The sequence below is a fragment of the Streptomyces sp. NPDC051578 genome (assembly GCF_044454045.1).
Classification (GTDB): domain Bacteria; phylum Actinomycetota; class Actinomycetes; order Streptomycetales; family Streptomycetaceae; genus Streptomyces.
On the sequence record NZ_JBITDH010000009.1, the window covers coordinates 49,900 to 104,521 of the forward strand.

At 69.1% G+C, this 54,622-nt stretch carries 64 protein-coding genes and 1 pseudogene (2 of these 65 running past the window's edge); 47 read left to right on the forward strand and 18 right to left on the reverse strand.

Translation table 11 applies throughout. From position 1 onward, the window contains the following. From ACIA6C_RS28140 to ACIA6C_RS28275, 28 genes are all read left to right on the forward strand, one after another. On the forward strand, positions 1-635 hold the 3' end of the coding sequence (locus ACIA6C_RS28140) for a hypothetical protein (protein WP_399279998.1). 1,456 nt of this gene lie to the left of the window's left edge; 635 of the gene's 2,091 nt are visible here — the last part of the coding sequence; its start codon lies beyond the left edge, outside the window; its stop codon occupies positions 633-635. 18 nt (positions 636-653) lie between these two features. Next, entirely contained in the window at positions 654-806 is a 153-nt protein-coding gene (locus ACIA6C_RS28145) for a hypothetical protein (RefSeq protein ID WP_399280000.1), read from the forward strand. 8 nt (positions 807-814) lie between these two features. Next, positions 815-1,285, forward strand: coding sequence for a hypothetical protein (locus ACIA6C_RS28150; protein ID WP_399280002.1), 471 nt, complete (start codon positions 815-817; stop codon positions 1,283-1,285). Continuing rightward, positions 1,173-2,786: a hypothetical protein gene (locus ACIA6C_RS28155; RefSeq protein WP_399280004.1), complete on the forward strand. Its 1,614-nt coding sequence runs from the start codon at positions 1,173-1,175 to the stop codon at positions 2,784-2,786. Before ACIA6C_RS28150 ends, ACIA6C_RS28155 begins: the two co-directional genes overlap by 113 nt. Continuing rightward, positions 2,783-4,279: a phage portal protein gene (locus tag ACIA6C_RS28160; protein ID WP_399280006.1), complete on the forward strand. Its 1,497-nt coding sequence runs from the start codon at positions 2,783-2,785 to the stop codon at positions 4,277-4,279. Before ACIA6C_RS28155 ends, ACIA6C_RS28160 begins: the two co-directional genes overlap by 4 nt. 107 nt (positions 4,280-4,386) lie before the next feature. Next, entirely contained in the window at positions 4,387-5,373 is a 987-nt protein-coding gene (locus ACIA6C_RS28165) for a hypothetical protein (RefSeq protein ID WP_399280008.1), read from the forward strand. Between the two features lie 15 nt (positions 5,374-5,388). Next, a complete protein-coding gene (locus tag ACIA6C_RS28170) occupies positions 5,389-5,781 on the forward strand; it encodes a hypothetical protein (protein ID WP_399280010.1) in 393 nt (130 codons plus the stop codon). 3 nt (positions 5,782-5,784) lie between these two features. Then, positions 5,785-7,413: a DUF6582 domain-containing protein gene (locus tag ACIA6C_RS28175; RefSeq protein WP_399280012.1), complete on the forward strand. Its 1,629-nt coding sequence runs from the start codon at positions 5,785-5,787 to the stop codon at positions 7,411-7,413. A 127-nt stretch (positions 7,414-7,540) separates the two neighbouring features. After that, positions 7,541-8,911, forward strand: a complete 1,371-nt coding sequence (locus ACIA6C_RS28180; RefSeq protein ID WP_399280014.1) for a hypothetical protein — start codon at positions 7,541-7,543, stop codon at positions 8,909-8,911. Between the two features lie 60 nt (positions 8,912-8,971). After that, positions 8,972-9,265 (forward strand): hypothetical protein, encoded by a 294-nt coding sequence (locus tag ACIA6C_RS28185; RefSeq protein WP_399280016.1) that lies wholly within the window; start codon positions 8,972-8,974, stop codon positions 9,263-9,265. Between the two features lie 3 nt (positions 9,266-9,268). Next, a complete protein-coding gene (locus tag ACIA6C_RS28190) occupies positions 9,269-9,937 on the forward strand; it encodes a hypothetical protein (RefSeq protein ID WP_399280018.1) in 669 nt (222 codons plus the stop codon). Between the two features lie 10 nt (positions 9,938-9,947). Further along, complete coding sequence (locus tag ACIA6C_RS28195; RefSeq protein WP_399280020.1) at positions 9,948-10,439, forward strand: hypothetical protein; 492 nt, start codon at positions 9,948-9,950, stop codon at positions 10,437-10,439. A gap of 65 nt (positions 10,440-10,504) precedes the next feature. Next, positions 10,505-10,720 (forward strand): hypothetical protein, encoded by a 216-nt coding sequence (locus tag ACIA6C_RS28200; protein WP_399280022.1) that lies wholly within the window; start codon positions 10,505-10,507, stop codon positions 10,718-10,720. After that, positions 10,717-11,868: a phage tail tube protein gene (locus ACIA6C_RS28205; protein WP_399280024.1), complete on the forward strand. Its 1,152-nt coding sequence runs from the start codon at positions 10,717-10,719 to the stop codon at positions 11,866-11,868. Before ACIA6C_RS28200 ends, ACIA6C_RS28205 begins: the two co-directional genes overlap by 4 nt. Before the next feature lie 91 nt (positions 11,869-11,959). Then, positions 11,960-12,364 (forward strand): hypothetical protein, encoded by a 405-nt coding sequence (locus tag ACIA6C_RS28210; RefSeq protein ID WP_399280026.1) that lies wholly within the window; start codon positions 11,960-11,962, stop codon positions 12,362-12,364. A gap of 116 nt (positions 12,365-12,480) precedes the next feature. Beyond that, positions 12,481-12,621 carry a hypothetical protein gene (locus tag ACIA6C_RS28215; RefSeq protein WP_399280028.1) on the forward strand — a complete coding sequence of 47 codons (141 nt, stop codon included), beginning with the start codon at positions 12,481-12,483 and terminating at the stop codon, positions 12,619-12,621. Position 12,622: 1 nt separating this feature from the next. Beyond that, positions 12,623-13,075 carry a hypothetical protein gene (locus ACIA6C_RS28220; protein WP_399280030.1) on the forward strand — a complete coding sequence of 151 codons (453 nt, stop codon included), beginning with the start codon at positions 12,623-12,625 and terminating at the stop codon, positions 13,073-13,075. A gap of 32 nt (positions 13,076-13,107) precedes the next feature. Next, complete coding sequence (locus ACIA6C_RS28225; RefSeq protein ID WP_399280032.1) at positions 13,108-15,828, forward strand: phage tail tape measure protein; 2,721 nt, start codon at positions 13,108-13,110, stop codon at positions 15,826-15,828. 48 nt (positions 15,829-15,876) lie between these two features. Continuing rightward, entirely contained in the window at positions 15,877-19,296 is a 3,420-nt protein-coding gene (locus ACIA6C_RS28230) for a hypothetical protein (RefSeq protein ID WP_399280034.1), read from the forward strand. 13 nt (positions 19,297-19,309) lie between these two features. Continuing rightward, a complete protein-coding gene (locus tag ACIA6C_RS28235; protein WP_399280036.1) occupies positions 19,310-19,840 on the forward strand; it encodes a hypothetical protein in 531 nt (176 codons plus the stop codon). Further along, positions 19,837-20,127 (forward strand): hypothetical protein, encoded by a 291-nt coding sequence (locus ACIA6C_RS28240; protein ID WP_399280038.1) that lies wholly within the window; start codon positions 19,837-19,839, stop codon positions 20,125-20,127. The genes ACIA6C_RS28235 and ACIA6C_RS28240 overlap by 4 nt, the downstream gene beginning before the upstream one ends. Before the next feature lie 45 nt (positions 20,128-20,172). Then, positions 20,173-20,988: a C1 family peptidase gene (locus tag ACIA6C_RS28245; RefSeq protein ID WP_399280040.1), complete on the forward strand. Its 816-nt coding sequence runs from the start codon at positions 20,173-20,175 to the stop codon at positions 20,986-20,988. A gap of 7 nt (positions 20,989-20,995) precedes the next feature. Further along, positions 20,996-21,856 (forward strand): glycoside hydrolase family 25 protein, encoded by an 861-nt coding sequence (locus ACIA6C_RS28250; RefSeq protein WP_399280042.1) that lies wholly within the window; start codon positions 20,996-20,998, stop codon positions 21,854-21,856. 52 nt (positions 21,857-21,908) lie between these two features. After that, positions 21,909-22,289, forward strand: a complete 381-nt coding sequence (locus ACIA6C_RS28255) for a hypothetical protein (protein ID WP_399280044.1) — start codon at positions 21,909-21,911, stop codon at positions 22,287-22,289. A gap of 33 nt (positions 22,290-22,322) precedes the next feature. Further along, a complete protein-coding gene (locus ACIA6C_RS28260; protein ID WP_399280046.1) occupies positions 22,323-22,712 on the forward strand; it encodes a hypothetical protein in 390 nt (129 codons plus the stop codon). Then, a complete protein-coding gene (locus ACIA6C_RS28265; protein ID WP_399280048.1) occupies positions 22,709-23,071 on the forward strand; it encodes a hypothetical protein in 363 nt (120 codons plus the stop codon). Before ACIA6C_RS28260 ends, ACIA6C_RS28265 begins: the two co-directional genes overlap by 4 nt. Beyond that, positions 23,071-23,454 carry a DUF3307 domain-containing protein gene (locus ACIA6C_RS28270; protein WP_399280050.1) on the forward strand — a complete coding sequence of 128 codons (384 nt, stop codon included), beginning with the start codon at positions 23,071-23,073 and terminating at the stop codon, positions 23,452-23,454. Before ACIA6C_RS28265 ends, ACIA6C_RS28270 begins: the two co-directional genes overlap by 1 nt. Positions 23,455-23,590: 136 nt before the next feature. Continuing rightward, positions 23,591-24,634: a tyrosine-type recombinase/integrase gene (locus tag ACIA6C_RS28275; RefSeq protein WP_399280052.1), complete on the forward strand. Its 1,044-nt coding sequence runs from the start codon at positions 23,591-23,593 to the stop codon at positions 24,632-24,634. A gap of 348 nt (positions 24,635-24,982) precedes the next feature. Here the strand turns inward: ACIA6C_RS28275 and ACIA6C_RS28280 are convergent, their stop codons facing one another. Continuing rightward, on the reverse strand, positions 24,983-25,909 hold the full coding sequence (locus ACIA6C_RS28280) for a class I SAM-dependent methyltransferase (RefSeq protein ID WP_399280054.1): 927 nt from the start codon (positions 25,907-25,909) through the stop codon (positions 24,983-24,985). Positions 25,910-25,999: 90 nt separating this feature from the next. Next, positions 26,000-26,581 carry a hypothetical protein gene (locus ACIA6C_RS28285; protein ID WP_399280056.1) on the reverse strand — a complete coding sequence of 194 codons (582 nt, stop codon included), beginning with the start codon at positions 26,579-26,581 and terminating at the stop codon, positions 26,000-26,002. An 85-nt stretch (positions 26,582-26,666) separates the two neighbouring features. On the opposite strand from ACIA6C_RS28285, the gene ACIA6C_RS28290 reads away from it, so the two are divergent. Both ACIA6C_RS28290 and ACIA6C_RS28295 read left to right on the forward strand, forming a co-directional pair. Continuing rightward, positions 26,667-26,966 (forward strand): sigma-70 family RNA polymerase sigma factor, encoded by a 300-nt coding sequence (locus ACIA6C_RS28290; RefSeq protein ID WP_399280058.1) that lies wholly within the window; start codon positions 26,667-26,669, stop codon positions 26,964-26,966. A 12-nt stretch (positions 26,967-26,978) separates the two neighbouring features. After that, the gene (locus ACIA6C_RS28295; protein WP_399280060.1) at positions 26,979-27,236 is read left to right on the forward strand and encodes a hypothetical protein; all 258 of its coding nucleotides are present in this window, start codon (positions 26,979-26,981) and stop codon (positions 27,234-27,236) included. Positions 27,237-27,680: 444 nt separating this feature from the next. On the opposite strand, the gene ACIA6C_RS28300 is transcribed toward ACIA6C_RS28295, so the two are convergent. From ACIA6C_RS28300 to ACIA6C_RS28310, 3 genes are all read right to left on the reverse strand, one after another. Further along, on the reverse strand, positions 27,681-28,268 hold the full coding sequence (locus tag ACIA6C_RS28300) for a MucR family transcriptional regulator (protein WP_399280062.1): 588 nt from the start codon (positions 28,266-28,268) through the stop codon (positions 27,681-27,683). A 155-nt stretch (positions 28,269-28,423) separates the two neighbouring features. Next, positions 28,424-28,843 (reverse strand): hypothetical protein, encoded by a 420-nt coding sequence (locus tag ACIA6C_RS28305; RefSeq protein WP_399280064.1) that lies wholly within the window; start codon positions 28,841-28,843, stop codon positions 28,424-28,426. Positions 28,844-29,039: 196 nt separating this feature from the next. After that, a complete protein-coding gene (locus ACIA6C_RS28310) occupies positions 29,040-29,636 on the reverse strand; it encodes a hypothetical protein (protein ID WP_399280066.1) in 597 nt (198 codons plus the stop codon). A gap of 283 nt (positions 29,637-29,919) precedes the next feature. On the opposite strand from ACIA6C_RS28310, the gene ACIA6C_RS28315 reads away from it, so the two are divergent. After that, complete coding sequence (locus ACIA6C_RS28315; RefSeq protein WP_399280068.1) at positions 29,920-30,192, forward strand: hypothetical protein; 273 nt, start codon at positions 29,920-29,922, stop codon at positions 30,190-30,192. A 14-nt stretch (positions 30,193-30,206) separates the two neighbouring features. Here ACIA6C_RS28315 and ACIA6C_RS28320 read toward each other — a convergent pair whose 3' ends face one another. The 3 genes from ACIA6C_RS28320 to ACIA6C_RS28330 form a co-directional block, all read right to left on the reverse strand. Next, positions 30,207-30,539: a DUF6233 domain-containing protein gene (locus ACIA6C_RS28320; protein ID WP_399280070.1), complete on the reverse strand. Its 333-nt coding sequence runs from the start codon at positions 30,537-30,539 to the stop codon at positions 30,207-30,209. A gap of 157 nt (positions 30,540-30,696) precedes the next feature. Then, complete coding sequence (locus ACIA6C_RS28325) at positions 30,697-30,924, reverse strand: hypothetical protein (RefSeq protein WP_399280072.1); 228 nt, start codon at positions 30,922-30,924, stop codon at positions 30,697-30,699. Positions 30,925-30,933: 9 nt separating this feature from the next. Further along, positions 30,934-31,089 (reverse strand): hypothetical protein, encoded by a 156-nt coding sequence (locus ACIA6C_RS28330; protein WP_399280074.1) that lies wholly within the window; start codon positions 31,087-31,089, stop codon positions 30,934-30,936. A gap of 47 nt (positions 31,090-31,136) precedes the next feature. Here ACIA6C_RS28330 and ACIA6C_RS28335 point away from each other — a divergent pair, with 47 nt between their 5' ends. From ACIA6C_RS28335 to ACIA6C_RS28350, 4 genes are all read left to right on the forward strand, one after another. Continuing rightward, complete coding sequence (locus ACIA6C_RS28335) at positions 31,137-31,802, forward strand: HAD family hydrolase (RefSeq protein ID WP_399280076.1); 666 nt, start codon at positions 31,137-31,139, stop codon at positions 31,800-31,802. Positions 31,803-31,846: 44 nt separating this feature from the next. After that, positions 31,847-33,028, forward strand: a complete 1,182-nt coding sequence (locus tag ACIA6C_RS28340; RefSeq protein ID WP_399280078.1) for a helix-turn-helix domain-containing protein — start codon at positions 31,847-31,849, stop codon at positions 33,026-33,028. 84 nt (positions 33,029-33,112) lie between these two features. After that, positions 33,113-33,430, forward strand: a complete 318-nt coding sequence (locus ACIA6C_RS28345; RefSeq protein ID WP_399280080.1) for a hypothetical protein — start codon at positions 33,113-33,115, stop codon at positions 33,428-33,430. A 136-nt stretch (positions 33,431-33,566) separates the two neighbouring features. Then, complete coding sequence (locus ACIA6C_RS28350) at positions 33,567-35,786, forward strand: ATP-binding protein (protein ID WP_399280082.1); 2,220 nt, start codon at positions 33,567-33,569, stop codon at positions 35,784-35,786. Here the strand turns inward: ACIA6C_RS28350 and ACIA6C_RS28355 are convergent. Next, positions 35,773-36,738, reverse strand: a complete 966-nt coding sequence (locus ACIA6C_RS28355; RefSeq protein WP_399280084.1) for a nucleoside hydrolase — start codon at positions 36,736-36,738, stop codon at positions 35,773-35,775. The genes ACIA6C_RS28350 and ACIA6C_RS28355 overlap by 14 nt on opposite strands. Before the next feature lie 117 nt (positions 36,739-36,855). Here ACIA6C_RS28355 and ACIA6C_RS28360 point away from each other — a divergent pair, with 117 nt between their 5' ends. Further along, positions 36,856-36,990 carry a hypothetical protein gene (locus ACIA6C_RS28360; RefSeq protein ID WP_399280086.1) on the forward strand — a complete coding sequence of 45 codons (135 nt, stop codon included), beginning with the start codon at positions 36,856-36,858 and terminating at the stop codon, positions 36,988-36,990. 145 nt (positions 36,991-37,135) lie between these two features. Here ACIA6C_RS28360 and ACIA6C_RS28365 read toward each other — a convergent pair whose 3' ends face one another. The 3 genes and pseudogenes from ACIA6C_RS28365 to ACIA6C_RS28375 form a co-directional block, all read right to left on the reverse strand. Beyond that, positions 37,136-37,366, reverse strand: coding sequence for a helix-turn-helix transcriptional regulator (locus tag ACIA6C_RS28365; RefSeq protein ID WP_399280088.1), 231 nt, complete (start codon positions 37,364-37,366; stop codon positions 37,136-37,138). Positions 37,367-37,851: 485 nt separating this feature from the next. Continuing rightward, a pseudogene (locus ACIA6C_RS28370) lies at positions 37,852-38,346 on the reverse strand (hypothetical protein); the annotation flags it as partial. Between the two features lie 183 nt (positions 38,347-38,529). Beyond that, positions 38,530-38,724, reverse strand: coding sequence for a hypothetical protein (locus tag ACIA6C_RS28375; protein WP_136211500.1), 195 nt, complete (start codon positions 38,722-38,724; stop codon positions 38,530-38,532). A gap of 191 nt (positions 38,725-38,915) precedes the next feature. Between ACIA6C_RS28375 and ACIA6C_RS28380 the strand changes: the two genes are divergently transcribed. Together ACIA6C_RS28380 and ACIA6C_RS28385 are read left to right on the forward strand one after the other, a co-directional pair. After that, positions 38,916-39,878, forward strand: coding sequence for a fibronectin type III domain-containing protein (locus ACIA6C_RS28380; protein WP_399280090.1), 963 nt, complete (start codon positions 38,916-38,918; stop codon positions 39,876-39,878). Between the two features lie 151 nt (positions 39,879-40,029). After that, entirely contained in the window at positions 40,030-42,045 is a 2,016-nt protein-coding gene (locus ACIA6C_RS28385) for an ATP-binding protein (protein ID WP_399280092.1), read from the forward strand. A 158-nt stretch (positions 42,046-42,203) separates the two neighbouring features. Here ACIA6C_RS28385 and ACIA6C_RS28390 read toward each other — a convergent pair whose 3' ends face one another. After that, positions 42,204-42,389 carry a DUF5999 family protein gene (locus ACIA6C_RS28390; protein WP_136211506.1) on the reverse strand — a complete coding sequence of 62 codons (186 nt, stop codon included), beginning with the start codon at positions 42,387-42,389 and terminating at the stop codon, positions 42,204-42,206. Positions 42,390-42,544: 155 nt separating this feature from the next. Between ACIA6C_RS28390 and ACIA6C_RS28395 the strand changes: the two genes are divergently transcribed. Then, positions 42,545-42,982, forward strand: a complete 438-nt coding sequence (locus ACIA6C_RS28395; RefSeq protein WP_399280094.1) for an SRPBCC family protein — start codon at positions 42,545-42,547, stop codon at positions 42,980-42,982. A 67-nt stretch (positions 42,983-43,049) separates the two neighbouring features. Then, positions 43,050-43,628 (forward strand): hypothetical protein, encoded by a 579-nt coding sequence (locus ACIA6C_RS28400; protein ID WP_399280096.1) that lies wholly within the window; start codon positions 43,050-43,052, stop codon positions 43,626-43,628. Between the two features lie 57 nt (positions 43,629-43,685). Here the strand turns inward: ACIA6C_RS28400 and ACIA6C_RS28405 are convergent, their stop codons facing one another. Continuing rightward, positions 43,686-44,915, reverse strand: a complete 1,230-nt coding sequence (locus tag ACIA6C_RS28405; protein WP_366081456.1) for an acyl-CoA dehydrogenase family protein — start codon at positions 44,913-44,915, stop codon at positions 43,686-43,688. A gap of 220 nt (positions 44,916-45,135) precedes the next feature. On the opposite strand from ACIA6C_RS28405, the gene ACIA6C_RS28410 reads away from it, so the two are divergent. Then, positions 45,136-45,780 carry a TetR family transcriptional regulator gene (locus ACIA6C_RS28410; protein ID WP_399280098.1) on the forward strand — a complete coding sequence of 215 codons (645 nt, stop codon included), beginning with the start codon at positions 45,136-45,138 and terminating at the stop codon, positions 45,778-45,780. 103 nt (positions 45,781-45,883) lie between these two features. Here the strand turns inward: ACIA6C_RS28410 and def are convergent, their stop codons facing one another. Then, positions 45,884-46,453, reverse strand: coding sequence for a peptide deformylase (gene def, locus ACIA6C_RS28415; protein WP_399280100.1), 570 nt, complete (start codon positions 46,451-46,453; stop codon positions 45,884-45,886). A 123-nt stretch (positions 46,454-46,576) separates the two neighbouring features. Between def and ACIA6C_RS28420 the strand changes: the two genes are divergently transcribed. The 6 genes from ACIA6C_RS28420 to ACIA6C_RS28445 all read left to right on the forward strand — a co-directional run bounded on the left by ACIA6C_RS28420 (position 46,577) and on the right by ACIA6C_RS28445 (position 51,815). After that, a complete protein-coding gene (locus tag ACIA6C_RS28420; RefSeq protein ID WP_136211516.1) occupies positions 46,577-47,815 on the forward strand; it encodes a MurT ligase domain-containing protein in 1,239 nt (412 codons plus the stop codon). Between the two features lie 28 nt (positions 47,816-47,843). After that, a complete protein-coding gene (locus tag ACIA6C_RS28425) occupies positions 47,844-48,572 on the forward strand; it encodes a glutamine amidotransferase (RefSeq protein WP_361137584.1) in 729 nt (242 codons plus the stop codon). Positions 48,573-48,762: 190 nt separating this feature from the next. Next, a complete protein-coding gene (locus ACIA6C_RS28430) occupies positions 48,763-49,791 on the forward strand; it encodes a 6-phosphofructokinase (RefSeq protein ID WP_366081453.1) in 1,029 nt (342 codons plus the stop codon). A 91-nt stretch (positions 49,792-49,882) separates the two neighbouring features. Beyond that, a complete protein-coding gene (locus ACIA6C_RS28435) occupies positions 49,883-50,851 on the forward strand; it encodes a cytochrome c oxidase assembly protein (RefSeq protein WP_399280103.1) in 969 nt (322 codons plus the stop codon). Between the two features lie 32 nt (positions 50,852-50,883). Beyond that, positions 50,884-51,042, forward strand: a complete 159-nt coding sequence (locus tag ACIA6C_RS28440; RefSeq protein WP_361137587.1) for a hypothetical protein — start codon at positions 50,884-50,886, stop codon at positions 51,040-51,042. Between the two features lie 62 nt (positions 51,043-51,104). After that, on the forward strand, positions 51,105-51,815 hold the full coding sequence (locus ACIA6C_RS28445; RefSeq protein ID WP_366080669.1) for a lysophospholipid acyltransferase family protein: 711 nt from the start codon (positions 51,105-51,107) through the stop codon (positions 51,813-51,815). A gap of 38 nt (positions 51,816-51,853) precedes the next feature. On the opposite strand, the gene ACIA6C_RS28450 is transcribed toward ACIA6C_RS28445, so the two are convergent. The 3 genes from ACIA6C_RS28450 to ureG form a co-directional block, all read right to left on the reverse strand. Beyond that, positions 51,854-53,524: an alpha/beta hydrolase gene (locus tag ACIA6C_RS28450; RefSeq protein ID WP_399280105.1), complete on the reverse strand. Its 1,671-nt coding sequence runs from the start codon at positions 53,522-53,524 to the stop codon at positions 51,854-51,856. Between the two features lie 193 nt (positions 53,525-53,717). Then, positions 53,718-54,512 carry an urease accessory protein UreD gene (locus ACIA6C_RS28455; protein ID WP_399280107.1) on the reverse strand — a complete coding sequence of 265 codons (795 nt, stop codon included), beginning with the start codon at positions 54,510-54,512 and terminating at the stop codon, positions 53,718-53,720. Then, a protein-coding gene (gene ureG / locus ACIA6C_RS28460) for an urease accessory protein UreG (protein WP_361137591.1) crosses the window boundary here: on the reverse strand, positions 54,509-54,622 show its 3' end. Its footprint extends 573 nt past the window's final position; only the last 114 of its 687 coding nucleotides appear in the window; its start codon lies off the right edge, out of view; it ends in the stop codon at positions 54,509-54,511. The genes ACIA6C_RS28455 and ureG overlap by 4 nt, the downstream gene beginning before the upstream one ends.

The window sequence follows — 54,622 nt, forward strand, 5'->3', positions numbered from 1 at the left end:
TCAAGGCCGGTTCCCTGCTGGAGGTCGTCAAGATCTCCGGCAGCGCCCCCGCCGCGTCCGGCATCAACCTGTCGAACGGTGCACCGCAGCCGTCTGATCAGGGTCTGCTGGCCTGGACCGGCGACCCCAACGACGCTGGTCACGTCACCGCCCAGTCGAATGGCGGTGTCGTCGGCCGCGTCACGCTGGTGAAGCTCACCATCAAGGGCGCATCCATCACGTGGTCGAAGATCTGGTTCGGGCTCGCCGGCGTCGACGCTGGCGCCACCCTCGCGAACTGCTACCTCGGGGTCTACAACAGCTCAGGCACCCTCGTCGGCGTCACCGCCGACATCTCAACGTCTCTGATGAGCGGCGCCACCGGAAAGCCCGTCGACCTGATTACACCGTTCACCGCCGCGCCCGGCGAATACTTCATCGCCATGCTGCTCAACGGGACCTGGACCACGAACTCGCTGACCTTCAAAGCGACCGGCGCTGGCATCACCGTGAACTGCGGCCTGACCGCGCCACGCCTGCGGTACTCGAACATGCTCAGCGCCCAGACGAGTCTGCCGTCGACGCTCGACCTCACACAGCAGTCCACGTCGATCATCTCCACCGGCTGGGGCAGCCAGTGGTACGGCGTCCAGTGAGTCGGAGGAGCGATGCCGATGAACGCAGATGAGGCGCTTGGGCACGCGGTCAGACTTCTTGTCCAAGCCGAGCTTGAGCTGACGAACCTGCCCCTGATGGAACGCCTGGACGAACTGGCCAACTCATGGCTGTCACTCGGGGCGATCCTGACCGAGCGGGAACGGACCTAGGAGGTCTCATGGTCGCGTCGAAGGCGCAGCAGGCCGCCACCGCGGAACGCCGCAGTAAGGCCATCCGCCTCAAGATCCAAGGCAAGACCTACACAGAGATCGCCGAACTCCTCGGATACGACTCCAAGGCCTCCGCCTGCACCGACATCAAGCGCGCCCTCGAGAAGCACGTCGTCGAGGAGGGCTTGGCCGTCGAGGCATGGCGGGAACTCGAACTCGCCCGTCTCGACGTCCTGCAGCAGGCGATCTGGCCGGAGGCCATGGAGGGCAGTCCGCGGGCCATCGAGACGGCCTTGAAGATCCTCGACCGTCGGGCCAAGCTCCTGGGTCTCGACAGCGCCGTGAAGCTGGAGGTGCTGACGATCGATGCCCTCGACGCGCAAATCCAGCGACTCGAAGCCGAGCTCGGACGAGCCGGCCTCTCCGCTGCTGACCGCGAAGCTGACCAAGCTGCGCCGTTTGAAGACCCTGCAGGCTGAGGCGCAGCGCCGGGAGTCCGAGCGGCTCAGGAAGATCGACGTATTCGGGCTTCTCGGCTATGTGCCCACTCCTAAGCAGCAGGTCTTCCACGATGCGACCGAGTTCGACGTGCTGTTCGGCGGAAGCGCGGGTGGCGGTAAGACGGTCTCCCTGATCACTGAGGGGATTCGCGCCTGCGTTCGGCATCCCGGTATCCGCGTCGGCGCCTTCCGCCGTACTTACGGCGAGCTCAAGGAGTCCCTGCTCGCTGAACTGTCTAACTACAGCTACGCGGCGGCGCTTGGAGCCACCTGGAACGGAACCGAATACGAGCTCCGCTTCCCTAACGGCAGCCTGCTGATGTTCCGGTACGCCGAATCCGTGAAGGATGCCTCGCGGCGGCAGGGCGGCCAATACCAGCTCCTCATTTTCGACGAGCGAACCCTGACTCCCCCCGACGTCTGCTCTTTCCTCGAATCTCGACTGCGGTCCGGCCGGTCGGACATCCCAGTGCTCGGCATCCGGTCGGGCACCAACCCCGGCGGCCCTGGGCACGGCGCTGTCAAGCTCCGGTACATCCAGCCCACCAACTACGGACAGAACGTCGTCCAAGACGAACGAGGCCGCAGCGTCCGCTTCATCTCCAGCAAGCTCAGCGATAACCCGCACGTCAATCCCGAATACGCCGCTGACCTGCAAGCGCTTCCCGAGAAACTGCGGGCCGCCTTCCTGGACGGAGACTGGGATGTGTTCGCCGGAATGATGTTTCCCGAGCTCAAGCATGATCGACATGTCCTTGAGCCGATCGAGCTCCCCAGCTCTTGGAAGCGGTACAACGGCGTCGACTGGGGCTTCTCGGCCCCGTGGGCTGTCCTGTGGGGTGCGGTCGACGAGGACGGCCGCGTCTGGATCTACCGCGAGATCTACCAGCGCGGTGTCGGCGAGGCGGAGCAGGCCCAGCAGATCCTCGCGGCGGAAGCCCCCGGTGAGCATGTCGCGGTGCGCTTCGCCGATGACGCGATGTGGTCCACCCGCGGCGACGCGAAAGCCATCGCCTCCGTCTACGCTGACAACGGCGTGCACCTGACGGCGGCTGGTAAAGGCGCGGGCTCCCGGGTGACCGGCTGGCAGCGCGTCCGGACTTACCTGAAAGAGGCGCCGGCCTGCTCGCACCACCGCGCGCAGGGCTGGGTGACGTGCCCGATGCTGCACGTCTTCTCGACGGTCACCGACCTGTACCGGGAGCTGTCGGACCTGCCTCACGCCACCAAGGGCGACCCGGAAGACGCCGACACGACTGCCGACGACCACGCCAGCGACGCCCTTCGCTACCTTCTTTCGAACCTGGGCACTGGGCCGGAGTTCCTTGTCCTGGACCAGCCGCCCACAGTTGCCGAGTCCGACCACCTGCAGCCCCTGGGTTCCACGATGGCCGTCCGGCCTGACCCCGACGCGCTGGCCTTCTGGCCTGGCGAGGATGACGACGGCCCACGGCCCGGGGGGACGGTACAGGTCGAATGAGCCTTAGGACGTGGTGGCAGGGCCTGACAGGCGGCCAGACGGAGGTGCTGGAGACGGCGCCGGCGGTGGCACCGGAGCGGTCCGGGTACGAGTACGGGATCGGCCCCGGAGGGCTCACCGAGACTCAGCAGGGCGTTAGCTCGTTCTCGGGCAGCGACCGGCGTAGCACCTTGACTCAGCTGTACGACGCCTACCTTGCCTGCCCCTGGTCCTGGGCCTCGGTCAGTGCCATCGCCCGCACCGTCACCGCGGGCGGCCTGGTCCTGGACTGGGTCACCGACCCCGGTGAGGCGGAGGAGGAGCGGCCCGAGAAGTCACCGGAGGTCCGGCTACTCGAGCGGATGCTCGCCTTCTGCAACCCGCGCGAGAACATCAGGCAGATCCTGCGCGGCGCCATCACCGATCTCCTGGTCTTCGGTGACGCGTTCATCGAGGTCGTCTGGGTCGGCAACCAGCCGGTGGCCCTGTACTCCCTGGACTGCCCGAGCATGATGCCGCTGGCCGACGAGCACGGCAACGTCACTGGCTACGTGCAGGTGACCGAGCGCGGGCAGCGGGCGGTGTTCGAACCGCGTGAGATCATCCACATCAGCCTCGACGCCCCCCGCAGCGGACTCTTCGGGGTATCGCCGACGCAGGCCGCGATGCTGCCGATCACCTCCTGGCTGTTCGCCTCGGCCACCAGCAAGGAGATCTTCCGCAAGGGCTCGCCGCCGCAGATCCACGTCGACTTCCCGGCGTCCGCCCAGCCGGCGGACATCCGCCGCTGGAACGCCCAGTACCAGCAGCAGAACCTCGGCCCGCGGAACATTGGGAACCCGATCGCAACCAAGGGCGGGGCCCAGATCCAGGAACTAGCCCAGTCCCGCACGGTGGACTACCTGAAGTTCCTGGAGCAGCGCCGCGACGAGATCATCGCCACCTACGGGGTTCCCCCAGCGAAGGTCGGGATCATCGAGTCCGGGAACCTCGGCGGCGGCACCGGCGAGAGCCAGGACCGCACATTCATGGTCAACACCTGCCAGCCTCTCGCCGAGCTCATCCTCGAGGCGCTGAACTACCACCTGGTCCTCGCTGGCTTCGGGATCACCGACTGGCAGCTGAAGTTCGCTGACATCGACATGCGGGACTCCAAGACGATCGAGGAGATCCGCGACATGCGACTCCGGTCCGGCGCCTGGACCCTCAACCGCTACCGCGCCGACATCAACGAACCGCCCGTCGAAGGCGGCGACCGTGCGGTACTGGTCGACCGCAGCAATGTCACGCAGTGGGACGACATGGACGCCATGTCCCAGGCTGGCGTCGCCAATCGGCTCAGGGGTACCGACCTTGGAATGAAGGCGGCGGCACTCGACAGTCCAGTAAAGCTGAGCGACGAGCCGGACCCCGAGCGACCGCCGCCGTCCGAGTCCGCCCACCAGCGGTACAGGCGGCGTCTCCGAGAGGCCCTGGCTGCACTCCCGGGAGGCGTCGATGAGCACGCCGCCTGAACCTGCGCCCATCGTCGTCCTGCCGCCTGATCCGCCCGGCCACCCGCTTCGGGCCAAGGACGTCGGTCCGCTGATCCGGAAGCGCGTCGGCTGACTGGGAGGTGATCGTGGCCGCCCAGCATCCGATGCAGCAGCCGGCACGGATCGCCTTCGCCGCGGGGTGGGCGCTGTCCGGGGGCCCGCTGACCCCCAGGGTTCGTGTCGCCTGCGAGACCGCGGTGGCCCTGGCTGTTGAGTCGGCCGATGACCCTGGGATCCTGCAGGCCACGATCAACCTGGGGCGCCTGGAGGGCATGTGGGCGCTCCTCTTTCAGCGGCGCGACCGCCTGCTCGCCGACCACGCCCAGCGTGTCCGCGACGCCTGGCTGCCCCTGGTCAACCGCACAGCCGTTGCGGTCGCCGTCGACCAGCTCCTTGCGGTACTCGGCATCCAGGAGGCGGATCACGGCTGGCTGGACGACATCCGTGTCGCCGCCAGGGCAGCCGCCCGAGCCCTCCTCAGAGCCCTCGCCGGCATGACCGGCTTCGGGGCGCTACGGACCGCCCTGCGTGACGTTCTGGCCGCTGGGCGGGCCGAAGGCATGGTCGAGGCCGTCGCCATCGCGGCCGAACGCGCCTCCCTAATCGGCCTTGACTGGGAGCTCGCCTTCAAGGACGCCTACCAGGCCATGGACAGCCTCGACGACCTTTGGGCCGGCGCGGACGGATGGCTAGGCCGAGTCCTGGACGGGGGCGCCGGGGACCTCGGCCGGGCCCTGGCCGACGGGCTGGAGACCGGGCTGAGCCGCGACGAGCTCATCGATGCGGCCATGGACGTCCTGGCCGCAAAGGAAGGATCAGTGGCATTCGTCGTGGACTGGGCGATGACCACAGCAGCCGACGAGGGCGCTCTGGCGCTGTACCGCGGCGAGGGCGTCCAGCAGATCGAGATCATCACTGCCGCCGACGGTCGCGTCTGCAGCGCCTGCATCGACGCTGAGGCCGGCAGCCCCTGGTACATCGGAGACCAGCCCCGCCTGCCCCTCCACCCACACTGCCGCTGCGTCTACAGCGCCGACGTCTCCGTCGCACACTTCGCAGCCTGGATGGCCTGACCCGAGGAGGAGTCCATGAGCGGCGCCTACGCCCCCGTCGCCCGCACCCTGTGGACCCTCACCGGGTCCGCATCGAGCAGGCTTACCGCTTCCGGCAACAGCGGGCCGATCAACATCAGCGAGACCTGTGACTTGTGGCTGCCGGTATACGTCGCCGGTACCTCGACCGGCACGAGCCCGACCCTGGACGTCCAGCTCGACGTCCAGGACCCAGACGGCAACTGGTTCCCACAGGTCGTCAAGGTCACCCAGCTGACGTCAGCGCCGAACTTCACCAACGCGGCATGCGGCCTGCACATCGGAGGTCTCGGCTCAATGGTGCTGCCGCAGATCTGTCGGGTGACGTGGACGCTCGGCGGGACCAACCCGGTCTTTCCGCAGGCATCGATCTCGTTGGTCGGGAGGTAACCGATGGGCATCCTCGGAACGATCTCCGGCGTCGCCTTGGTCCCCGGGATCAGCCGCAACGGCCGCCTCTACACCGCAGAGGTGATCGGCCGGGCAGTGGCCCGCGCCCAGGAGCGCATCGCCGACGGAGCACAGCCGCTGACGATGTTGTCCCACCATGCGGCGGACGACGACTCGACGCAAATAGTCGGCCGCATCACCAGCATCGAGCAGGACGACACCGGTGCGGCGCGCTACACCGCAGCCATCGTCGACACCGAGCCCGGTCGAACCATCGCCGCCCTGGTCGACGACAGCGATGGCCCGCCGTTTCTGCGAGGCGTGTCCATCCGAGGCGCCTGGGTCGGCAAGGTGCGTCGGGAGGCTGGTCCCGGCGGCACCACCGTCGAGGCCGCCAGCGACCTCGAGCTGGACGGACTGGACTTCACCCGCAAGCCAGGCGTCCCCGGCGCCCGGATCGACACCTACACGCCTGCCGGTAGCCAGCCGGAGGAGACTGCGGCGCCCGATGGCCGGGTGCTCATCACCGAGTCAGTACAGGAGGCGCTGGTGCACACCGTCAGCGAAGCAGCCGCCGAACCGGCGGCCGTCGAGTCGGCGGGTCCCTACGCCGACCCCGGCTATCAGGCCGACAAGGAGAAGCGCTACCCCCTCGACACCAAGGCCCGCGCCAAGACGGCCTGGGCCCGTGTGCACGAGTCGGAGGTCGCCCGCGGCTACACGGCCGCCCAACTCAAGCGGATCCGGCAGCGAGTAGCCAAGGCTCTCCGCGGCCACGGCGTCGAAGTGGCCACCCAGGAGGGCTGGCTCATCGACCCGATCGGCCACGTGTCCGAGGAGGTCGCCGAGTGTCTCGGCTTCTCCGACGACCCGAGCCACGGCGGCTCGATGTCGATCAGCCTCACCAACGGGCCGACGACGGTCACGGTCACCTCGTACTGCGTCGACCCCCACGACCTCGACGCCGTCGGCCGCGCCGCCATGGCCGGCGCCTGCCAGGCCATCGTCGCGATCGACCCCGACCTGGACGCCGACATTGACGCAGGTAGGGCGGAGCCTGACGGCGCCGACGGCGACCTGGAGGACGACGCCATGGAGACCACCCCCGAGCCCGCGACCGCCGTACCCCCGGCCGTCGAATCCACCCAGGAAACGGAGACCGCCATGGCGGAGTCCATCACCCCGGCCGCCGAAGCGGCCCCGGCCCCCGCGACCGCCGGGGTCCACCTCACCGACGATCAGTTCAAGGCCCTGCTCGCCGCTGTCGCCCCGCAGCAGGCGCCCGTCTCGGCTCCGGTCGAGACGGCTCCGGCGGAGACGGTCGCCGAGACGGCGCCCGCAGTCGAGGTGACCGAGACCCAAGAGCAGCGGATCACCCGGCTCGTCGCCGAGGGCATCGCCGCAGCCCTCCCGCAGGCGGTGCAGGAGCACGTCGAGGCGACCGGAGGGCCGGCCCGCAAGGGGTTCGTGGCGCCGGTCACCGAGACCGCTGGCGGCACGACGGCATCGGGGCTGCCCGAGGACTGGCCGCAGAAGCCGCTCCACGAGTACACGCCCGAGGAGTGGCGTCAGACCGGCGGCAACGCCATCGTCGGAGCGATCCTCGGCGGCCGACAGCCCTCCCAGGGCTGACCGCTCTACGCCCCATCAGGCTTCTCTGACCGCCAGCCCAGCTGGTGCCTTCCGGCAGTGATGGTCACCCAGCCCCGCCCCCGCGCGGGGCTTCGTCGCATCCACACCCCTCCCGAAAGGCACCACCATGTCCCAGGCCGAACTCCGCGAGGCACTCACCGCCGCGGGCGCCGCACCCCTCGTCAACACCGTCATCGATCCGATGCTGCTGGAGTACCAGCGCCGGTACGCGCCGCTCGTGCGCGCCATCACCTCGAAGAAGTGGGACTCGACGGTCTACTACTTCAACCAGCGCACCCAGCGGGCCACCGGCGGCTTCGTCACCGACGGCGGCGCCCGCCCCGTCTCCAACAGCACCTACATCCAGAACAGCTTCCCGATCCGCAACATGCAGGCCGTCGGCGCCGTCACCGGCTACTCCCAGGCCGTCACCCGCGGCCTCGTGCAGGACCTGAAGCAGCAGGAAATCGAGGGCAGCATCCAGGGCCTGTACTGGGACATCGAGAACGCGATGCTGTGGGGCAATTCAGCCTCCACCACGTTTGGTGCCTACCCCCAGTTCGACGGCCTCGACTCGCTCGTCGCCAGCTACTCCGGCAACGCGCAGAACGCCATCGACTTCAACGCGTCCCTGTCCCTGGGGGCCCTGGACAAGCTGATCGACCTGGTTGAGCAGCAGGCCGCCATGGCCATCCAGGACTCGGCGTGGATGCTCGTCATGTCCCCGACCGCCGCGTCCAAGGTCGCGCAGCTCCTGCAGTCGCAGCAGAGGTTCTCGGACAAGGTGGAGGTCGCCGGCGGCCTCAACGTCCCCACCTACCGCGACGTCCCCATCGTCAAGTCCTCGTTCCTGTCGGCGCGCGGCTACTCCATGGGCACGGTCACCACGGCCACCGCAACCACCGGCGGCACGCTCGCGGCGGCGACCTACTACTACCAGGTCGTCCCCGTCATCGCCCGGCAGGGAGAGATCCAGCCCTCCGCCGAGGTGTCCCAGACAACCACCGGCTCCACCTCCACGGTCACCCTGTCGTTCTCCACCCCGACGGGCCTGGACGGCTCCCAGCCGAACGTCTACAAGGTCTACCGGTCCACCGCGGCCGGCGCCGAGACGCTCCTCGGCTACGTGGACGCGGTCGTCGGCGTCGGTGCGGACGGCGTCACTCCCGTCCTGACGGTGTCGATCGTCGACGACGGCACCAAGCTCACCCCGAAGAACGGCTCCACGGTCCCGGCCGCCGGCCCGGCGACCTACGTCGGTACCAACGCCTCCGCCAAGCCGTCCGCCGCGGGCCAGGAGAACATCTACCTCATGTCGCGCGACCCGAACTTCGTCGTGCGGCCCTACGTCCGGGAGCTCACTCCACTAGATGTGTACCCGACCGTGACGGGCCCGGATCAGCTGCCCTACGCCATCGTGTCGGACACGACGCTGGCCGTCCGGGCGAGCAAGTACCTCGGCAGGCTCAGCCGCGTAACCACCACCCTGTCCAGCTGATCCCCTCCAGGTGCGTCGGCTCACGTCGGCGCACCCGCTAACCACTGAAGGAGGAGCCCGATGGCTCTCATCCGCAAGGCGTCGGCCGGCAGCGACAGCTTCGGCCACACCTGGGCCAAGGACGGCGCGGTCGTCGAGATCGCCGACGGCGAGCAGATCGCCGCGCTCATGGTGATCCCCGACGGCGGCTTCAGTGAAGTTACGCCCGACGGCAAGCCGGAGGACGCTCCTGCGGGCGAAGACGCCCAGGCTGAGCTGTCGGAGGTGGACCCGGCCGACGAGGACATCGAAGCGGACCGTCCGGCCGCCAGGAAGACCGCGGCCCGCAAGACGGCCGCCAGCAAGCCGGAGTAGGCCATGGCCGCGGACACTCCGGTACCCCTGGCCACCGCGTCCGACATGGCCGCCGGCCAGTTCGCCGACCTGGTCCGCGACTACTCCGCCGACGCCCTCACCCAGCTCATGATCGAGGCCACCCGGCAGTGCGAAGGGATCGCGGGCCGTCGGCTCGCACCGTTCTCGAGCTTGCCGGAGTCCCACCGCGCCACTGGCATCGACCCGGACGAGCTCACCGACGCCGGATCGATGCCCCTGGACCTGCAGGGCACGGTCGGGCGTTCCTACGCCACCTCCCTCGGCGTGGGCGACCAGGTCAGGCACGTCTGGCTCGCCGAGTACGCACCGCGGTACCCGGAGATGTGGACCTACTCCAACCTGCGCGTGACGTTGCTGCGGTCCTACGGCGGCTCACAGACGGTCGCGGCGGCCACGCTGATCGGCGCTGAGCCGGACTCCGGGCACATCTGGTTCAGCCTGGGGACCTTCCTGCCTGTCGGCTCGCTGATCAGGGTCCTTTACGACGGCGGCTACACCACCGTCCCCGCGGACCTGGGGCGGGCATGCAAGCTTCTCGCGGCCAGCCTTGCCCTCGGAGAGATCGATCCTGCTGGGACGCAGTTCGGGCATGACCGTGGAGTGCTCTCCGCGCAGGCCGAGGCGATCCTCTGCTCCTACCGGCACGTGTGAGGGGGCGCAGGTGAGTAGCGCTGATGCGGTGGCCCGTGAGACTGCCTGGCTGACCAGCTTCGACCCTGCCGACGGACTGCCCGCTCTTCTGGCCGGCCAGGACGGGCCGTTCGACGTCCTGCAGGCGTACCTCCCCCGGACGCCACTGCAGCGGCGCCGGCAGCTGTACGTCGTGCGGCGCCAGCTGCAGGAGGTGCGGACCGCGCACGTGCGCAGGATGGCCCGCCACCGCTTCGCCCTGCGGATCGTCTGGCCAGCCTCAGCCCCGTCTGGGGCGGCGGAGGAGCCGCAGCGGGCCCTGGACAGTGCCGTCGAGCTGGTGCTGCAGCGGATTGGCGGCCTGATGCTCGACAAGACACACGGCGGCAGATTCCTCAGCGTCGCTGAAGACCCGGCGGAGGTCATCGTCGAGTTCGACGACCCCGAGCCGAGCCTCCGCGACCGAGCAGACCTGACCTGCACCATCAGCTACTCGGCAGACGACGCCGAGATCAACGGCTGAACCCGCCCCTGCCCCCGGACCGTCTGGCCGGGGGCTTTCCCACGCCCCGACATCGGGAGAGCCCTGTGCGCCAGCGCAACGACAGCGGCAGCGTGTGGCATTTCGCCGCGACGCCCGCCACCGACGACCAGCCCGAGCAGCCGCCCTACAGCGTCGAGCCGGGCGACACCGCCGACTATCCGCAGCTCCTCGACGGCTGGACGCCCGTCAACGAACTACCCGCCGCAACGAAGGCCCGAGGCAAGAAGACCACCGACGACGAGGGAGGTGAGCCGCAGTGACGCTCCTCTCCCGGCTCGGCTGGATCGGCATCGCCAAGGAAAGCGTGCAGGGCACATTCCTGGCGCCCACGTTCTACCTGCCCGTGATCAAATCGGACTTCAACGTCGAGTACACGCAGCTCAAGGACACGAGCTACCGCGCGAACGACACCAATTTGCAAGGCCTGTACCAGGGCGTCGGCGAGACCTCGGCCAGCCTCGAACTGTCCGCGTACCCGGACTGCCTGGGCTACTTCCTGCGCATGATCGGTCCCGACACCGTCACCCCCGGCGTCAGCACGACACTGTCGTCGTCTTCGCTGGCCGGTGCCACATCCATCTCGACGGCCGCCACGATCCCCGCCGGTTCGACGATCCGCATCGACACGGCCGCGAACACCGAGTACGCGATCACCGGCACCCCGACGGGTTCCGGCCCGTACACGATTCCGATCGTCACCCCGACGACTGGCCTGACGCTCGCCCACTCCTCGGCTGTGGCGGTGCAAGCGGCGACGACGCACACGTTCAAGCAGTCGACCTCAGTGGCCAAGCCCACGTACAGCCTCGTCGACAACAACACGTTCGAGAGCTGGGGCTATCCCGGCTGCATGCTGTCCGAGGTCGGCCTCAAGATCGACCCGAAGGGATCGGCGACCCTCGACGCCAAGCTCACCGGCTGGATCGGCGCCGTCCAGACCGGCCTGGCCGCGCCCACCTTCACCGCCGTGCAGCCCATGCTCGGCTGGCAGTGGGCCATGACCAACGCGGGCGGCACCTCCACCCGCGGCCTGTCCTACGACCTGACGCTCAAGCGCGCCACCGACGCCATCCACGCCTCCAACGGCTCGCAGCAGCCGCGCGAGGTGTTCGCCGGCGTCCTGGACGCCGACATCAAGTACAAGGCGATCTACGAGTCGGACACCGACTACAACCTCTACCTGCAGGCGCTGCAGACGCAGCCGACAACCGCGGTCCTCACCCAGCCCGTCAGCGCGGGCGGCGCGTCACTGACCCTGACCACGACCGCGCCCGGCTGGGCCAAGGGCGGCTACGACAAGGGTGGCGTCTACGTGACCGCCGACTTCGAGATCAACGGCATCTACAACTCCACGGACGCCGGCGCCATCCAGGCCGTCCTCAAAAACTGGGTCACCTCGGCCTACTGATCCCCGGACTCCCCGGCCGTGCCGCACGTGAGGGCGTCACGGCACGGCCGGGGTCTGACGCCCTCGACGCCCTCAGCACAGGAGAATCACCATGGCTGGCTACAGCACCCCCTACGTCCTGCTCCAGTTCCCCGAGCTCGGCGAAGACGTGTCCGTCCTCATCCGCAACCCCCAGCTCCTGGCGCCGGCAGAGGTCACTCCCAAGGATGTGCCTCTCGACGAGCGCGGGCAGCCCCTGGACCAGCAGGAAGCCCAGAACGCGATGTACGAGGTCTTCGCCCGCGTCATCGTCGCCTGGAAGGTATACGACGGATCCGCGGCGGCCCCCGAACTGACAGAGGACGCGGACCCGGTCGCCCTGTACGAGTCGCTGAACGCGTCCCCCGACGCCCAGCCCCGGCTCGGCCCCATCACGATCGACAACATCGCCCGGATGCCGCTGCGGATCATCAACCGGATCGGGGAGGAGCTCGGCCGGGTCGCGGACCCTCAGTAGGCCCCGGCTCCCCGTACTACGAGGACGTCCTCCTCCCGATCGAATCGATCATCGAGGGGACATGGGGCAGCAACGACGCCCCGGCCGAATGGGCCGACTTCATCCTGATGCGCCGCATGCACTGGTCATGGGAGCAGCTGCAGGCCACGCCGCTGTATGTGCGACGGTACTGCCTCGACACCCTCAGCATGATCGCCGAGCGGGAACGGCGAGAAAACGAGCGGGCCCAGGCCAAGGCAGACCGGGCGGGAGGCTGACATGGAACTCCGCGCCGGCCTCTTCACCCGCCTCTTCGCCGAGATCTCCGCCGACGGCCAGCTGAAATCGAGGACGTTCCTGACTCAGCTGGCCAACGCCATCGAGAAGCAGGCCAAGGTCAACGCCTCATCAGGGGCGCACCGGAGGGGAACGCCCACACCTGCCAGCCCGGGAACCGGGCCTGCGGTCATCTCCGGCACTCTGCGCCGTTCCATCACCCACAGCCCGGTCACGCTTACCGGGACCGGCTGGGAGACGAAAGTCGGCACGGGGGCGGGGATCTCCCCGCCCTACGGCCGCACGCCGGCCAGCAGGTACGGACTCGCCCTCGAGACGGGCCTGCGCAACGGCGTCACCTACCCGTTCCTCAAGCCTGCCTACCAGTTCGGGATCACGATCGTGGCCCCGCAGCTGTACGTGAGTATCTACCGCGTCGGCTGGCCCCGCCTCTGAACCACCACCGCTGACGATGAGAGGTGGTGGCTGTGGCTGAGGTCGCCGATCTTTTCGTCCGGCTGCGGGCCGAGACCGCCCCTTTCACCGCCGGCATGGCTGCGGCCTCGCGCGGCGGCGAGACGTTCATGGCCCGCATGGGCGGCGTCCAGGGCCTCCTGACGAAGGTCGGGCAGGCGACGACCGTGGTCGGTCTCGCGTTCGTCGCCTACGGGGTGAAGGCTGCGGGTGACTTCCAACAGCAGATGAACCTGCTGGTCACGGCGTGCGGCGAGTCGCAGTCGAAGCTCAAGATGGTTTCCGACGGGGTCATGTCGCTGGCCCGCCAGACCGGTACGTCGACGGGCCAGTTGGCCGAGGGCATGTACCAGGTCGAGAAGGCCGGTTACCGGGCCGGTGACGGTCTGCAAGTCCTCAAGGCTGCGGCCCAGGGCGCCCGTGAGGAAGGCGCCGACCTCAAGGACGTCACCAACGCGATGACCAGCGTCATGGCGTCGTACCACCTCGAGGCTTCCGACTCGGTGCGCGTGATGAACGCCATCAAGACCGCGGCCGGCGAAGGCAAGATGACGATGCAGGAGTTCTCCGGATCTCTGGCCACGGTCATCCCCATCGCCTCCGCCAACAAGGTCAGCTTTGCGGAAGTCGGCGGCGCCATCGCCACGCTCACGCAGCACGGCACCTCGGCCCGGGAGGCCACCCAGGAGCTCGCCTCCACGATCCGCGGTCTGGCCGCCCCCAACGGCGTCGCGGTCCAGGAGATGCAGCGGCTCGGCCTGTCCTCGACCGACGTGTCGACCAAGCTGGGTGAGCGGGGCCTGACCGGCACCCTCGACCTGCTGTCGCAGACGGTCCTGTCGAAGATGGGGCCGTCCGGAACCCTGCTGCTGGACAGCTTCAATCAGACGAAGCAGGCGGCGGCCAACGCCGAGACGATGATCAAGTCGATGCCGTCGAGCATCCAGAACCTGGCCCGCTCCTACGCGGCCGGGTCGATCTCACTGGGCGATTGGCGCAAGGAGCTCAAGACTTTGCCGCCGGAGCAGGCGAATTTGCTCACGCAGTACGCCACGCTGCAGAACAAGACCAACGGGTTCAGCGCGGAACTCAAAAAGGGCGGGCCGGCCGCCCAGACGTACACCGAGGCCATCAAGAAGATGACCGGTGGCGCCATCGGCCTCAACACCACCCTGCAGCTGACCGGCGAGAATGCGGAGGGTTTCAAGGAGCGCGTCGCGAAGGTCGGCCACTCCTTCAACGACGCCGGCAAGGACGTCGAAGGATGGGCGATTACCCAGCAGTCTTTCAACGTTCAGATGGGCCGCCTGAAAGAAGCAGTGACGACCGCCGCGATCGTCGTCGGCACGAAACTGATCCCGGTGATCCTCAAGGTGATCACCTATTTTGAGAAGAACAAGCCGGCTGCCATCGCGCTCGCCACGGTCATCGGCGTCATCCTGGTCGCTGCGATGGCGGCCTTCATCGCGTCCTTGTACGCGATGGCAGCTGCGGCTGCGGTCAACCCCGTCACCTGGATCATCCTGGGCATCGTCGCCCTGATCGCGGTCATCGTCCTGCTGGTCACGCACTGGACCACGGTGTGGAACTGGATCAAGTCGATCGCCGAGACGGTAGGACATGCGGTCGTCGCAGCCTGGGACTGGGTCAAGAACGGCACCATGTCGATCTGGAACGGGATCGTCGAGAAACTCAAGGGCGCCTGGAACAGCATCGTCGGTTTCTTCTCCTCCGCCTGGCATCGGGCGGTCGATCCGCTCGTCGCCGGCTGGAATTGGATCGCGAACATCACCACGCAGATCTGGGACCGGATTACCGCTTTCTTCCGCAAATGGTGGCCCCTCCTGCTGGTCCTGTTCGCACCGTTCATCGCGATCATCATGTCGATCTGGAATCATTTCCACACTCAGATCATCGGCACCGTGATGAACGTCTGGCATGCCGTCTCCAGCTGGCTTTCGCAAAAATGGCTTGAGATCAAAGTGCTTGCGACCTTCCTCTGGAACCAAGTCAAGACAACGATCATCAACCCGATCATGTCGGTCTGGCATGAGATCATGGCCGTCTGGAACAAGATCTCTGGCTGGCTGGCCCAGAAGTGGCTTGAGGTCAAGGTCATGTGCACTTACCTCTGGAGCCAGATCAAGTCGGCCATCATCACGCCGATCGTCGGAGCCACCCTGGCTGTCGACGCTCAGATCATCAAAATCGGTCAGTACATCTGGAACGGCCTCAAAGCCGCTTGGAACTCGGTCAAAAGCATCGGCTCCTGGTTCCTCGGTATCGGCCGTGACATCGTCAACGGCATCATCGACGGCGTCAGCGGAGCCGCAAGTGGGCTCTACAACACACTGAAAAACCTGGCCCACAATGCGCTGCAGTCGGCAAAAAACTTCCTTGGCATTCACTCGCCAAGCCGACTGTTTGCGGAGCACGTTGGCGGACCGATCGCCCAAGGCGTGGCAGCGGGAATCGACGCGCACGCCGGAACCGCAGTCTCTTCCGTCCGGGCCATGTCAGGCCTCCTGGCCGGCCAGGAGGTCGGCGTGCCAGGCCTGGCATTCGCCGGCACAGCCGGGGTCGGCGGCGGGGCAGGCACCCATGTCACGAACATCAACATCACCGTGCAGGGCAGCGTCGCCACCATCGACGGGATCGCCCGAGAGATCGAAACAGCCTTCCTCCAGCGCGGCATGCGGAACCCGACCACGTACCAGAACTACGCACGCCGCTGACGTTGTCCGTTCATGCGCCACACGGCGCCTCACTCCTTGGGAGGCGCCGTGCCCAACCCCAAGATCTCGACCCTCGTCGAGGCGTTCATGGCAGGCGCCCTCAATACGAGCTTGTGGAATTCGATCACTGGAACCGCCACGCTCGACACCACCGTCGACATGGTCACCCTCGCCCAGCCCACGACCAGCGGCGCCACCAACTCCTTCGGTTCCACGAACTTGTACGACGCCACCAGCAGCAGCGTCTACGCCCTGGTCACGGCCGTCGCGACCGGTAATGGCAACACCAAGACCGCCCTCGTTTTGCGGGTCGACGCCAACAACTCCGTCGCTATCAGGGTTGAGTCCGGCATCCTCGAATTCACCCTGCAGACGGCAGGCGTCACCACCACGACGATGCTCGGCTCCTACGACGGCCACAATCACCGCTGGTGGCAGCTCCGGGAATCCGCAGGCACCTGGTACGCCGACACCTCCATTGACGGCATCACTTGGACCACGCAGACCAGCAGCGCCTACAGCTGGGCCGCATCCGCGACCGCCATGACGTTCGCGTTCCAGACCTCGGCCGGGGCGACCGAGGTCGCCGGCCTCACCGCCTCGATCAGCTGCATCAACACCCGGATGGGCGGGCCCAACAATCCGAACTGGCCGCTGATCGAGGACGGCTGGGGAGCCTTCTGGACCGCGGCCACCCCCTCACCGGCGGACCGGTTGGTCGACGTCACACAGCGCACCATGGGTTCAAGCAGCATCCAGCGGGGACGGCAGTACGAGCTCGACCAGGTCCGCACTGGTGAACTGTCGACCGCACTGGCGAACAGCGACGGTGTCCTCGACCCCACCAATGCGACGAGCCCTTTCGCAGGCCGCATCGCGCCTTACCAGCCGTACCGCAAAAGGGCCCAGTGGCCCGAGACTGTCAATCTTCTCTCGCAGATCATGGCGAGCGGTGGTGATCTGGGCGGGTACGCCGTCGGCTCTACGGTGTTCTCCGCGAATATCTCCAGCAATACGGATCCGAGTGGCACCGGCGCTGTCACTGCCTCCAGCACGGCATGGCAGGGCGCCACCGTGCTGGCATTCTCCGTGCCGTCCGGAAGCGCCGCGCCCACTCGGATTTGCCACACCCTGCAGGCCGCCGTACTTCCAGGCCAGACGTACACGATGCAGATGCGGGTCCGAAACGTAACCGCTTCCACCTCACTGCAAGTCAAGGCTGGCATCGGCTGGTACGACGCCACAGTGGGAGGGACGGCAGCAAATTTCACCTATGGCAGCACGGTGACGCTGACGGGATCGGCTACGGCCGCCTGGACGCTGATCACCGTGACCGCCACCGCACCGCCCAACGCAGCGGGGATCAACGCCGGCGTCATGGTGGCCGCCGCAGCCGCCGCCACATGCAGCGTCCAGGTCGACGGCTGGCAGCTAGAGCGCGGCACTGCGGCGACCGCCTGGGTGCAACCGGGCGTCTGGTATCCCATGTTCTCGGGGTTCGTGGAGCGGTGGCCATCCAGTTGGAAGGATGGCGTGTACGGGACTGTGTCCCCAAACTGCGTCGATGCTTTTGCCCTGCTCTCGCAGGTAGGCCTATCTGATCCCCTCACCCAAGAGATCAACATCAACAGTCCGAGATTTCTGTACAAGCTGGACGACCCTCAGGGATCAGACGGAGCAAGTGATGCCACAGGGAACTATCCTCAAGCCACGGTCGCCAACTCGAAATATGGGCCAGGCTCTCTGACTTTCGGCAATCAGATCGCCTCAAATAGCGCCAACGGCGGCTACACGGGCAGCTCGGGCACGGTCGTCAGTATCGCCAACCCGTATCCAGGCGAGGCCCTGGCTGCCCCAGCGACCTTCCTCAAGCTAGGCGCCGCCGGCATCAAGGGCCCGGCAGATCCGACCATGTTCGTTCGTTTCCTCGCCTTCCGGTATACGGGACCGACCATCGTCTCGGCCGCGTATCTCTGGTCGTGCATGGATAACCAGCGCACGGCAGCCGGTGCAACCGGCTCCCGCCTGTATTTGTGCCTAGACGTGACAGGAAAACCCACGTTGGTCCTGTTCGGCCCCGCAGGTTTCGGCAACGTATACACGGCCGGCGGTGCGACCAACTGCATGGACGGGAACTGGCATTTTCTGCTCTTCGGGTACAATCAGGCCACTGCCCAGGTGCTCTTTTCGCAAGACGGGGCGACAGCCTCCTACTACGGTTCCATCCCCTCTACCCATGCACCGACAGGGCTCATCAGCGACAACCTCGGCGGATTCGTCGACGCAACGGTGGGGGACGGAACAACCGTCAACTTTCAGGGAGATATCGCATTCGCGGGCGAGTTCACCAAGTGGGTTTCTTCAGCGAAAATCACAGGCCTTTACCAAGCCTGGAAGAGCGCGTTCACCGGCGAATCGACCAGCAGCCGTTACGCCCGCATACTCGCCTACGCAGGCTGGACTGGCCCCAAGTCGGTTCAGACGGGACTGACAACGTCCATGGGGGCTGCGGACTTCGGTGGCCAAGATGCTCTCTCTGCTCTGCAGGGCGTCGTGGATACGGAAGGAGGTGCCCATTACGTTGACGCGGCCGGAACGGTCACCTTCCGAGCGCGGTCGTCCCGCTACAACGCGCTGACTCCTCAATACATTTTTGGTGAGCGTGCCGATCTAGGCGAGTACCCCTACGAGGACTGCAAGCTCGATTTCGATCCGACACGCCTGTCCAACACGGTCAAGGTGACCCAGAAGGCCACGGGGCAGGTCTTCGCTGCCCAGGATCAGGCTTCGATCGCAGCGTATTTCCCGCGCCCCCTGTCCCGGACCATCAACACCTCTTCGGCCGCCGAATGCCAGGATGCGGCCAACTACCTGCTGTCCCGGTACAGGCAGCCCGTCTCGAGAATCAACACGCTCAAGCTGCACCCTTCTGCCCAGCCCGCCCTATGGCCGGTCTTGCTCTCGCTGGAGCTAGGAAGCCGAGTACGGGTCATCAGAAGGCCACCCAACAGCCCTGCCATCCAGATCGACGCATTCGTCGAATCCATCAACTGGCAAACAGACGACCGTGGTGAAGCCTTCGCCATGCTCCAGTGCAGCCCCGTCGATCTCACCCCCTACGGCCTTTTTGCCGCATGGCACACCACACTGAATACAAGCGTGGCGTCCGGGGTGACCAGCATCGTCGTCAACGCCTCCGCCGATACCACCAACCCGCTGGCCGCGCAGCTCGGGGCCGGGCAGCAGATCGTCCTCGGGCAGAACACGGCGAATCAGGAAACCGTCACCGTCTCCGCGGTCGGCACGACCACGGCCGGATGGGCGTCGGCGACGATCACGCTGACCGCGGCGACAACGAAGGCGCACGCCGCCGGAGACCTGATCTGCGAGCCGCTCCCGGCCGGGACGACCGACCCCGCAACGTGGGACGCCGGGACGAAATTCGATTCCACCGCCTTCGCCTACTGACTCTGGAGGCCTCATGCCGGGACTCGCGGCACCCACCCCCGCCCAGGTCGTGCCCGGGCAGTACATCACCGGCGCTCTATGGAATGCGAACGTCTACAACGGACTCACGTTCCTCGCCAACGCGCCGTTCTTCATCGGGCAGCAGCAAGTCGTGCAGTCCGTGGCGAATGGAACTTGGGCGGTGCTGACCTTCGACAGCGAGATCATCGACACTTACGGAGGGCATTCCACCGTCTCCAACACCTCGCGATATACGTGTCAAGTGGCCGGCTGGTATCGGGTCGGTGGCCGGGCCGCGTTTGCCACTAACGGCACTGGCTCGCGGGGTGCCCGCGTTCACGTCAATGGGGCGTTCATCCAAGGCGCCGCCAACCTCCTCGGCGCGGGCACCCTGAACGGCATCGTCGAGGTCTCCCACCTGCTCCAGTTGGCTGTCGGCGACTACGTCGAGATCGCGGGCGGCCAAAATTGCGGCGCCGCCCTCTCGACGGCCTTCGCGAACGAGGCCGCGAGCATGATGTACGTCATCTGGGAGCACGCGTGATCACCTGCAAGTGCGGCCAGGCCGCCGTTGTCCAGTGGAAGCGGCGCCCCTTCCCCGACGAAGCGAGCCGCCTCGTCGAGCGTGCGCCCGACACCTCCGCGTTCATTCCGGTCTACGCGTGCGCCGACCACGCCCTCACCCCCGCCGCGGCCGCACTCACCCACCAGGCCTCATGCACGGGCCCCGGTAAGACTGCCGCCTGCGACTGCACTCCGGAACAGGAACCCGTGCCGGATTTCCCCGGCGACCCCGCCAAGCCGAAGAAACGCCTACCGCCCGGCTGGTAACCCCCACCCCGAGCCCGACCCGGCTCGCGCTGCCCTGGAGGGTGCATGACCCACATCGAACTACTGCCGGCCCAGGCCTCACAGCTCGGGCGGCACATTGAGCACGATCCCCGGTCCTTGGGTTTCGCGCACGGGGTCCTCCCCAAGGCCGCCATCACGCCGGTGGCCTGGACCCGGCGGATACCCGTTCTCGACCAGGGACAGCTCGGCGCGTGCACGGGCAACGCCGGCGTTGGCCTCCTCGGCACGGACTCGGCTGTCCGGCAAGGTCGAACGTCTGTCACCGTCACCCCGGCCGCGGCTGCCGCCTCGCACGGCAGGTTCACAGCCGGAGACCACGCCCTCGACGAGGCGTTCGCGGTCGCCCTGTACTCCCTGGCCACGGTCCTCGACGCGGTGCCCGGCCAGTACCCTCCCGCCGACACCGGCTCGTCGGGCCTTGGCGTCGCAAAGGCCCTGAAAGCACTCGGTCTGGCCAGCAGCTACAGCCATGCATTCGCGCTCGCGGCTCTCACCAGCGCCCTGCAGTCCGGGCCCGTGATGATCGGGATTCCGTGGCTGAACAGCATGTACGAACCTGCGGCGGACGGTCGGATCACTGTCGACCGCTCCTCCGGCGTCGCCGGCGGCCACGAGGTCGAGCTGAACCGGTACGACGGCACTGGCGAGTACTGGATCACCAACTCGTGGGGGTCGTCGTGGGGCCACGACGGGTCCGGCTACCTGACCGCTGATGACCTGGCGTGGCTCCTCTCCCAACAGGGCGACGTCACGATCCCGACCTGGACCATCCACGAACGGCCGTCACCGAAGCGCTGCCGGCTTGGCAGCGCCTGGCAGGCCATACGCACCAGAAAGTGAGGCCCAGATGGGCATCCTCGGACAGGACTGGGCCTCCTACCAGAGCAGCACACCCAGCACGGCTGGCCTGTCCTTCGCCTTCGTCAAGATCACCGAAGGCCTGAGCTACATCAACCCCAAGTGGGTCAGCCAGCGGAACCACGCCAAGGCAAACGGGCTGGTCTGGGGCGCCTACCACTACCCCCACATGGGCAACGACGCCAAAGCCGAAGCCGACTACTTCCTCAATCAGGTGGCCTGGCAGCCCGGCGACGTCGTCATCCTCGACTGGGAGGGCTACGACGAGGCCAACGCGGGCGTCAGTAAGGCAAGGCAGCTCGCCTACAAGGAACAGTGGCTCCGCTACGTCAAGGCGAAGCTCCCGCGCAACCCCGTCGGCATGTACTGCAACACCGACTACTGGCGCAACGTCGACCAGGGCGGCTACTGCGGTGACTTCCTGTGGATCGCCACCGCGGGACGCAAGGCCGGGGACCCCGGCATCAAGGCCTCGTGGATGTTCCACCAGTACACGGATAGTCCGATCGATACGGACTTCTGCCCGCTCAACAGCACGGCCGAGCTCCGCGCCTGGGCTCGCAGCTTCGCCTCACCCAACCCCCAGGAGGACATCGTGACCCCCGAGGACATTCAGGCCGTCGCGGCGGCCGTCTGGAACTACCAGTTGCCGAACCTGAACGCGGACGGATCCCGCGCGGGTACGTCCAAGGCTGCGTATTGGTGGCTCGTCTGGCAGGACGTCTTCCAGGTCCAGACGATCAATGCGATCCACGCGGCTGCCCTCACCCCGGAGGAGATCAAGCAGGCCCTCGTGGACGGCACGCTCAAGGTCGAGGTCTCCGTCGTCGCGAAGCCGTCAGGCGCCTGACCCGTACCGACCCCCGTACCTCGCCATTCACCCCACCCAGAAACGGACCACCATGAAGATCTTCGGCCGTGAACCGGCTCTCATCTTGGGCTTCGTCGCCGCACTGGTGAAGCTCCTCGGCTACCAGTTCGACGTGAGCGCCGGCACCCAGACCGCCATCAACGTGGTGGCAGCCTCGATCGTCGGCCTCATCCTCGCCGTCATGGCTCGGGACGGAGCCTGGGCCGCCGCTCTCATGCAGCTCGCGCAGGCTGTCATGTCCCTCTTCGTCGGCCTTGGCCTGCACTGGTCCGCCGACAGGCAGGCCTACGTCATGGCCGCTATCGCCGCGGCGCTGGCCCTGTGGGAGCGGACGCAGATCACCGCGCCCGTATCCAGCACGGCCCTCGAGCGGTCGAGCCTCGTCAAGCCCGCCCCGCTCACAGGCGTGTAGGTGAGGTGCCGTGCAGCCCGGCGGCTCCACCGCATGCTGGGCCGCCGCGGCACGTTCCTCGCCATCCTCGGCGTCGGTAAGACCTGCTGGGGGATCTCCTTCTACGTGCACCCGCCCCTGCTGCCGCCCACGCCCGGCCTGTGCCATTGGGCGTGGATCTGGATCGCCGCAGGGGTCGTCACGTTCACCAGCGCGTTCCTCAAGGTGGGACGCGATCGATACGGATTCGCCGCCGCACTGGTGCCGCCGTCAGTGTGGGCGATCGCATACCTCGCCGCCGCCATAGGTGGCGATTACCCCCGCGGCACATGGGTCGCGATCTGGTACCTCACCTCCCACGTGGGGGTGATCCTGTGGGCCGCGACGGTGCCCGAGCACTCCGTGCCCAAGCTTCCGCGCGGCCGGAGAGCTGAGGGCGGATGAGCGACGTGTGGGCTGCGGTAGCGACGGTCAGCGGCGCGGTGCTGACACTGCTCGGTGTTGTGTTCACGGCGCGGTCGTCGCGGGCGGCGGCAGCGGCGTCGGCGCGGGCCACGGAGGTGGCGGCCGTCGTACAGAGCGAGCCAGCCCAGCGGACCGCAGACCTCGAAGCGTTCAAGGAGATCCGCGAGAAGCAGCGGCAAGACCTCGCCGAGACTCGCGAAGAAGTGCGGTCCCTTCGGTCGCTCGTCAGAGCCTTTGTCTTCTACGTCGGGGACCTCACCACGCAGATGAGTCAGGCAGGCATCGAGCCGCCCGCGCCCCCGGAGAGGATCACCGAGTACAACCGAACTGGAGTCTGATGATCGGCACCCTGTTGGCTCACCTGGTCGGCGACTACCTCATCCAGTCGCATTGGATGGCGAACGAGAAGACGAAGCGCTGGTGGCCTGCCTGGGCGCACGCGCTCACCTACGGACTCCCGTTCCTGCTCGTCACCCAGTCGCCAGCAGCCCTCGCGGTCATCGTCGGCACGCACGCCGTCATCGACCACTACCGGCTCGCCCGGCATGTCGTCTGGGCGAAGAACTTCCTGGCTCCTCGTAGCCACTGGCGCCCGTGGTCGGAGTGCTCCGCGACGGGATACCCCAGCGAGACGCCACCGTGGCTGGCGGTCTGGCTAATGATCATTGCAGACAACACCATCCACCTGATCATCAACGTGGCGGCTGTCCGCTACCTGTAGCCAGCAGCCCCCGCCCTTCTGGGCGGGGGCGTTGTGCTGTGCCCTGGCGGGGGCTGAGTCGCGATAACTCCCACGTATCAAGGCCCTTGAGCGGTACGCTAGTTCTAGTCACATACCGCCTCAAAGGAGGATGAACGTGGGGAGTGAGCTCGAACCGGTACACGTTGCCGAGATCGTCACCGACCTGCCCGCACCGCGCACCAACGACGAACACCTCTCAGGCGAGACCATCGCCGACCTCAACCGCTCCATCGCCGACAACACCGACCGTGCGTACAAGCGTTGGTGGAAGATGGCGCTCGCCTGGTGCGAGGTCGAGCAGCGCACCCCGCTTCCCATGACCAGCCAGACCGTCGCCGAATTCATCGGGCACCTGATGCGGTCCACCTCCGCCACAACCGGCCAGCCCTACTCGCCCAACAGCCTCGACCAAGCCCTCTCTGCGATCCGCACTGCCCACTTCCGTGCAGGCTTCGAGGGACAGCCAGGCACCCGTGCCGCACGAGAGCTCATCAAGGTCCACCGCCAGGACCGTGCCAAGGCCGGCTGGCGACCGCGCCGCGCGAAGGCTGTCACCCTCGACGTCTTGCGCCTACTCCTGGCGCAGTGCGATCGGAACTCGCTCAGCGGTCGCAGGGACGCTGCAATTCTCGTGCTCGGCTACGGGCTAATGGGCCGCCGGTCCGAACTCGCCGCCATCCAGCTCAGCCAGCTCACGGTCTCCGAGGACTGGGTCAGCGTCTTCATCCCCATGTCCAAGACCGACACCAATGCCAAAGGCGAGGACGTCGATGTTCCGCGAGCCCTCGCCCCGGACATCGACGCCGGTCGCATCGTGACCTCCTACGTCGAAGGGCTGGCGGAGTTCGGCATCACGAGCGGACCGCTACTCCGGGCCATCCACTCGCGGGGTGCAGTAGGCAAGGGTCTATCCGCTGCCGCTGTTGGAGAGATCGTTAAGAAGCTGGCCAAGGCTGCGAACCTGACGGATGCGGAGCGGACGACCGCACACGGACTTCGCGCGGGAGGCCCAACGGACGCTGCTGAGAGAGGCGTGCCGGTGCCGTTCATTGCAGAGCACGGAAGGTGGAGCAAGAACTCCACCCAGGTGCTCGCCTACGTTCGCCCAGCAGACAAGCGACGCAACAATCCCCTCCTGCCGCGAGACACCCGCGCCTAGCACGACAAGGCCCCACCCGCGCGGGTGGGGCCGAGGTCGTCGATGAGCTTACGGCGGACCGTCTCGAACAGGTCCGAGCCGGGCAGCGCGAGGGGCTGCCCGGCATGGGATGTGGGGAGTCTGGTCACGGGCGGGCACGCAGTTCATCGGGGTGATAGGAGGCGGGCAGGGCGTCAGGGTCGCCATCCAGGACTACCCCAAAGCAGCCGAATGCGTCGATCCCCCCAACGATGGTGCCTATGCTTCCCGCAGGCGCCGAGAAGGCGCCAGGCCATGCGGCGGGCGCATCTGTGATGGTTCCCACTCGCTGGCCGATGTAAAGATCGGGCACGATGCTTCCTTCCCTGGTCACGAGGCTTCTCCTAGGTCAATGAAGGCGAGTTGCTCGCCGCCTGACCACAGAGGCAGATCGGCGACGGGCCTGACGGGGGTGGCGATGCGGTTCGGCTTTGCGAGATCACGCGCGACCTTGTCCATGAGCTGCATCGCCTCGCAGAGACTGTCTGCGATTTCCCGGGCAATCTCTGCGGGATCGCGGAACTCCGCCATCGCCTGTTCTGGCACTTCACGGGTTGGCCAGACGGCGGGCTGAGCATCGGTCGGTCGGGTGGCGGGGATGGTGACGATGACGGTGTCGACGTTGGTGCCGGACGAGGCGAACGCCTTCTCGGGTACCGCTTCGACTGCACCGCCCCTCTGCTCCACGAGGGCCCGGAACTCGGCCGTGCCGCGGGAATCGTGAGTCACCGCGCACGACATGACTGCCACGAGCAGGCCGGTCGGCTTGAGGAACCGGAGTGCGTGTTGGACGTGGGCCATGTCGGCGCCCTTGGTGAAGGGCGGGTTCATCAGGACTCGGTCATAGAGTGGTTCCGGGGTGGCGGTGAGGAAGTCGGCGACTCGGATAGTGCGAGCGGTCCCGGCCTCGGTGAGTGCGGCTGCGTATCCAGGGTCGCGCTCGATACAGTCGACCACAGCACCGGCCGCAGCCGCTGCGGACGCGACTGCGCCCGAGCCGGCCGAAGGCTCCAGTACGTGCATGCCCGGCGCGACGGCGGCCAGCTCAACTAGACGCTTCACGACGGCCGCCGGGGTCGGGAAGTACTGGGCGTCCTGCCGCTTCTCCCTTAGCGTCACGACCTGCCCGGAGGCGAGGACGGGGGCTATCGCGCAGGCGGCGTCAGCGGGAAACAGGTGCGCCTCGGCCGACTTGGTCCAGTGCCCGCCCACGGCTTCGAGGACCTCGTTCACACGCTGGTACAGCGGCGGGTTCATGCGTGGGCCCGTGAGCACGAGGCGAGCTCCGTCGGTGTGGGCCTGGGCTAGGGCTTCGAGAACGTCAGCGGGAACCCTCACCATCACTCCTTAGTAGCTGGGCCACGGGGGCTGGAACGGGACCGGTGCGCTGACGGTGCTGCTGCCGTCCTGGTGGACCGTGATGGTGGTGACCTGAGGGCCACGCTCAACCCGGGCCCGGCGCTCCAGCTCCTTCGCCCACCCCTCGTCGCTGGCTCGCGTGGCCACGGCCGTGGCCACGGCCTTTTCCTCGACTGCCTCCGCCGCCGCGTCCCGCGCAGTACGCAGGGCCTCGCCAAGAACGGCCAGTCGGTCGGCAGCTTCCGGCATGACCTGGACCATGCGGGCATAGCGCGTTACGTGGAACCAGCCGGAGGCGAGGTCGTCGACAGTGGCGCCCTCGTCGGCCGCGTCCCGGTACCACTGATTGAGGCTGGAGCGCTCTCCAGCAAGGCCGGCCTTGCCGAGCGCAATCCGTGTGGCACGGACGAGCTTGGCCGCGGCTACTCGCCCTTCGGCGATCTGGTCTGTCCCCAGCCACTCGGCCGGGTCGGAGCTGACTCGTTCGCGAGCGAAGCAGCTGGTGCGCTCGGACTGCTCGGCTTTCGCCTGCCACTCTTCCCGGGTCGGCCAGCTGATCGGGCGAGGCATCTGAACTCCCTTGGTGGGTATCTCGACACCTTTAGCGTAGGGGGTAGCCCTTACATGTGCAACCCTACCCCTTACGCTTCATTCCATGACGACGCCCCCGGCGCCCTTCGAGGCCCTAAAGCATCTAGCGGACAACGAGGACCCTGGCGAGCGCGCCAAGGAGGTCGGGGCCGCACTCAACGCCGTTCCCGAGCTACAGAAGTGGCTGCGGCAGTTGCGGCAGGATGCCGTACTGGAGTTGCGGGCCGACGGCCTGAGTCACGCCGAAGTAGGCAAGGTGATCGGGACCAGTCGCGCCCGCGCACAGCAGATCGCCGAAGGTCGGACGACTGGTCGGCGGGCGGCCACCGAAGCGCCGGAAGAGGCGCCAAATCCTGGCGCTTAAGGGAAGAACGTTATGCGCTACTCGACCCGAAGCCTGGAGGGCATGATGCCGACTGCGCGCGAGAACCTCTACGAGATGGCCACGGTGGCGTTCAAGGAGACCGGAGTACCGCCAGCCGTGCATGCGGCCGTGACGCTGATGCTCGATCTGCATGAGCGGGACATTGCCGTGCGCTTGGCTCATCGGATCCGAACCCACAAGGGCGCCCTCAATGGCGCAGCGTGGCCGGAGGTCGCAGCAGCCTTGATCGACCCGTCCGAGCCTCTCTAACTGCCCGACGCCTGTCGGCGCCGCAGGCCACCGAAAGCCCCCACCCGGCAGGGGTGGGGGCTCTTCGCGTCTCCGAAAATCCCGCTGTCATATGCCTATCGTCACCCGGGCCTGCGGGTCTACGGTTCTGCCACCGGACCTGACTATCCCGGGCCGGCGCCCCTCCCGGCCTCCCCACGGGAGGGTCGTCGCGTGCTCAGAGTTCGCCCGGCTCCTCGTACTGGTCCGGACGGCCGGTCGGACACGCGTTCCGAGGTTCACCCTCGCGACATGTTCCGGCCGTGTCATGATGGGCGCCTCCCCGCCGATGCGGGGGTGTTCCATAAGACGCCCCGTGCGTCCTGGACGCAGTGATGATTCCCCGCCGATGCGGGGGTTCGGCCCCCACCCTCCGAAGTGGGGGCTCTTCTCGTTTCCGGGCCCCTGCCGCCATACGGCTACCGGTCAACCTGACAGTGCGCGCTGCCGCCACCGCTTGACGGTGCTCGGGCCAACGCCAATCCGCGCCGCTGCCGCCCGGTTCGACAGGTGTCGCGTCGAGTCGATCGCTGCTGCCATCGACTCGAACCCGGCCGCCTGCACTGCGGCTTCGAGGGCGGCGCTGCGAGCTTGTCGCGCGGCGGGGAGGGTGCGGCGGGCGCCAGCAGCTCGCGCTGCACGCACGGTAGGCAGGTCGTTGGTGCCAGCGCGGGCTTCGGCCGAGCGGCGGGACAGCTCTTGCTGCGGGAGCGCAGCGGCTCGCATCCGGCCCACCAGGTCCGGATCGTCGGCCATCGCGGCAGTCCGGGCCTGAGACAGGGCGGCGCGGGCATCCGTAGCCATCAGTGTGGTGGTGGCCGGAAGGCCGTGTTCGGCGCGGTACTCGACGGCTGTCATGTGGTGCGCGCGAGCCAGGTGCGGGCCGAGCGAGCGGAAGCGCCGTCCGCAGGACAGGCAGGTAACAAGACCATCGGCGTCAGCGCCTGCGCGGCGTCGGGAGCGCACTTCACCGGGGCGGGCGACGGCCCGCAGCGCCTCCAGCTCGTACAGCAAGGCTCGCCCCTTCACCCGGCAAGCCACCGGCTCGGGCCAGCGTCCTCGCTGCTGCTGCATGACCACTTTCAAGCTGCCTGGGGCGTAGCCGAGAAGCGGCTCCGCCTCCCGCCGGGTTACCAGCCAGGAGACGGAACTGGCGCGGGGGGAAGCGTTCACCGGCGGCCGTCGCGGATCTGGTAAATACGCTCCCGGGACAGCTTTGCGGCTTCGGCGATGGCTGTGATCGGAGCCTTCCTGCCGGCGACAGCCGTCCGGATGGCCGCGTAAAACTCAGCGTCGGCCTCGTCCTTGATCCGGTCTCGTTCGATGCGGGCCTCGCGAATCTCGTCCAGCATGGTGTGGCCGACGGTCGAGGTGGGCGCGTCCGTGGTGTCGCTGTTGAGCTGGTCGGCGATGATTTCCCACTGGTCGTCCAGCGGGTACCCCTCGTCGTCCGTGTCGAGCTCGGAGGCCAGCGCGCCGAGGTCGTCCTTGGTCACGGGCTCAAGGCTGTCACCGCGGTCGATGGCGGCGCTGGGGTTCGGGTCGTTCCACAGTGTGCGGATCTGCTCTGCCGTCACGATGCTCGACATGGGCGGGCCTTCCACTCGGCGCCACGTGTGTAGCGCGCTTGACACCCATCATGCGACAACGGAGGGCGACCGTCAAGCGCGCTACACATCAAGGTGTAGCGACCCATTGGAACGCCCGGGCCCCGCCCTCCCGGCTCCCCGCGAAAGCTGCCGCGCGCTCACGACTCGTCCGGCTCCTCGTACTCGTGCGGCCGGACTAGTCGCGAGGCTGCCGCATCGCCCGGTTGACCGAAGACTGGTTCAAGCCGATCAGCCGGGCCGCCTTCTCCTGCGAGCCGCGCAGGGCAACCAGCTCGCCAATCGCGTATCCACGCTCCTCGGCGGCACGCGCCAGAGCGGCCTGCGCTTCCCTCAAAGCCAGCTCGGTCTTGACCCAACGGTGGAACGCGGCGAGCTCCTCGTCGGTCTCGATGTCCTCGAATGCCAGGACGCTCACCCAGTCACTCGTGTCCCGGGCGGGCTCGTTGTAGCGCTTGAACGCCGCCGCCCTTGCGCGGGCGGACAGCTCCTCGTCTGCTTCCGCGATCTCGAGAATGTCCTCCGCAGCCAGGACGGATGAGGGGACTTCCAGCGTGATGGAGCCATGGGTCAGGGTTTCGAACCAGTTGGGCTCTTTGTCGTCGAAGTCACTGTCGCCCACAAGGATGGGGATAGCCAGCTTGGGGTTGGCGTCGTCGTAGCGGTAGGCGACGAGGGTGTACGTCTCGTCGCCATCCGTGTAGCGAGTGCCGATCGGCGAGCGGCTTGCGACGCTGCTGGTGTTGCACTTGATGGGGCGGGGTGTGAGGCTCATCGACTACTCCCTTTGCCGCTGCTGGTGCTACCACTATGCGCCCCCCGCATAACGATGTCAATGCGGGGGGCGCATACGGCTCAGTCCAGCACGCCGAGCCTCAGGCCGGCACGCCCGCCCCCCTATCCAGCGGGGGCGGGCTTCTTCGTATCCGGCCCGGCCAACCCGCTTCCCGGCCGAGGTCACGGCGCCGTCGCCGGGGCGCGGCACCGCCGGGATGCGCACACGCGCCAGCCGAGTGAACCTGGAGGAGATCCCGACCCCTCACACACCAGGGATGATCATGATCAAGAAGCTGCACGACATGGGCATGCGAAGCGAGCACGCGTACATGGCAGCATTCGCCTCGATCGGTCTCTCCATCGCCACATGGGTAACGTCCCTCAACGCCGAACCAGGCGCCGGCATCGCTCGCGCCGACCGGTGGGGAATCTTCATTGGCGAATGGGCCCCCACCTTCTTCGGGCTCGGCCTGGCTTTGTCCCACTACGAGCAGTCGGAAGGCACCCTCCTCGCCAGCGTCAGCGACATCCGCGACGAACGAGCGGCCATGTAAGTGCAACACCTACGTCAGTCCAGCACTCCGAGCCTGCTGTCCGGGCGGCAGTGCGGGCACGGCTGGACGCCCTCGACGAGCGCCCGCCGAACCTGATCCGCGGTTGCCGACTTGCACCGCTTCGACGCGTCCCAGCAGTCCCCGGAATGCACGCGCATGGGGAGCCGTCCGGCTCCGATGCTTCGCTCGATCAGCCAGTCCGGGGGCGGGGGCGAGGGCAGGCGGGTCGCCTCGACGGCCAGGTGCCGTTCCTCGGCGGCGATCCAATCCCGCGTCCGCTGCAGATCGTGCAGCTGGACCCGCTCCAGGAAGCGGAGCTGGGCAAGACGATCGGATCGGTCGGACATGTGTTCGAGTCTACGCCGATCGGCGCACGTCGTTGTCAGTGGCCACCTCTAGCATGGACAGGACAACATCAGCTCTAGCACGCGGGGATGCGGCTGGGCAGATGTGCTCTACCGCCCGTCGGCCCTTCGGGGACAGCGACCGACGGGCGCCCCCATGTCAGGCCTCAGGTGCCGGATGCCGGACGGCCTTCTTCACCGCAGCCTCGACCCTGTTCCGAGGCTCGCCGCTCTCCTGCGCGTACACGGTGACCGCGGCCTGCACCTCGGCTGCGCGCTCTCGCCACGCAGCCCACGCGTCGTCCGACGGGTCCTCGCGCACGGCGGCCCACGCCGCATCCGAGGCGCGCTGGAGTCTGATCAGGTCGTCGTTCAGTTCGATTGCCACGGGCGGATCCTAGGCGGCGGGTACGACAGTGGCCCGCAGCCACTCGCCAAGGAGCAGTTCGTACTCCTCCGAGCCCGCGCGGCCGGCCAGCACGAGGGCCCGGATCGCGTCGTTGATCTCCGCGATCGGGCGGGCTTCGCCAGCGGCGTCGGTAGTCGCCATCATGTCGCACAGAATATCGGGCTGCACCCACACGGCCGTAGTGTGAGCCCATGATTCGGACTGTCGTGCTGGACGTCGGCGAGACCATCACACGCGATGACCGCTACTGGGCCTCCTGGGCGGACTGGCTCGACATCCCGCGCCACACCGTCTCGGCTCTCGTCGGCGCCGTCGTCGTGGACGGCCGCGACAACGCAGACGCCCTGCGCCTCCTCCGCCCCGGCATCGACGTCGGCGCCGAGTACCGGGCCAGGGAAGCAGCGGGCCGCGGCGAGCAGCTGGATGAGTCCGACCTGTACGACGACGTCCGCCCCGCTCTCACCGCACTCCAGGCGATGGGCGTCCGCGTCATCGTCGCCGGCAACCAGAGCACCAAGGCCGGCGATCTGCTGCGCGCCCTCCAGCTCCCCGCTGACCTGGTGGTCACGTCCGCCGAGTGGGGCGTCGCCAAGCCGTCCCCGGACTTCTTCCACCAGGTCGTCGGTGCAGCCGATGCCCCCGCACACCAGACGCTGTACGTCGGCGACCACCCTCAGAACGATATTTTCCCCGCGGCCCAGGCCGGGCTTCTCACCGCGCATCTTCGCCGCGGCCCGTGGGGCTACTGGTGGGCCGACGACGAGACCGTCCAGCAGGTCGCCGACTACTCCATCGACTCGCTCCTCGACCTGCCCGGCCTGGTCAACCCGTCCCACGGAAAGGGCAGTCCGAGCTGACAGGCGCCGGTAGCGTGCGACCACCAGCCTGAACGGAGCATCCCGTGGTCGCGGACACCCCCAGCCAGATTGGGCAGCGCATCGCCGCCCGCCGCCGTGCGAGCCGCATGACGCAGGAGGGCCTCGCCGAGGCGGCGGGCATCTCTGTCGCCATGGTCCGCGCCATAGAGCGCGGCGCCCGCAACCCCAGCGACGGCACTCTCGAGGCGCTCGCCGAAGCTCTCGGTGTCGATGCATCGCGGCTCACCAGCGGCTACACGGGGACCGCCCTGCGCGTCCGAGCCGCCCTCCCAGGCATCTCCGCAGCCATCGCCGGCTACACGATCCCCCTCGACCCGCCGACGATGCCGCTCGCCCGGCTCGAGGCCCGGGTCGAGGAAGCCGTCGCCTGGCGCCTCGCGGCCCAGTACGGGCAGATCGCGGTCGGGATCCCCACCATCCTGCAAGCCGCCCTCCAGCACTTGCACGCCGCACGCGGCCCCGCGCGAGCGGACGCCGCACGACTCGTGGCCTCCGCCGCCCGCACCGCAGACGCCATCGCCTACAAACACGGCGCCCACGACCTGTCCGCCCGTCTCATCGACGTCATGCAATGGGCAGCGGACCAGGCCGGCGACCAAATCCTGCAGGCCTCCGTCGCCTACACCAGCGCCGAGACCTACCTAGCCGCCCGCGCGTACCGGCTGGGCCAGAGAGCTCTCGAGCTGGCCATCGACGCCAGCCCCACCCCCCGCCGAGAGGATGCTGCTGCCGCCCGCGCCGCCCTCCACATGCGGGCCGCCGTCGTCGCAGCCAGAGGAGAGGACGCCGCCGCGGCCACCACTCACCTGCAGGAGGCGCACGAGCTCGCCGACGACCTCGCCGAGGACATCTACATGGGGACAGCGGTCGGACCGTCATCCGTGAGGATCCACGAGGTCGCGGTCGCGGTCAGCCTCGGACGGGAGCACGTCGCGGACGCCCTCGCCGTCGCCAAGGCCTGGAAGCCAGGCAACGAGATCCCCGCCGAACGCAGGAGCGGCTTCTACATCGAACTGGGGCGCGCTCAGCTCTGGTCGGGCCGGCCGGACGACGCCTTCGAGTCCCTCAAGGTCGCCCGCCGTCTGGCCCCGCAGGCCGTCCGCGAGCATCCATGGGTGCGCGAGGACGTCGAGACGATCCGCCGGCTCAAGTGGGCCGACGCTGAGTCTCTGACCAGCTACGCCGCATGGATCGGGGCGCTTTGAAAAGTGCTACACGATGTAGCACTTACGCCCCTTCCCGGCGTTCATGATCTGCCTGTGCCCTCAACGCAGCAGATCGGAGCGGCCATGCCAGACCCTGCCCTCGACGCCGTCAGCATCGCCCGCCTCCACGGTGAGGCGTGCTGGGATTGCGGCGCCGTCGCCACGACCCTGCACCCGGACGGGGTCGTCACGACTGCCGCCGGCCAGGAGTGGGAGATCCGGCGGTGCATCTCTCACCGGACCCTGAGCGAGCAGCAGGAGCGCGGCCAGGCCTGCGTTCATTGCGGGGTGATCCTCGACAATCGGCGTGCCATCGATCTCGGTGCGCGCACGTCCGAACGGGGCGGTGTGGCTGTTAGCTGGTTCCCGCGGGCCTGCCCGCCGCACGGCGCGCTCCCGTAGAGCGCAGTCGTTTCTCAGGATGCGCCGGAATGAATGATTCCTCGGCGCGGGCAACGTTGCGACCAGCAGTTACGTGGAGCCCGCGCATATGCCAGACTGCCGATCCGCCCCGGCGGACTGACATGAGGGGGTACCAATGACGCTGCCCGCACGCAGTTTTGGGACAGAACTCCGCAGAAGACGCGAAGAAGCGGGAATCTCTCTCCGGCAATTCGCAAAGCGCATCCACTACAGCGCCGGGTGGATCAGTCGAGTCGAAACTGGTCAAGGGCACGCTCCCGACGAGTTCGTCCGTCTCTGTGACGACGTCCTCGGAGCCGAGGGCCAGCTACTCGCCCTTGCTCGGGCCGATCAGCCCCGGGCGATGTTCCTCACCCCAGCCCAGCTGCCCCCCGCCCCCGCGCGCTTCTCGGGTCGATCGGACGCCATCGAGGAGCTGGCCCGCATCCAAGGGGCGGGGCCGCGAGACTCGGCCCTCACCATCACCATCGACGGACCAGCGGGGGCAGGCAAGACGGCACTCGCCCTCAAGTACGCCCACCAGATCGCCGACCAGTTTCCCGGAGGCGTGCTGTACACCGACCTCCAGGGCTGGGGCCTGCACTCGACGCCCCTCGAACCGAAGGCCGTTTTGGAGCATCACCTCGCCGCCTTCGGAGTGCCCGCAGAGTCCATACCTCCCAGCGTTGCCGAGTGCGCGGCCTTGCTCCGGACGATCGTCGCCGAGCGTGGCGTCCTCGTAGTCCTGGACAACGCCCACGACGCCGCCCAGGTACGTCCATTGCTGCCAGGCTCGACTGGATGCGCCAGCCTCATCACCAGCCGGAGACGTCTCACCGGCCTCGCCGTCAGCGCCGGCGCGCACCGCGTCGAACTGGGCCCTATGCCCACCACGGAGTCCGTCGTCCTTCTTCGAACCGTCATCGGCTCGGACCGGTGCGACGCTGAACCGCTGGCAGTTGCCGCTCTCGCCGATCGATGCGGACACCTGCCACTAGCCCTGCGAATCGCGGCCGAGACCCTCGCCGCCCGGCCCCACCGCACCATCGCCACCGCCGTCGAGGAACTCGAGGGGCAAGGACGCCTCGACGCGCTCGCAGCTGACGACGACCCGTCCCTCGCCGTCCGCACCGTCCTCGCCTGCTCCTACGGGGCCCTCGAGCCGGAAGAGGCCCGGGCTCTTCGGTACCTGGGCCTCTACCCCGGCCGCCGAATCACCGCAGCGGTAGCGGCCGTCCACCTGGATCGAGAGCTCGGCCAGACGCGGCGTCTCCTGGACGCCCTCGCCGCAACACACCTCCTCGAGGAGACGGAGGCGGACGGGTACCGGCTCCACGACCTGGTCCGTGACTTCGCCGCCGAGCGCGCGGCTGACGAGGAGAGCGCGGGTGCTCGGGCAGAGATCGCCCGCCGGCTCGCTAGCTGGGTCATGTACGCCGTGGATGCCGCGTGCTACGCCATCGCTCCGCAGAGGGCCATCGAACTGCTCGGCGAGCCCCCACGGGCAATCCCCGAATTTGAGGGGCCCGACGATGCTCGCGCGTGGTGCGACTCGGTCGAAACCCTCATCGTGCCACTGGTGCGCCTCGCCTCCGAGTTCGGGCTCGACGCGGCGTGGGAGATACCCGCCCGCCTGTGGAACTGGCTGCTCCTTCGGAAGCCGTGGTCTTTGTGGATCGACAGCCACAAAGCAGGGCTGGCTGCCGCGACCAAGGCAGGCGACATTCCAGGCCGGGCCTGGCTCGCCATGAACCTGGGTGAGGCGTATCGACAGTCTGGCCACTTCGACCTCGCCCGGCGCCACCTGCTCGAATCCCAGACGCTGCGCCGTGAGCTCGGCGACGTGCACGGGCAAGCGTGGGTCGAGGCTTGCCTCGGCTTCACCGCCGTCGATGAGGCGGAACACGAGTACGCCGTCGCGCACTTCAGCCAGGCACTGGATCTTTTCGAACGGGTGGGGGACAAGCACGGCGGGTACGTCGTCATGGCCAGCCTCGCCGAAGCCCTCGGACATCTCGGCGACGCGAAGGCTGAGGCCATCTTCGAGGATGCCCTCGAGCTGACTCATGGCGACGAGTACGCAGCCGGCGTCCTTTGGGCTCGTCGGGCCGGCGTGCACCTCAGCCAGGGCGACCCAGAGGGCGCCCTCGCCGCCCTCGACGAAAGCATCACGCTCCGGCGCGCTGCCGGCGATGAGTGGGGCGTGGCCGACGCCCTCGACCGCCGCGGCCAGATCCTGCAGGAGACCGGCCGTCTGGAGGAGGCCCGCGCGGCGTGGACGGCCGCGCGGGCCAGCTTCGAGGCGCTCGGCGACCCGCGCGCCGAGCAGCTGACTGGCCGCCTCAGCAGCCTGTGAGCGCCTTACGGACCCGCTCCATCGCCGTCTGGGCGTCCACCGTCCGCGCAATGCGCACCGGCGGGCGCCCGTCGGTGATGGAGTTCATCTCGGGCGGGAAACCGCGATCGTCTATCAGTGTCCGTCCCCGACTATGGCCGGCCAGCTCAACCAGGACCTGGTGCTCCTCGTACTCGGCGAGGTCGGGGTCGAGCATGACGGCCGCGGCCAGCGGGTCGTGCATGACACAGCCCCTGCGGCCCATCAGCTGCGTGTAGATGCCGACATAAGTTTCGAGGATCCGCGACGCGAACGCCGCCGCGGGGGTATCTGCTGCCGCCACCTCGGCGAGGAAGTCCTCGTCGACCCAGGCCGCCTCGGTCACGTCCATCGGCACGACCGTCATCGGGAGCCCAGCCCGGAACACCTCTTCGGCGGCCTCAGGGTCGTGCCCGCTGTTCGCGTCCGCCCACGCCGTCAGGTTGCCTGGGACGCGGATCGCGCCGCCCATGTACACCACCCTGTGCAGCAGTCGGGGGAGATTCGGTTCCATCCGGAGCGCCAACGCGAGGTTGGTCAGCGGCGCCATCGCGAGCAGGGTGATCTCGCCGGGACGCTGACGTGCCAGCCGGACGATCTGCTCCGCCGCGCTCTCCGCGCTCGGCTGCCTCGTGGACGCGGCGCCAGCCTGGCCACCGAGGCCGTCCATACCGTGCACGATCTCGGCGGTCGAGAGCGGCTGCTGCAGAGGCTTCTCCGCGCCCACAGCCACCGGGACGTCCGCCAGGCCGGCAACGTCGAGGATCCGCAAGGCATTCGCAGCCGACTGTGCCGTCGGTACGTTGCCGTGGATCGTGCCCAGCCCGAGGATTTCGACGTCGGGTTGGGCGGCCAGAAACAGGATCGCCCAGGCGTCATCGACACCGGGGTCTGTGTCGATGAGGACGGGTATGCGGGGGTTGCTGGACGTCATCGCGGGACCTCCGAGTGCTTGCGGGATGGCTGGAAGTCTTGCCGTCGAGGTGGCGCTGCGCCAGGTGTTTCGTGTGTTGCGCAACACCGAAACACTGGCGCTGGTGGGGTGATCCCCGTGACGATTGACGCAGCTCGTCCAGCCCGCTGGCGGCTCGGCCAGATCACGCCCGACTCACTGGAGTACGACATGGTCACGTGCACGTACCGCAGGAAGCGCGACGTTCGAGCCGCCGCGGGGCGGGACACCTAGGTGCCCGCCCGCCACATGCGGCGGCGTGGGGCGGGCGGGGAACACTCCAGGCAGGGTCCTTTGGCTGACGGCCTGACGGAACAACCAGGCACCAGGCAGACTGGAGTCTCGGCCACTTGGCCGAAATTCGCATCGAGGAACAGCGCTACGGCAGGAACTCTCGCGCCGGGACATTCAGGGCGCGGGCGAGACGAAGCAGCTGCCCGAACTTGGGGTCGGTCTTGCCGGCCTCTGTCTTCTGGAGCGTCGTCCGGTCCACTCCTGCCAGCAAGGCCAACTTCTCCTGTGTGAGGTCCGCCGCGAGGCGGGCATCGCGGATCCGATTGCCCAGTTCGATGCGGGCCTGGAGGATCCACGGAGGTGTAGCGGGTTGCACCCACTGAACACTTAAACATCAAGATCGTTTTGTCTGCGGTATACATCCCGCATTTTGTGATCAAGCTTGGTCGCTTCAAGCGCGCGGTCGCAAAAAAGCTCGGCGCAGTTAGGTCCAAACCCTGACTACGCCGTGAGTCCCCCGAGGGCCTAGCACCCCATGCGCCGACCCTCGGGAGACTCGCCGGATGTCCGTCATCGACGGACGGGCATCCGGCCCGACGAGTGAACCGCACAACAGCACCGCTGCGCGAGTCATTCGTTGGCCCAGATGCCGGGCCCGGATCTGTCATCGCCTCCGAGGGCAAAGATCCGGGCCCGGCCTCGTCGCGTCACGGGTGGGAAGAAGTGGGAAACAAGTGGGAGCTGATCATGGTCAACGGTGGCCAACGCTGGGCAACGGTGTCCATTAATCCCACCGAAGGCGCAGGTGAAAGCCCTGGTGGCGCAACGTGTGCCTGGTCAGCGGTCCGCCATAGTGATCACCTTGAAGATCTTCGAGAAGTCGAGGGAGGTGATCGCCTCGACGGTGGAGGAGCGTTGCGGGAGTTGGTGTTCGGCCAGGGTGGCGAGGGTGCGCGGATCGAGGAGTTCGACCTTGAAGCCGGAGAAGGTGCCGCAGACGGTGACCAGGCGGCCGGCCGTGTCGAAGGTGGCGGTGGCGCATTCGCCGCCGAGAGCGGCGATCTTCTGGCTGGTCACTTCCGGGTTCCTGCCGAGGGGCCCGGACCAGGGCGAGGTGGCGCTGCCCGCGGCGTCGGAGTGCATGCCGCTGCGGCCGTTGGGCGCGAGGTGGGGGTGCTGGGGCGGGGCCTCGCCGGGCAGCGGGACGGCGGCGGCCGGGGCGCCGTCGTACTGGCTGACCAGGCGGTGGCCGGGGGCCTTGGGTATCCCCTCGGCCTGCGCCGGTGAGATCCCGTACATCGCCACGAAGACGACGACGGCGGGGACCACGGCGCAGTTCAGCGCTCTTCGGAACATCCGGACTTCCTCCACTTCCCGTCGGTTCTGCTGACACCGCGTCTGACACCGCGCCGCCGCCAGACGCTAGGTCGAACCGTCGGAGCAGTCCATGGAGGAGCCGGATGATTCACGAAGGCGCAACAGTCGATCACCGCGTGAGATCAAGTGACTTGGGGACGGGGTGCGGGGATCGGGAGGGGTTCAGGGGTTGAGGCCGGAGACCACGCTCGCCGTCGCCGCGAGCCCGCTGTGGATGGTCGCGGCGATGCTGCTGCTCGCGAGGTAGAAGCCGAGCAGGACACAGACGAGTGCGTGGGAGAACTTGAGGCCTCCGCCTCGCAGGAAGATCCACGCGAGGACGAGGAGCAGAACGATCACGGAGAGGGAAATCACCATCGAAGCCTCCTTCGGGCGCCGCCATGGTGGCGCAGCGGAGGGGCCCTTCGGGCGAAACACGTGTCCGCCGTACGGGTGTTGACCCTGTGTGACCCACCCGCGGTGCAGGGCGCCGGGGACTTGCCGGGGCGCGTCGGGCCGTGCCATATATGTCTAGACCTTTACGAGGCCTGCGGCGGAAGGCGCTCCCCGTGCGAGATCCCGCGAGACACCCCCTGGGGCGGACCACCGCCGCGCTTTCCCTCTGCCTGGCCCTGACCGCCTGCTCCGGGGGCGCGGCACGGCCGCCGCGTCCCCCGGTCGGCATCACCGCCCAGGCCGGCAGCGCGACTTCCGTCCACGTGATGTGGGAGGCGGCCGCGGGCGGCAGTACGGTGACGGGTTACCAGCTGTTCCAGGCCGACCGACTCATCCGGGACCTGCCCGCCGAGAAGACGATGGTGGACGTCACCGGACTGAGCCCGCTGACCGCCTACGCCTTCACCGTCCGGGCCAAGGACGCGGCCGGGCACCGCTCCCCCCTCAGCGCGGCCGCCCGGGTCACCACCCCGGCGGCCCGGGCGGAGGACCACCGGGCGCCCACCGCCCCGGCCACCACCACCGGCCGCGCGGACGGCCCCCGGACGGCCCGGCTCAGCTGGGCGCCGGCGAGCGATGACACGGGCGTGACGGCCTACGACGTCTACCAGGGCGGTGTCCGGATCCACACGGCCGGCCCGGCCGAGACCTCCGCCACGTTGACCGGCCTCCAGCCCGGCACCCGCTACGGCTTCACGGTCCGGGCGCGGGACGGCTCCGACAACTCCTCCCCGGACGGCCCCCTCGCCGAGGTGACCACGGCCGCCGACCCGGACCGGGGGCCGGACACCGCGCCCTCCGGCTTCACCGCGACCGCGTCCCCGGGCGCCGTCACCCTCTCCTGGACCGCTCCCGCCACCGGGCGCGAGACCACCGAGTACCAGCTCTACGTCAACGGACAGCCCGTCACCGTCATCCAGTTCGGGGCCGGCGCGGTCCCGCGTGGAACGGTGGAGCACCGGCTGACGGTGACCGAGCTCGCCGGTACGGTCTGGTCCCTGAAACTGCGGGCCAGACTGCCCGACGGCAACTGGGGCGCCTTCACCCCCGAGCGGCGGATCGTCCTCGCCGGCTGAACGGCGAACTTGAGATCCGGTGGTGATTCCGACGCGAACGGCGCGGCCACGAAAGAAGATCACGCACAATACATCCGTGTTCGGTGAGTACTCGGTCAACAACAATCAGGCACACTCCGCAGGTAGCGCCCCTGGGCCAGACTCTCGCGCCGTGCCGGGAAACCTGCCGCCGGAACCGGCCGGATTCATCGGCCGGGAGAGCGAACTGAACGATCTTCAGCCGCTGTTGGACCTGCGCCGGCTGGTCACCCTCACGGGCGTCGGCGGTGTCGGCAAGTCCCGGCTCGCCCTCCGGGCCGCCACGAGCGGACGGCCCCGGCGCGACGGGGTCTGGTGGGTCGAGCTGTCACCGCTGCGCGACCCCGGCCTGCTCACCACCACCGTGGCGCACGCCGTCGGGCTCGCGGACCACTCCGCGCGCCCCCTGGACGAGGAACTGTGCGCGTGGATGGCCGACAAGGAACTGCTCCTGGTCCTCGACACCTGCGAGCACCTGATCCCCGCGTGCCGCCACCTCGTCGGTGAACTGCTGCAGTCCGCGCCCGGCCTGACGGTGCTCGTCACCTCGCGCGAGCCGCTCGGCAGCCCCCGTGAGGTGGTGTTCGAGGTCCACCCCCTGCCCTGCGAGGATCCGGACAGCGACGCCCTCGCCCTGTTCCGCGCCCGCGCGGTGGCCGCGATGCCGGAGGCAGCCGACGCGTTCCGGGACCCCGAACGGGTGCTGCTGGCCGCCGAGGTGTGCCGCCGGCTCGACGGCATCCCGCTCGCCCTGGAACTCGCGGGCGCCCGCATGAGGTTGTGGACGCTGGAGCAGATGGCGCGGCGGCTGGACGCGCGGTTCGAGGTCCTGGCCGACACGCGCGCGCTGCTGCCCCGGCACCAGACCCTGCGGACCGCCATCGGCTGGAGCCACGAGCTGTGCGAGCCGGTGGAGCGCCTGCTGTGGGCCCGGCTGTCCGTGTTCACCGGGGACTTCGACGTGGCCGCCGCCCGGACGGTCTGCTCGGGCGGCCCGCTGCCCGCCGCCAGGGTGGAGCGGGTGCTGGCCGGGCTGGTGGCGAAGTCCGTGGTCCGGCGGACCGAGGAGCGCGGCGCGGGGGCCCGTTACCGGATGCTGGACACGATCCGCGAGTACGGGCGCGACTGGCTGGCCGAGCTCGGGGAGGTACGCACGGTCGCGGAGCGGCACGCCCACTGGTACGCGGCGCTGTGCCACGCGGCGGAGCGGGGCTGGCTGGGCCCGGGGCAGGTCGACTGGTACCGCAGGATGAGCGCCGAGCACGCGCAGGTGCGCACCGCCCTGGAGCACCTGCTGCGGACCGACCCGGCGGCGGCCCAGGAGATGGCCGGGGCGCTCTGGTTCTTCTGGTTCGCCTGCGGCCACGTCCACGAGGGCCGCGGTTTCCTGGAACGGGCGCTCGCCCGCGGCCCGGCCACCGGGCCGGTGTACACCCAGGCGGTGTGGGCGCTCGGGTTGACGGCGCTGCTCCAGGGCGACATGGACGCGGCCGGGGAACTGGGCCGGCGGTGCGCCCGAGAGGCGGCCGGGCTCGGCGATCCGGAACCGGAGCTGCGCGCCGCCTACCTGCGCGCCGTCTCGATGATGATGCCGGGCGACCCGGCGGCGGCGCTCGCGCTGGCGGGGCCCCGGGCGCGGGCGGCCCACGGCGGCCGGCCGGACGGGACGGGGTGGCTGCTGTGCCGGCTGGCCTCCGGCTACGCGCTGTGCGACGAGCGGCGGTTCGAGGAGGCGGCCGAGGAGGCGTGGGGGCTGCGCGAGGCGTGTGCGGAGCTGGGTGAGCGCTGGCTGAGGGCCTACGCCGACTACATCCTGGCCGTCGCGGCGCTGGGCGTCGGCAACCACGGTGAGGCGGCCCGCCACGTGCGGGCCATGCTGTCCGGCAAGCGGTTGCTGGGCGACCGCTTCGGCATCGCGCTCGGCCTGGACGTGCTCGCTGCGGCCGTGGCGGGGCTGGGCGACGGCGAACTCGCGGCGCGCCTGCTGGGGACCGGGCACGCGTGGTGGCGCACCGTGGGGCGCCCGCAGATGGGCTCCCCGTCCCTGACGGCCCTGCGGGACGAGGGCGAACGGCAGGCCCGCGCGGCGATCGGCGACGCGGCGTACGAGAGCGCCTTCCGGGGCGGCGCGGCGGCGGCCACCGCCTGAGCGCGGCCCCGTGCGGTCCCCGTCTCCCGTAGCGGCGGCAGGCCGGCTGCCGTCAGTACGGGAGGGGCCTGCCCGACGGGGTGCGCAGGTCCAGGTCTCGGGGGGCGGGCTTGGGGACGGGCTTGCGGATCAGCTGCTGGCGCATGCTGCCTCCTGGCTCAGACCAGGGCCGGTCGGCGGGGCTCCACCGTACGGCCGTCGGGGAGCAGCTCCCCGGTGTCGTCGAACACCACCAGACCGTTGCAGAGCAGGCTCCATCCCTGTTCGGGGTGGAAGGCCACGGTGCGGGCAGCGTCGTGATCGGCGCTGTCGGCGGACGGGCAGGGGGGCTGGTGGGAGCACATGGCGCACCTCCTCGCAGTGTGGGGCGGGAGGGCCGGTGGTCACCCGGTCGAATCCGCGATCCACGGTGGCGGTGAGTATTACTGATCGCCGCCCCCTGACGGAACCCATATTCGCGGTCGAGTTCACGGTGTGTATGCCCGATTACCATGCGCTCATGCCGCCGATCCGCATCGTTCACCGCACCCGTCTGCCGGCCGGAGAGGTCTGGCTGAGGCTCACGGACTGGGCGCGCCACGGGGCGCAGGTCCCCTTGACCCGCACGACCGTCGAAACGGCGCCGCCGACGCGCGTCGGAACGCGCTTCACGGCACGTACGGGATTGGGGAGGGTCGCCTTCGACGACCCGATGGAAGTCACCGTGTGGCGGCCGCCGGCGACGGGTTCGGCGGGGCTGGTCCGTCTCGACAAGCGCGGACGCGTTGTCCTGGGCTGGGCGGAGATCGAAGTCAGGCCGCTGCAGCCGGCCGGCGCGGAGGTGCACTGGCGCGAGGACCTGCGGGTACGCGGGCTCGGGCGGTTCTTCGACCCGGTCGTGGCGCTCGCCGGCCGGCTCATGTTCGGCCGCGCCCTCGCCCGGTTGCTGCGTTCCTGACAAGTCGGGCTAGGGTGCCGTGATCACCGCGCCCGGTGATGCCACCACGTCTTACAGGGGAACCTCCATGGCCACTCCGCCACCGCAGCAGCAACAGGGCGCCGTCCCGCACCACCCGTACGGCGTGCCGCCCCAGCAGGGCGCGGCCGCGCAGCACAACCCGTACGCGCAGCAGCAGCCGCAGCAGGGGGTCCCGCACGGCAACCCCTACGCGGCCTACCAGCAGCAGCCCCAGCACCCGCAGCAGCCCGGGTACGCGTGCCGCGTGTGCGGTGCCCAGCCGGCCGCGCCCGGCACCGTGCGCGGGCACCAGGGCCTGGTGCTGATGATGCGGTTCCTGAGCACGCACGGCCCCTTCTGCCGCGACTGCGGTACCGCCGTCGTGCGCGACATGTCGGCGAAGACCCTGTGGCAGGGGTGGTGGGGCCCGGCGTCCCTGTTCATCACGCCGCTGACGGTGCTGATCAACCTGGTCCCCCGCTCGGCCTTCCGCAAGCTCGCCCCTCCGATGGGCGGCTTCCGGCCCCCGCTCGACCCGGGCAAGCCGCTCTGGCAGCGGCCCGCCGCGCTGGTCATCGCGGCGCCGATGGTCCTGGTCGCGCTGGCGATCGTCGCGCTGGTCGTGATCGGCGCCGCGACCAGCTGAACGACGGCCGCCCCCGTTCCCCCTGCCGGGGACGGGGGCGGCTGCGGGCCCTGACGACTAGCGGATCGGCATCTGGGAGATCGTCCTGGCGATCACCAGGCGCTGGATCTCGCTCGTGCCCTCGAAGATGGTGTAAATAGCGCTGTCGCGGTGCATGCGCTCCACCGGGTACTCCCGGGTGAACCCGTTGCCTCCGAGGATCTGCACCGCCTGGGCGGTGACCTTCTTGGCGACCTCGCTCGCGAAGAGCTTCGACATCGAACCCTCCGCCGAGGTGAACGGCTTGCCCGCCACCGCCATCCAGGAGGCCCGCCACACCAGCAGCCGGGCCGCGTCGATCTGCGTGCGCATGTCCGCGAGCTGGAAGGCCACGCCCTGGTTGTCGATGATCGGACGGCCGAACTGGGTACGGGTCCTCGCGTAGTCGAGGGCGACTTCGTACGCGGCGCGCGCCGTGCCGACGGCCATGGCGCCCACGGCCGGGCGGGACGCCTCGAAGGTGGCCATGGCCGCGTTCTTGAGCCGCTCGCCGCCGCCCGCCTTGGCGCGTTCCCGGGCGCGCGCGAGGCGCTCGTCCAGCTTGTCCTTGCCGCCGAGCAGGCAGGAGCCCGGGACGCGGCAGTCCTCCAGCACCACCTCGGCGGTGTGCGAGGCCCGGATGCCGTGCTTCTTGAACTTCTGCCCCTGCGACAGGCCGGGGGTGTTCGGCGGCACGATGAAGGACGCGTGGCCCTTCGTGCCGAGTTCGGGGTCGACCACGGCGACGACGATGTGGACGTTCGCGATACCGCCGTTGGTCGCCCAGGTCTTGGTGCCGTTCAGCACCCATTCGTCCTTGGCCTCGTCGTACACGGCGCGGGTGCGCATCGCCCCGACGTCGGAGCCGGCGTCCGGCTCGGAGGAGCAGAAGGCGGCGACCTTGACGTCGGTCGCGTCGCCGTACATCTGCGGGATCCAGGTGCCGATCTGCTCCTCGGTGCCGTTGGCGAGGACGCCGATGGCCGCGAGGCCGGTGCCGACGATCGACAGGGCGATGCCGGCGTCACCCCAGAACAGTTCCTCCATCGCCATCGGGATGCCGAGGCCGGTCGGGTCGAAGAACTGCTGGGCGTAGAAGTCGAGGGAGTAGATGCCGACCTTGGCCGCCTCCTGGATGACGGGCCACGGGGTCTCTTCGCGCTCGTCCCATTCGGCGGCCGCGGGGCGGATCACGTCGGCGGCGAACCCGTGGATCCAGTCGCGCACCTGCTTCTGGTCGTCGTTGAGCTCCATGGTGAACTCCGCCATGTCCCCTCCAGCTGTTTCGCGGACGTACTCGTCGCCGTCACCGGCAGGCCGTTACCTGCGGTAACCAGCCACGGCGCCCCAGTCTGTTACCGACGAGTAAGCACTGTCAAGCGGGGCCCGGACCGGCCACGGGAGGCCGCCGGTTCGATCGACAGGGTGTGCGGGGTGTTACGTTGCGTGGGCGTCACGCACATCGCAAGGGCGGGGAGACAAACACGTCATGGAGACCACGCAGCAGGCCGGCGAACCGGGAGCGGCCGAGCGCCGCAGGCGGGAGCTGCTCGAAGCGGCCGACCGCGTCGTCCTCAGGGACGGGCCCAAGGCTTCGATGAACGCCATCGCGGCCGAGGCGGGCATCACCAAGCCCATCCTGTACCGCCACTTCGGCGACAAGGCGGGCCTCTACCAGGCGCTCGCCGTCCGGCACACCGACGCCCTGCTGGACTCGCTGCGGGCCGCGCTCGACGCCCCGGCCGAGCGCCGCCGCCGGGTGGAGTCCACGCTCGACACCTACCTCGCGGCCATCGAGGCCCGGCCGCAGGTGTACCGCTTCCTGATGCACCCCGCGGAGGACTCGCAGTCCGCCGAACGCGGCTTCGACGTCGGTCTGCACTCGGCGCCGCTGCTGCGCCGCCTCGGCGAGGAACTGGCGGAGGTCATCGGCGAACGCGTCGACCTCGGCCCGGGCTCCGAACGCCTGGCCCGGGTGTGGGGTCACGGAATCGTCGGCATGATGCACGCGGCGGGCGACTGGTGGCTCGGGGAACGCCCCTGTGGGCGGGCCGAGTTGGTGGCCGCGCTGACCGACCTGCTGTGGGGCCGGCTGGCCACGGCCGGCAACCGCCGGGGCGGGCCCGGCTTCTGAGCGCCGCCCGGCTCCCGCGGGCGGACCGGCCTGTGCGGGCGGGACCTGTGCGCGGGAACTGGCCTGTGCGCGCGAACCGGCCTGTGCGGGCGGACCGCTCCCGTCAGGCGCTGCCGCCCAGGGCCGCGAGTCCGCGCGCGCCCCACGCCGTCTTGCCGATCGCCCGTCGCAGCCGGCGCGCCCGCAGCCCGGTGACCCGGTCCGCGTAGACCGTGCCCTCCAGGTGGTCGCACTCGTGCTGGAGGCAGCGGGCGAAGAACCCGGTGCCCTCGATCCGTACCGGCGCGCCGTCGGAGGTGACCCCCTCGACGACGGCGTGGTCGAAGCGGACCGTGCCGGCCTCCAGGCCGGGCAGCGACAGACAGCCCTCGGGGCCGCGGAACTCGTCCCCGTCGGCGCTCACCAGGCGGGGGTTGACCACGTGTCCCACGTGGCGGACGTCCTCGTCGTCGGGGCAGTCGTAGACGAACACCCGCTGCCCGACCCCGATCTGGTTGGCGGCGAGGCCGACGCCCTGGGCCGCGTACATCGTGGCGAACATGTCCTCGATGAGCCGGTCGAGGGAGGGTCCGAACCCGGTGACCTCGGCGCACGGCGAGTGGAGCACCGGATCGCCCAGCAGGCTCATGGTGCGGACGAGTCCGGTGGTGCCGGGGATGGGGCGCTGTCGCATGGCGGTAAGCGTACGACGGGCGAAGATATGAGCAGATCCGCGCCGCCCTTGGGGCGCCGCGGTCAAGGCCCCGGCAGGTACTGGATAGGCTGGGGCCGACCGACGCAAGGAGGACAAGGGACGATGGCAGGCAACACGGAGCCGCTTTCGCCGCGGGCCAAGCTGGCCGTGACGGCGGGCAAGGCCGCGGCGGCGGTGTCGCGGGCCGCGGGACGCGGAAGCGGATCGGTGATCGGAGGCAAGGTCGCACTCAGGCTGGACCCCGATCTCCTCGGCGCGCTGGCACAGCATCTCGACGTCGTCCTCGTCTCCGCGACGAACGGCAAGACCACGACGACCCGCCTGATCGCCGAGGCGCTGCGGGCCAGCGGTCCGGTGGTCTCCAACGCGCTGGGCGCGAACATGCCGGCCGGCATCACCTCCGCGCTGGCGGGCGGCTCGGACGCCAAGTACGGCGTCATCGAGGTCGACGAGAAGTACCTCGCCGGAGTGGCCCGGGACGTGACCCCCAAGGTGATCGCCCTGCTCAACCTCTCCCGCGACCAGCTGGACCGCGCCGCGGAGACCCGCATGCTGGCCGAGAAGTGGCGCGAGGGGCTCCAGGGCTCCAAGGCCGTCATCGTGGCCAACTGCGACGACCCGCTGATCGTGTGGTCCGCATCCTCCTCGCAGAACGTGGTGTGGGTCGCGGCCGGCCAGGAGTGGAAGGACGACGCCTGGTCGTGCCCCTCCTGCGGTGGCGTCATGCAGCGCCCCGGCGACGACTGGTTCTGCGGTGAGTGCGGCTTCCGCCGCCCCACCCCCAGCTGGGTGCTCTCCGGCGACCACGTACTGGACCCGCACGGCAGCGCCTGGCCGATCCACCTCCAGCTGCCCGGCCGCGCCAACAAGGCCAACGCCGCCACCTCGGCCGCCGTCGCAGCCGTGTTCGGCGTCCCGCCGCAGGTCGCGCTGGAGCGGATGTACCAGGTGCAGGCCGTCGCCGGCCGCTATGACGTGGTCTCCTTCCAGGGCCGTGAACTGCGCCTGCTGCTCGCCAAGAACCCCGCGGGCTGGCTGGAGACGTTCTCGCTGATCGACCCGCCGCCGACGCCGGTGATCCTTTCCGTCAACGCGCGCGGCGCCGACGGCACGGACACCTCCTGGCTCTGGGACGTGGACTACCCGCGTCTTGCGGGGCACCCCATCTTCGTGATCGGCGACCGCAAGCTGGACCTCGCGGTCCGCCTGGAGGTCGCGGGCCTGGACTTCCGCGTGTGCGAGACCCTCGACGAGGCCGTGCAGCTCGCCCCGCCCGGACAGATCGAGCTGATCGCCAACTACACCGCATTCCAGGACGTGCGCCGCCGCGTCGGCAACTAGTACTCATACCTCCAGAGGACACAAGAGCATGAGCGACAACAGCCTGCGTCTGGTGTGGGTCTACCCGGACCTGCTCAGCACGTACGGAGACCAGGGCAACGCCCTCGTCGTGGAGCGCCGGGCGCGCCAGCGCGGCCTGGACGTGCAGCGCGTGGACGTGCGCAGCGACCAGCCCATCCCCACCTCGGGTGACATCTACCTGATCGGCGGTGGCGAGGACCGGCCGCAGCGCCTGGCGGCGGAGCGCCTGCTGCGCGACGGCGGCCTGGAGCGAGCCGTCTCGAACGGGGCGATCGTCTTCTCGGTGTGCGCCGGGTACCAGATCCTCGGCAACGAGTTCGTCAACGACATGGGCGAGCGCCAGCAGGGCCTGGGCCTGCTGGACGTGGTCACCGTGCGCGGCGAGGGCGAGCGGTGCGTCGGCGACGTGCTCGCCGACATCGACCCGCGCCTGAACCTGCCCCCGCTGACGGGCTTCGAGAACCACCAGGGCGTGACCCACCTCGGCCCGACGGCCAAGCCCTTCGCCCGCACCCGGCTGGGCCGGGGCAACGGCACCGGCGACGGCACCGAAGGCGCCTACAACGACACCGTGTTCGGCACCTACATGCACGGTCCCGTGATGGCCCGCAACCCGCAGATCGCGGACCTGCTGCTGAAGCTGGCCCTCGACGTGAACGCGCTGCCGGGCCTCGACGACCGCTGGTACGAGGCGCTGCGCGACGAGCGCATCGCGGCGGCCACGCAGCCCGCGTAACGCGTCCGTCACGCCCCGTCCGGTCCGGATTCCCTCGGGGGGTCCGGGCCGGCGTGCGTTCGTACGACGGATGTGACCAGCATGTGGAGGATGGTTCAGTCCGGTGGGAATCCGCTTGTAGGCTGGCGGTCAGTACCAACCGGACGACGTGGTCCGGTCGTCGGCCCACGTTGCAAAGGTTCTTCCTGCCATGCGCATTGGTGTGCTCACTTCCGGAGGCGACTGCCCCGGCCTCAATGCCGTCATCCGCTCCGTCGTGCACCGCGCCGTCGTCGACCACGGCGACGAGGTGATCGGCTTCCACGACGGCTGGCGGGGTCTGCTGGAATGCGACTACCGCAAGCTCGACCTGGACGCCGTCAGCGGCATCCTGGCCCGCGGCGGCACCATCCTCGGCTCCTCCCGCGTCCAGCCCGCGCACCTGCGCGACGGCGTGGAGCGGGCCCGGGGACACCTCGCGGACCTCGGTCTGGACGCGATCATCCCGATCGGCGGAGAGGGCACGCTCAAGGCGGCGAACCTGTTGTCCGAGGGCGGCCTGCCCATCGTCGGCGTCCCCAAGACCATCGACAACGACATCGCCTCCACCGACGTGACCTTCGGGTTCGACACCGCCGTCGGGGTCGCCACCGAGGCCCTGGACCGCCTCAAGACCACCGCCGAGTCCCACCAGCGGGTGATGGTCGTCGAGGTCATGGGCCGCCACACCGGCTGGATCGCGCTCCACTCGGGCATGGCGGCGGGCGCGCACGCCATCGTCGTGCCGGAGCGCCCCTTCGACATCGAGGAGCTGACCGCGATCGTCGGCGAGCGGTTCTCGGCCGGCAAGCGGTTCGCGATCGTCGTGGTCGCCGAAGGCGCCAAGCCCGCCGCGGGCAGCTCGATGGCGCTGGAGTCGGGCGGTACCGACATGTACGGCCACGAGCGGTTCGCCGGCATCGGCAACCGGCTCGCCGTCGAGCTGGAGGACCGCCTGGGCAAGGAGGCCCGCCCGGTGATCCTCGGCCACGTCCAGCGCGGCGGCACGCCGACCGCGTACGACCGCGTCCTGGCCACCCGCTTCGGCTGGCACGCGGTGGAGGCCGCGCACCGGGGCGAGTTCGGGATGCTGACCGCGCTGCGCGGCACGGACATCGTGATGGTGCCCCTCGCCGACGCCGTGCGGAGCCTCAAGACGGTCCCGGCCGAGCGCTACGCGGAGGCGGAGACCGTTCTGTGATGTTTCCCCCCTTCTGACACCGCCCCCGGACGCTTCGGCGTCCGGGGGCGGCACTACTGTGGTGGAGCGCCACAGTCAAGGGAGTGAACAGATGGATCACAGCGGTCACGGCATGGACATGAATATGGACATGGACATGGACCTGCCGCCGTTCACTCTCGGGCGCGGGCTGGAGTTCTCCTTCGACGCCTTCTTCCTGATCGGCTCGCTGCTGGGGCTCGGCCTGTATCTGTGGGGGGTGGCGCGGCTGCGCGGGCGCGGGGACGGGTGGCCGCTGGGCCGGACGCTCTCGTTCACCGCCGGTGTGCTGACCGTGGCCCTGATGATGTGCACGAAGCTGAACGACTACGGCATGGTCATGTTCAGCGTGCACATGGTGCAGCACATGGTGATCAGCATGGTCTCCCCCATCCTGCTGCTGCTCGGCGCTCCGGTGACGCTGACGTTGCGCGCCCTCCCGCCGGCCGCCCGGGGCGTCAAGGGGCCGCGCGAGCTGCTGCTGATGCTGCTGCACAGCCGCTACCTCAAGGTGATCACGCATCCGGCGTTCACGATCCCCCTCTTCATCGCCAGCCTCTACGGCCTCTACTTCACCCCGCTGTTCGACTCCCTGATGCAGAGCAGGGCCGGGCACATCGGGATGATGGTCCACTTCCTGGCCGTCGGCCTGATCTTCTTCTGGCCGATCATGGGCGTGGACCCGGGTCCGCACCGGCCCGGCTACGTGATGCGGATGCTGGAGCTGTTCGCCGGCATGCCGTTCCACGCGTTCTTCGGCATCGCGCTGATGATGGCGACCGAGCCGATGATCAAGTCGTACGAGAACCCGCCGGCCTCCCTGGGCGTCGACGCGCTGCTCGACCAGCAGTGGGGCGGCGGCATCGCCTGGGCTTTCAGCGAGATCCCCTCGGTGCTGGTGCTGATCGCGCTGGTCTACCAGTGGTACCGCTCGGAGCAGCGGGCCGCCAAGCGCTCCGACCGAGCGGCGGAGCGCAATGGGGACCAGGAGCTGGAGGCGTACAACTCGTATCTCGCCTCGCTCCAGGGGCGTGGCCGGTAGCGCGGCGGCCCCTCACCGCGCCACCATGGGGCATGAGCGGATCCGTTAAGGCGATGGCCGTGCTGACCTTCGCCTCCCTGGTGGCCGTCGCGGCGTACTCCGTGGTGCTCGGCAGCAACGGCTGGCTGTGGTTCGTGTGGGTGCTGCTGGGCATGCTGACCGCCGGGATGGCCGCCTCCCGCAGTAGGTGATCTGCTCGTCCTGCACCGGGCGCGCCACACTGACGTGTCCGCCAGGTGAAGGGAAACGGCCGGTGTTCTACCACTTGCTCAAGCACGTGCTGCTCGGCCCGCTGCTGCGGCTGCTGTTCCGGCCGCGTATCGAGGGCCTGGAGAACATCCCGTCCGAGGGCGCGGCGATCATCGCCGGAAACCACCTGTCGTTCTCCGACCATTTCCTGATGCCGGCGATCCTCAAACGCCGGATCACCTTCCTGGCGAAGGCGGAGTACTTCACCGGCCCGGGCGTCAAGGGCCGGCTGACGGCCGCCTTCTTCCGCAGCGCCGGCCAGATCCCGGTGGACCGCTCCGGCAAGGACGCCGGACAGGCGGCGCTGCGCGAGGGGCTCGGGGTCCTGGCCAAGGGGGAGCTGCTCGGCATCTACCCGGAGGGCACCCGCTCGCACGACGGTCGGCTCTACAAGGGCAAGGTCGGCGTGGCCGCGATGGCGCTCGGCGCGGGCGTGCCGGTCGTGCCCTGCGCGATGGTCGGCACCTTCGAGATCCAGCCGCCCGGGCAGAAGATCCCGAACATCCGGCGGGTCACGATCCGCTTCGGCCGGCCGCTGGACTTCTCGCGGTACGAGGGCCTGGAGGGCGAGCGGGCGATCCTGCGGGCCGTCACCGACGAGATCATGTACGCGGTGCTGGAGCTGTCCGGCCAGGAGTACGTCGACCGGTACGCCGCCGAGGTGAAGGCGGAGGAGGAGCAGGCACGGAAGAAGGCCCGGCGCCGGACGCGCTGAGCCTTCTTTCGTGTGCCTGCCCGTGGGCTGCCGGCGACCTAGCGGACGGCCGGGAGCTCCTCACGCGGCGCCAGCTCGGCGCCCTGGGACACGGCCGCCGACTTGGCGGCGGCCGGGGCCGGGGCGACCGGCGTGGCGTGCGGCTCGCAGGTCACGTCCTGCGCGTCGACCTTGCCGGTCAGCAGGTAGCTGTCCACACGGGTGTTGATGCAGGGGTTCACCAGGCTGGTGACACCGTGCGAGCCCGCGTTCTTCTCGGTGATCAGACGCGAACCGCCGAGGCGGCGGTGCATCTCGACGCCGCCCGCGTACGGGGTGGCCGCGTCGCGCTCGCTCTGGACGACGAGGACCGGCGGCAGACCGCGCTTGGCGCTCGCGCCGACCTCGATCGGGGTGCTCTGCTTGGACTTCCAGGTCGCGCAGGGCAGGTTCATCCATGCGTTCGACCAGGTGAGGAAGGGGTACTTCTTGTTCAGCGCGGTGTTGTCCCTGTCCCACTTGGCCCAGCTGGTGGGCCACTTGGCATCGGCACACTCGACCGCGGTGTAGACGGCGTTACCGTTCTCCGTGGTGATGTTGCCGCGGATGTCCGAGAGGTCCGGGGTGACCGCGTCGATCAGCGGCTTCTCGTCACCGGCGACGTACGCGCTCAGGGCCTGGGCGGTGGGCACCCAGGAGGAGTCGTAGTACGGGGCGCTCTGGAAGAAGCCGATCAGCTCCGCCGGACCGGCCACGCCGCCGAGCGGGTTGGCCTTGGCCTTGGCGCGCAGTTCCAGCCACTTGGCCTCGACCTTGGCGCGGGTGTCGCCGATGTGGAAGACGCCGTCGTTCTTGGCGACCCAGTCCTCCCAGTCGTTCCAGCGCATCTGGAACGCGACGTCCTGTTCCAGGTTGGCCTGGTACCAGATGTTGTCCTGTTCCGGGTTGACCACGCTGTCGACGATCATGCGGCGGACGTGGCCCGGGAACAGGGTCGCGTAGACCCCGCCGAGGTAGGTGCCGTAGGAGACGCCGAGGTAGTTCAGCTTCTTCTCGCCGAGCGCGGCCCGGATGACGTCCACGTCACGCGCGGTGTTCGGCGTGGTCATGAACGGCAGCATCTCGCCGCTGCGCTCCTTGCAGCCGTCCGCGTACTCCGCGGCGAGCTTGCGCTGGGCGCGCTTGTCGGCCTCGTTGGACGGGACCGGGTCCGCCTTCGGGACCTTCACGTACTCCTGCGGGTCGACGCAGGAGATGGGCGCCGAGTGGCCGACGCCGCGGGGGTCGAAGCCCACGAAGTCGTACGCCTTGGAGGTGTTGACCCACAGCGGGGACTTGGTGGTGATCCGGCGCGGGAAACGCATGCCGGAGCCGCCCGGGCCGCCGGGGTTGTAGACGAGCGCGCCCTGGCGCTCCTCCTTGGTGCCGGTGCTCAGCGCCCGGTCGACGGCCAGGTCGATGGTCTTGCCGTACGGCTTCGCGTAGTCGAGCGGGACCTTCACCCAGCCGCACTGGATCGGCTTCTCGAAGCCCCAGTCGGCGGGGCAGTCCTTCCAATCGATGCCGGTGCGGGCGGCGCGGGCGGCGGCGACCTGAACGCCGATCGCCTCGTTGTATCCGTTGTCACCGGAGGCCGGAGCGGCCTCGGCGGTCGGGGCGAGCAGCAGGCTCGCCGCCAGTGCGCCGGTGATCAGAGTGGCGGCGCTCCCCAGCGCCGCGGTGCGTATCACGTGGTTGTTCCCCCTGCGTCATATGCCGTCACGGGTAGCCGTGTTGGTCGGTATCGGTCGTTGACGTGCAGGGGGATCCTTGCGCCTGACCGGGAGTGGGCGACAGTGCACGGTCCGGTTCTTTGCCAAGCCGATATCCGGACGGGGGTGTACCGCTGAGCGGTGTCCGGTTCGCCCCGGGTCGGTCCTCCCGTTACCAGCCGTACGTCGCGCAGGCCGCGTCGAGCAGTTCCCGCAGGCGTAGCGCGTCCGGGGCGAGGGCCGTCACCAGGACGGCCGGACCGGCCAGCGGGGTCACCGCCGCGAACTCGCCCAGCACCGCGGGCGCCGGCGGGGCCTCGGCGAACTCCGGGTCCACCACCAGGAGCTGGCCGAGCGCCCGGTGGCCCGCGAGTCCCGCCGGGCCGTCCCAGCCACCGGGGGCTCCCGGCCCGCAGGCCAGCTCCTGGTCCAGCAGCGGGCGGCCGCCCCGCAGGACGCTGATGCGGCTGCGGAGCAGGCCGGGGGCCTCCCCGGCACGGCCGAGCACCTGCTCCTCGCGCAGCATCAGCCGGGCGGTGGGGGCGAGTTCCACGCGGGTGCGCACCCGCAGGTCACTGCCGCGTACGGACACCAGCGGCTCCGGCAGCCAGCGCACCGCCGCCCCCTCGGCCAGCGTCAGCCGTACGTCGTACCGGGCCGGCGCGCCGTCGCGGCCGGGCAGCGCCAGGGTGGCCGCCGCCGAGCGGAGCCCGAGCCGGGCCCCCGGTCCGGCGTCGGCCTCGACGTTCAGGTGGTCTCCGCCGAGCGGCGCGGACATCGCGCCGACCAGCATCACACCGGCCTCGGCGCCCTCGCCCCGGGTGCGGCGCAGCGCGAGCGGGCCTTCCCCGGCCAGCAGCGGCAGCGCGGTGCCGCCCCGGCCGTCGGCCACGGCGGCGATCCGGGCGGTGGCGCGCACCCCAGCCGGAGCGGGGGCCTGCGGGGCGACGGGGGGTGCGCTGGTCACCGTACGGCCCAGGCAGCGATGCGCTCGCGCACCCAGTCGGCCACCGGGGTGACGCCCTCGGGCCCGCGCAGGGACTGGAACGCCACGGGCAGGTCACCGCGCTGCTCGGC

Coding starts and splice junctions, on each gene's coding strand:
- ACIA6C_RS28420 (WP_136211516.1), top strand. CDS start 46,577: ATGGCAGGCAACACGGAGCCGCTTTCGCCGCGGGCCAAGCTGGCCGTG.
- ACIA6C_RS28270 (WP_399280050.1), top strand. CDS start 23,071: ATGATCGGCACCCTGTTGGCTCACCTGGTCGGCGACTACCTCATCCAG.
- ACIA6C_RS28180 (WP_399280014.1), top strand. CDS start 7,541: ATGTCCCAGGCCGAACTCCGCGAGGCACTCACCGCCGCGGGCGCCGCA.
- ACIA6C_RS28390 (WP_136211506.1), bottom strand. CDS start 42,389: ATGTGCTCCCACCAGCCCCCCTGCCCGTCCGCCGACAGCGCCGATCAC.
- ACIA6C_RS28430 (WP_366081453.1), top strand. CDS start 48,763: ATGCGCATTGGTGTGCTCACTTCCGGAGGCGACTGCCCCGGCCTCAAT.
- ACIA6C_RS28425 (WP_361137584.1), top strand. CDS start 47,844: ATGAGCGACAACAGCCTGCGTCTGGTGTGGGTCTACCCGGACCTGCTC.
- ACIA6C_RS28185 (WP_399280016.1), top strand. CDS start 8,972: ATGGCTCTCATCCGCAAGGCGTCGGCCGGCAGCGACAGCTTCGGCCAC.
- ACIA6C_RS28265 (WP_399280048.1), top strand. CDS start 22,709: ATGAGCGACGTGTGGGCTGCGGTAGCGACGGTCAGCGGCGCGGTGCTG.
- ACIA6C_RS28210 (WP_399280026.1), top strand. CDS start 11,960: ATGGCTGGCTACAGCACCCCCTACGTCCTGCTCCAGTTCCCCGAGCTC.
- ACIA6C_RS28440 (WP_361137587.1), top strand. CDS start 50,884: ATGAGCGGATCCGTTAAGGCGATGGCCGTGCTGACCTTCGCCTCCCTG.
- ACIA6C_RS28150 (WP_399280002.1), top strand. CDS start 815: ATGGTCGCGTCGAAGGCGCAGCAGGCCGCCACCGCGGAACGCCGCAGT.
- ACIA6C_RS28145 (WP_399280000.1), top strand. CDS start 654: ATGAACGCAGATGAGGCGCTTGGGCACGCGGTCAGACTTCTTGTCCAA.
- ACIA6C_RS28295 (WP_399280060.1), top strand. CDS start 26,979: ATGCGCTACTCGACCCGAAGCCTGGAGGGCATGATGCCGACTGCGCGC.
- ACIA6C_RS28395 (WP_399280094.1), top strand. CDS start 42,545: ATGCCGCCGATCCGCATCGTTCACCGCACCCGTCTGCCGGCCGGAGAG.
- ACIA6C_RS28320 (WP_399280070.1), bottom strand. CDS start 30,539: ATGTCCGACCGATCCGATCGTCTTGCCCAGCTCCGCTTCCTGGAGCGG.
- ACIA6C_RS28250 (WP_399280042.1), top strand. CDS start 20,996: ATGGGCATCCTCGGACAGGACTGGGCCTCCTACCAGAGCAGCACACCC.
- ACIA6C_RS28330 (WP_399280074.1), bottom strand. CDS start 31,089: ATGATGGCGACTACCGACGCCGCTGGCGAAGCCCGCCCGATCGCGGAG.
- ACIA6C_RS28170 (WP_399280010.1), top strand. CDS start 5,389: ATGAGCGGCGCCTACGCCCCCGTCGCCCGCACCCTGTGGACCCTCACC.
- ACIA6C_RS28160 (WP_399280006.1), top strand. CDS start 2,783: ATGAGCCTTAGGACGTGGTGGCAGGGCCTGACAGGCGGCCAGACGGAG.
- ACIA6C_RS28280 (WP_399280054.1), bottom strand. CDS start 25,909: ATGAACCCGCCGCTGTACCAGCGTGTGAACGAGGTCCTCGAAGCCGTG.
- ACIA6C_RS28345 (WP_399280080.1), top strand. CDS start 33,113: ATGCCAGACCCTGCCCTCGACGCCGTCAGCATCGCCCGCCTCCACGGT.
- ACIA6C_RS28255 (WP_399280044.1), top strand. CDS start 21,909: ATGAAGATCTTCGGCCGTGAACCGGCTCTCATCTTGGGCTTCGTCGCC.
- ACIA6C_RS28405 (WP_366081456.1), bottom strand. CDS start 44,915: ATGGCGGAGTTCACCATGGAGCTCAACGACGACCAGAAGCAGGTGCGC.
- ACIA6C_RS28315 (WP_399280068.1), top strand. CDS start 29,920: ATGATCAAGAAGCTGCACGACATGGGCATGCGAAGCGAGCACGCGTAC.
- ACIA6C_RS28410 (WP_399280098.1), top strand. CDS start 45,136: ATGGAGACCACGCAGCAGGCCGGCGAACCGGGAGCGGCCGAGCGCCGC.
- ACIA6C_RS28175 (WP_399280012.1), top strand. CDS start 5,785: ATGGGCATCCTCGGAACGATCTCCGGCGTCGCCTTGGTCCCCGGGATC.
- ACIA6C_RS28290 (WP_399280058.1), top strand. CDS start 26,667: ATGACGACGCCCCCGGCGCCCTTCGAGGCCCTAAAGCATCTAGCGGAC.
- ACIA6C_RS28260 (WP_399280046.1), top strand. CDS start 22,323: ATGCTGGGCCGCCGCGGCACGTTCCTCGCCATCCTCGGCGTCGGTAAG.
- ACIA6C_RS28220 (WP_399280030.1), top strand. CDS start 12,623: ATGGAACTCCGCGCCGGCCTCTTCACCCGCCTCTTCGCCGAGATCTCC.
- ACIA6C_RS28190 (WP_399280018.1), top strand. CDS start 9,269: ATGGCCGCGGACACTCCGGTACCCCTGGCCACCGCGTCCGACATGGCC.
- ACIA6C_RS28305 (WP_399280064.1), bottom strand. CDS start 28,843: ATGTCGAGCATCGTGACGGCAGAGCAGATCCGCACACTGTGGAACGAC.
- ACIA6C_RS28350 (WP_399280082.1), top strand. CDS start 33,567: ATGACGCTGCCCGCACGCAGTTTTGGGACAGAACTCCGCAGAAGACGC.
- ACIA6C_RS28375 (WP_136211500.1), bottom strand. CDS start 38,724: ATGGTGATTTCCCTCTCCGTGATCGTTCTGCTCCTCGTCCTCGCGTGG.
- ACIA6C_RS28285 (WP_399280056.1), bottom strand. CDS start 26,581: ATGCCTCGCCCGATCAGCTGGCCGACCCGGGAAGAGTGGCAGGCGAAA.
- ACIA6C_RS28235 (WP_399280036.1), top strand. CDS start 19,310: ATGCCGGGACTCGCGGCACCCACCCCCGCCCAGGTCGTGCCCGGGCAG.
- ACIA6C_RS28435 (WP_399280103.1), top strand. CDS start 49,883: ATGGATCACAGCGGTCACGGCATGGACATGAATATGGACATGGACATG.
- ACIA6C_RS28400 (WP_399280096.1), top strand. CDS start 43,050: ATGGCCACTCCGCCACCGCAGCAGCAACAGGGCGCCGTCCCGCACCAC.
- ACIA6C_RS28310 (WP_399280066.1), bottom strand. CDS start 29,636: ATGAGCCTCACACCCCGCCCCATCAAGTGCAACACCAGCAGCGTCGCA.
- ACIA6C_RS28355 (WP_399280084.1), bottom strand. CDS start 36,738: ATGACGTCCAGCAACCCCCGCATACCCGTCCTCATCGACACAGACCCC.
- ACIA6C_RS28245 (WP_399280040.1), top strand. CDS start 20,173: ATGACCCACATCGAACTACTGCCGGCCCAGGCCTCACAGCTCGGGCGG.
- ACIA6C_RS28215 (WP_399280028.1), top strand. CDS start 12,481: ATGCACTGGTCATGGGAGCAGCTGCAGGCCACGCCGCTGTATGTGCGA.
- def (WP_399280100.1), bottom strand. CDS start 46,453: ATGCGACAGCGCCCCATCCCCGGCACCACCGGACTCGTCCGCACCATG.
- ACIA6C_RS28335 (WP_399280076.1), top strand. CDS start 31,137: ATGATTCGGACTGTCGTGCTGGACGTCGGCGAGACCATCACACGCGAT.
- ACIA6C_RS28155 (WP_399280004.1), top strand. CDS start 1,173: ATGCCCTCGACGCGCAAATCCAGCGACTCGAAGCCGAGCTCGGACGAG.